At 65.3% G+C, this 56,260-nt stretch carries 57 protein-coding genes (1 of these 57 cut by a window edge); 19 read left to right on the top strand and 38 right to left on the bottom strand.

The genetic code is table 11. The features are described 5' to 3' along the window. Positions 1-56: 56 nt before the first annotated feature. The 11 genes from FFS68_RS10550 to FFS68_RS10600 all read right to left on the bottom strand — a co-directional run bounded on the left by FFS68_RS10550 (position 57) and on the right by FFS68_RS10600 (position 12,834). Positions 57-320 (bottom strand): archaeosortase/exosortase family protein, encoded by a 264-nt coding sequence (locus FFS68_RS10550; RefSeq protein ID WP_212742343.1) that lies wholly within the window; start codon positions 318-320, stop codon positions 57-59. Continuing rightward, positions 317-1,528, bottom strand: coding sequence for a TIGR03087 family PEP-CTERM/XrtA system glycosyltransferase (locus FFS68_RS10555; protein ID WP_137753157.1), 1,212 nt, complete (start codon positions 1,526-1,528; stop codon positions 317-319). The genes FFS68_RS10550 and FFS68_RS10555 overlap by 4 nt, the downstream gene beginning before the upstream one ends. A gap of 104 nt (positions 1,529-1,632) precedes the next feature. Next, on the bottom strand, positions 1,633-2,679 hold the full coding sequence (locus FFS68_RS10560; RefSeq protein WP_137753158.1) for a FemAB family XrtA/PEP-CTERM system-associated protein: 1,047 nt from the start codon (positions 2,677-2,679) through the stop codon (positions 1,633-1,635). 17 nt (positions 2,680-2,696) lie between these two features. Next, the gene (locus FFS68_RS10565; RefSeq protein ID WP_137753159.1) at positions 2,697-3,557 is read right to left on the bottom strand and encodes an XrtA system polysaccharide deacetylase; all 861 of its coding nucleotides are present in this window, start codon (positions 3,555-3,557) and stop codon (positions 2,697-2,699) included. Between the two features lie 45 nt (positions 3,558-3,602). Next, entirely contained in the window at positions 3,603-4,874 is a 1,272-nt protein-coding gene (locus tag FFS68_RS10570) for an XrtA/PEP-CTERM system-associated ATPase (protein ID WP_137753160.1), read from the bottom strand. A gap of 22 nt (positions 4,875-4,896) precedes the next feature. Next, a complete protein-coding gene (locus tag FFS68_RS10575; protein ID WP_137753161.1) occupies positions 4,897-6,612 on the bottom strand; it encodes a hypothetical protein in 1,716 nt (571 codons plus the stop codon). Continuing rightward, on the bottom strand, positions 6,612-7,634 hold the full coding sequence (locus FFS68_RS10580; RefSeq protein WP_137753162.1) for a P-loop NTPase: 1,023 nt from the start codon (positions 7,632-7,634) through the stop codon (positions 6,612-6,614). The genes FFS68_RS10575 and FFS68_RS10580 overlap by 1 nt, the downstream gene beginning before the upstream one ends. 14 nt (positions 7,635-7,648) lie before the next feature. Continuing rightward, on the bottom strand, positions 7,649-9,196 hold the full coding sequence (locus FFS68_RS10585; RefSeq protein WP_137753163.1) for an XrtA system polysaccharide chain length determinant: 1,548 nt from the start codon (positions 9,194-9,196) through the stop codon (positions 7,649-7,651). Between the two features lie 50 nt (positions 9,197-9,246). Then, positions 9,247-9,903, bottom strand: coding sequence for an XrtA/PEP-CTERM system exopolysaccharide export protein (locus tag FFS68_RS10590; protein WP_137753164.1), 657 nt, complete (start codon positions 9,901-9,903; stop codon positions 9,247-9,249). Between the two features lie 172 nt (positions 9,904-10,075). After that, positions 10,076-11,305 (bottom strand): pyridoxal-dependent decarboxylase, exosortase A system-associated, encoded by a 1,230-nt coding sequence (locus tag FFS68_RS10595; RefSeq protein ID WP_137753165.1) that lies wholly within the window; start codon positions 11,303-11,305, stop codon positions 10,076-10,078. Next, positions 11,302-12,834: an acyl-CoA ligase (AMP-forming), exosortase A system-associated gene (locus FFS68_RS10600; RefSeq protein ID WP_137753166.1), complete on the bottom strand. Its 1,533-nt coding sequence runs from the start codon at positions 12,832-12,834 to the stop codon at positions 11,302-11,304. The genes FFS68_RS10595 and FFS68_RS10600 overlap by 4 nt, the downstream gene beginning before the upstream one ends. A gap of 35 nt (positions 12,835-12,869) precedes the next feature. Between FFS68_RS10600 and FFS68_RS10605 the strand changes: the two genes are divergently transcribed. From FFS68_RS10605 to FFS68_RS10620, 4 genes are all read left to right on the top strand, one after another. Next, on the top strand, positions 12,870-13,865 hold the full coding sequence (locus FFS68_RS10605; protein WP_137753167.1) for a GNAT family N-acetyltransferase: 996 nt from the start codon (positions 12,870-12,872) through the stop codon (positions 13,863-13,865). Next, positions 13,862-14,128 carry a phosphopantetheine-binding protein gene (locus FFS68_RS10610; RefSeq protein WP_137753168.1) on the top strand — a complete coding sequence of 89 codons (267 nt, stop codon included), beginning with the start codon at positions 13,862-13,864 and terminating at the stop codon, positions 14,126-14,128. The genes FFS68_RS10605 and FFS68_RS10610 overlap by 4 nt, the downstream gene beginning before the upstream one ends. A gap of 115 nt (positions 14,129-14,243) precedes the next feature. Continuing rightward, entirely contained in the window at positions 14,244-14,930 is a 687-nt protein-coding gene (locus tag FFS68_RS10615) for a hypothetical protein (protein WP_137753169.1), read from the top strand. Next, positions 14,915-15,688 (top strand): hydrolase 1, exosortase A system-associated, encoded by a 774-nt coding sequence (locus FFS68_RS10620; RefSeq protein WP_137753170.1) that lies wholly within the window; start codon positions 14,915-14,917, stop codon positions 15,686-15,688. The genes FFS68_RS10615 and FFS68_RS10620 overlap by 16 nt, the downstream gene beginning before the upstream one ends. On the opposite strand, the gene FFS68_RS10625 is transcribed toward FFS68_RS10620, so the two are convergent. Both FFS68_RS10625 and trxB read right to left on the bottom strand, forming a co-directional pair. Then, positions 15,685-16,134, bottom strand: a complete 450-nt coding sequence (locus FFS68_RS10625; RefSeq protein ID WP_137753171.1) for a hypothetical protein — start codon at positions 16,132-16,134, stop codon at positions 15,685-15,687. The two genes, FFS68_RS10620 and FFS68_RS10625, sit on opposite strands and share 4 nt — an antisense overlap. 31 nt (positions 16,135-16,165) lie before the next feature. Next, complete coding sequence (gene trxB / locus FFS68_RS10630) at positions 16,166-17,131, bottom strand: thioredoxin-disulfide reductase (RefSeq protein ID WP_137753172.1); 966 nt, start codon at positions 17,129-17,131, stop codon at positions 16,166-16,168. Positions 17,132-17,225: 94 nt separating this feature from the next. Here trxB and FFS68_RS10635 point away from each other — a divergent pair, with 94 nt between their 5' ends. Both FFS68_RS10635 and FFS68_RS10640 read left to right on the top strand, forming a co-directional pair. Continuing rightward, complete coding sequence (locus FFS68_RS10635) at positions 17,226-17,849, top strand: class I SAM-dependent methyltransferase (protein WP_137753173.1); 624 nt, start codon at positions 17,226-17,228, stop codon at positions 17,847-17,849. An 18-nt stretch (positions 17,850-17,867) separates the two neighbouring features. Continuing rightward, on the top strand, positions 17,868-19,202 hold the full coding sequence (locus tag FFS68_RS10640; RefSeq protein ID WP_137753174.1) for a caspase family protein: 1,335 nt from the start codon (positions 17,868-17,870) through the stop codon (positions 19,200-19,202). Positions 19,203-19,312: 110 nt separating this feature from the next. Here FFS68_RS10640 and FFS68_RS10645 read toward each other — a convergent pair whose 3' ends face one another. The 3 genes from FFS68_RS10645 to FFS68_RS10655 form a co-directional block, all read right to left on the bottom strand. Further along, positions 19,313-20,041: a rhodanese-related sulfurtransferase gene (locus tag FFS68_RS10645; RefSeq protein ID WP_137753175.1), complete on the bottom strand. Its 729-nt coding sequence runs from the start codon at positions 20,039-20,041 to the stop codon at positions 19,313-19,315. Between the two features lie 131 nt (positions 20,042-20,172). Continuing rightward, complete coding sequence (locus FFS68_RS10650) at positions 20,173-22,188, bottom strand: GMC family oxidoreductase N-terminal domain-containing protein (RefSeq protein ID WP_137753176.1); 2,016 nt, start codon at positions 22,186-22,188, stop codon at positions 20,173-20,175. 175 nt (positions 22,189-22,363) lie between these two features. Further along, a complete protein-coding gene (locus tag FFS68_RS10655) occupies positions 22,364-22,570 on the bottom strand; it encodes a hypothetical protein (protein WP_137753177.1) in 207 nt (68 codons plus the stop codon). Positions 22,571-22,837: 267 nt separating this feature from the next. Here FFS68_RS10655 and FFS68_RS10660 point away from each other — a divergent pair, with 267 nt between their 5' ends. Next, on the top strand, positions 22,838-23,788 hold the full coding sequence (locus tag FFS68_RS10660) for an acyltransferase family protein (protein ID WP_171003825.1): 951 nt from the start codon (positions 22,838-22,840) through the stop codon (positions 23,786-23,788). Between the two features lie 39 nt (positions 23,789-23,827). Here FFS68_RS10660 and FFS68_RS10665 read toward each other — a convergent pair whose 3' ends face one another. Continuing rightward, positions 23,828-25,930, bottom strand: a complete 2,103-nt coding sequence (locus tag FFS68_RS10665; RefSeq protein ID WP_137753179.1) for a malate synthase G — start codon at positions 25,928-25,930, stop codon at positions 23,828-23,830. Between the two features lie 215 nt (positions 25,931-26,145). On the opposite strand from FFS68_RS10665, the gene FFS68_RS10670 reads away from it, so the two are divergent. The 7 genes from FFS68_RS10670 to FFS68_RS10700 all read left to right on the top strand — a co-directional run bounded on the left by FFS68_RS10670 (position 26,146) and on the right by FFS68_RS10700 (position 31,945). Continuing rightward, the gene (locus FFS68_RS10670; protein ID WP_137753180.1) at positions 26,146-26,445 is read left to right on the top strand and encodes a WYL domain-containing protein; all 300 of its coding nucleotides are present in this window, start codon (positions 26,146-26,148) and stop codon (positions 26,443-26,445) included. An 89-nt stretch (positions 26,446-26,534) separates the two neighbouring features. Continuing rightward, positions 26,535-27,746, top strand: a complete 1,212-nt coding sequence (locus tag FFS68_RS10675; protein ID WP_137753181.1) for a hydrolase — start codon at positions 26,535-26,537, stop codon at positions 27,744-27,746. Then, positions 27,743-28,756: an arginine N-succinyltransferase gene (locus FFS68_RS10680; RefSeq protein WP_137753182.1), complete on the top strand. Its 1,014-nt coding sequence runs from the start codon at positions 27,743-27,745 to the stop codon at positions 28,754-28,756. The genes FFS68_RS10675 and FFS68_RS10680 overlap by 4 nt, the downstream gene beginning before the upstream one ends. A 1-nt stretch (position 28,757) precedes the next feature. Then, a complete protein-coding gene (locus FFS68_RS10685; protein ID WP_137753183.1) occupies positions 28,758-30,008 on the top strand; it encodes an N-succinylarginine dihydrolase in 1,251 nt (416 codons plus the stop codon). Positions 30,009-30,064: 56 nt separating this feature from the next. Further along, complete coding sequence (locus FFS68_RS10690; protein WP_137753184.1) at positions 30,065-30,694, top strand: hypothetical protein; 630 nt, start codon at positions 30,065-30,067, stop codon at positions 30,692-30,694. 195 nt (positions 30,695-30,889) lie between these two features. Next, a complete protein-coding gene (locus FFS68_RS10695; protein ID WP_137753185.1) occupies positions 30,890-31,129 on the top strand; it encodes a hypothetical protein in 240 nt (79 codons plus the stop codon). A 48-nt stretch (positions 31,130-31,177) separates the two neighbouring features. Then, positions 31,178-31,945, top strand: coding sequence for an alpha/beta fold hydrolase (locus FFS68_RS10700; protein ID WP_137753186.1), 768 nt, complete (start codon positions 31,178-31,180; stop codon positions 31,943-31,945). On the opposite strand, the gene FFS68_RS10705 is transcribed toward FFS68_RS10700, so the two are convergent. The 7 genes from FFS68_RS10705 to FFS68_RS10735 form a co-directional block, all read right to left on the bottom strand. Then, positions 31,896-32,939: an alpha/beta hydrolase gene (locus FFS68_RS10705; RefSeq protein ID WP_137753187.1), complete on the bottom strand. Its 1,044-nt coding sequence runs from the start codon at positions 32,937-32,939 to the stop codon at positions 31,896-31,898. The two genes, FFS68_RS10700 and FFS68_RS10705, sit on opposite strands and share 50 nt — an antisense overlap. Before the next feature lie 60 nt (positions 32,940-32,999). Then, positions 33,000-34,667: an MFS transporter gene (locus tag FFS68_RS10710; RefSeq protein WP_137753188.1), complete on the bottom strand. Its 1,668-nt coding sequence runs from the start codon at positions 34,665-34,667 to the stop codon at positions 33,000-33,002. 180 nt (positions 34,668-34,847) lie between these two features. After that, the gene (locus tag FFS68_RS10715) at positions 34,848-36,227 is read right to left on the bottom strand and encodes a DEAD/DEAH box helicase (protein WP_137753189.1); all 1,380 of its coding nucleotides are present in this window, start codon (positions 36,225-36,227) and stop codon (positions 34,848-34,850) included. Positions 36,228-36,461: 234 nt separating this feature from the next. Continuing rightward, the gene (locus FFS68_RS10720) at positions 36,462-37,220 is read right to left on the bottom strand and encodes a sulfite exporter TauE/SafE family protein (protein ID WP_137753190.1); all 759 of its coding nucleotides are present in this window, start codon (positions 37,218-37,220) and stop codon (positions 36,462-36,464) included. Continuing rightward, entirely contained in the window at positions 37,217-37,648 is a 432-nt protein-coding gene (locus FFS68_RS10725) for a DoxX family membrane protein (RefSeq protein ID WP_137753191.1), read from the bottom strand. The genes FFS68_RS10720 and FFS68_RS10725 overlap by 4 nt, the downstream gene beginning before the upstream one ends. After that, entirely contained in the window at positions 37,648-38,181 is a 534-nt protein-coding gene (locus FFS68_RS10730) for a rhodanese family protein (RefSeq protein ID WP_137753192.1), read from the bottom strand. The genes FFS68_RS10725 and FFS68_RS10730 overlap by 1 nt, the downstream gene beginning before the upstream one ends. A 2-nt stretch (positions 38,182-38,183) precedes the next feature. Further along, complete coding sequence (locus FFS68_RS10735) at positions 38,184-38,510, bottom strand: metalloregulator ArsR/SmtB family transcription factor (protein ID WP_137753193.1); 327 nt, start codon at positions 38,508-38,510, stop codon at positions 38,184-38,186. Positions 38,511-38,574: 64 nt separating this feature from the next. Between FFS68_RS10735 and FFS68_RS10740 the strand changes: the two genes are divergently transcribed. Both FFS68_RS10740 and FFS68_RS10745 read left to right on the top strand, forming a co-directional pair. After that, positions 38,575-39,450 carry an MBL fold metallo-hydrolase gene (locus FFS68_RS10740; protein WP_137753194.1) on the top strand — a complete coding sequence of 292 codons (876 nt, stop codon included), beginning with the start codon at positions 38,575-38,577 and terminating at the stop codon, positions 39,448-39,450. A 69-nt stretch (positions 39,451-39,519) separates the two neighbouring features. Beyond that, on the top strand, positions 39,520-40,992 hold the full coding sequence (locus FFS68_RS10745; RefSeq protein ID WP_137753195.1) for a glycerol kinase: 1,473 nt from the start codon (positions 39,520-39,522) through the stop codon (positions 40,990-40,992). 14 nt (positions 40,993-41,006) lie between these two features. Here the strand turns inward: FFS68_RS10745 and rpmE are convergent, their stop codons facing one another. From rpmE to rpsB, 12 genes are all read right to left on the bottom strand, one after another. Continuing rightward, complete coding sequence (gene rpmE, locus FFS68_RS10750) at positions 41,007-41,234, bottom strand: 50S ribosomal protein L31 (protein WP_088439403.1); 228 nt, start codon at positions 41,232-41,234, stop codon at positions 41,007-41,009. A 202-nt stretch (positions 41,235-41,436) separates the two neighbouring features. Further along, a complete protein-coding gene (gene fabZ / locus FFS68_RS10755; protein ID WP_137753196.1) occupies positions 41,437-41,916 on the bottom strand; it encodes a 3-hydroxyacyl-ACP dehydratase FabZ in 480 nt (159 codons plus the stop codon). Between the two features lie 5 nt (positions 41,917-41,921). Beyond that, positions 41,922-42,614: an OmpH family outer membrane protein gene (locus tag FFS68_RS10760; protein ID WP_137753197.1), complete on the bottom strand. Its 693-nt coding sequence runs from the start codon at positions 42,612-42,614 to the stop codon at positions 41,922-41,924. After that, positions 42,614-45,310 carry an outer membrane protein assembly factor BamA gene (gene bamA, locus FFS68_RS10765; protein ID WP_137753226.1) on the bottom strand — a complete coding sequence of 899 codons (2,697 nt, stop codon included), beginning with the start codon at positions 45,308-45,310 and terminating at the stop codon, positions 42,614-42,616. Before bamA ends, FFS68_RS10760 begins: the two co-directional genes overlap by 1 nt. A gap of 72 nt (positions 45,311-45,382) precedes the next feature. Further along, a complete protein-coding gene (rseP, locus tag FFS68_RS10770; RefSeq protein ID WP_137753198.1) occupies positions 45,383-46,516 on the bottom strand; it encodes an RIP metalloprotease RseP in 1,134 nt (377 codons plus the stop codon). Further along, positions 46,509-47,672, bottom strand: a complete 1,164-nt coding sequence (locus FFS68_RS10775; RefSeq protein ID WP_137753199.1) for a 1-deoxy-D-xylulose-5-phosphate reductoisomerase — start codon at positions 47,670-47,672, stop codon at positions 46,509-46,511. Before FFS68_RS10775 ends, rseP begins: the two co-directional genes overlap by 8 nt. A gap of 1 nt (position 47,673) precedes the next feature. Beyond that, a complete protein-coding gene (locus FFS68_RS10780; protein WP_137753200.1) occupies positions 47,674-48,348 on the bottom strand; it encodes a phosphatidate cytidylyltransferase in 675 nt (224 codons plus the stop codon). Positions 48,349-48,351: 3 nt separating this feature from the next. After that, on the bottom strand, positions 48,352-49,032 hold the full coding sequence (gene uppS / locus FFS68_RS10785) for a polyprenyl diphosphate synthase (RefSeq protein ID WP_137753201.1): 681 nt from the start codon (positions 49,030-49,032) through the stop codon (positions 48,352-48,354). A gap of 123 nt (positions 49,033-49,155) precedes the next feature. Beyond that, entirely contained in the window at positions 49,156-49,710 is a 555-nt protein-coding gene (gene frr, locus FFS68_RS10790) for a ribosome recycling factor (RefSeq protein WP_137753202.1), read from the bottom strand. Positions 49,711-49,757: 47 nt separating this feature from the next. After that, the gene (pyrH, locus tag FFS68_RS10795) at positions 49,758-50,480 is read right to left on the bottom strand and encodes a UMP kinase (RefSeq protein WP_137753203.1); all 723 of its coding nucleotides are present in this window, start codon (positions 50,478-50,480) and stop codon (positions 49,758-49,760) included. Positions 50,481-50,595: 115 nt separating this feature from the next. After that, entirely contained in the window at positions 50,596-51,522 is a 927-nt protein-coding gene (gene tsf, locus FFS68_RS10800) for a translation elongation factor Ts (RefSeq protein WP_137753204.1), read from the bottom strand. Between the two features lie 141 nt (positions 51,523-51,663). Then, positions 51,664-52,569, bottom strand: a complete 906-nt coding sequence (gene rpsB, locus FFS68_RS10805; RefSeq protein ID WP_137753205.1) for a 30S ribosomal protein S2 — start codon at positions 52,567-52,569, stop codon at positions 51,664-51,666. Between the two features lie 182 nt (positions 52,570-52,751). Between rpsB and FFS68_RS10810 the strand changes: the two genes are divergently transcribed. Then, on the top strand, positions 52,752-53,141 hold the full coding sequence (locus FFS68_RS10810; RefSeq protein ID WP_249340125.1) for a hypothetical protein: 390 nt from the start codon (positions 52,752-52,754) through the stop codon (positions 53,139-53,141). On the opposite strand, the gene FFS68_RS10815 is transcribed toward FFS68_RS10810, so the two are convergent. Next, a complete protein-coding gene (locus FFS68_RS10815; RefSeq protein ID WP_171003827.1) occupies positions 53,125-53,898 on the bottom strand; it encodes a phosphatidylcholine/phosphatidylserine synthase in 774 nt (257 codons plus the stop codon). The two genes, FFS68_RS10810 and FFS68_RS10815, sit on opposite strands and share 17 nt — an antisense overlap. Before the next feature lie 5 nt (positions 53,899-53,903). Then, a complete protein-coding gene (locus FFS68_RS10820; protein WP_137753206.1) occupies positions 53,904-54,638 on the bottom strand; it encodes a phosphatidylserine decarboxylase in 735 nt (244 codons plus the stop codon). Positions 54,639-54,775: 137 nt separating this feature from the next. On the opposite strand from FFS68_RS10820, the gene FFS68_RS10825 reads away from it, so the two are divergent. Further along, positions 54,776-55,990 (top strand): NADP-dependent isocitrate dehydrogenase, encoded by a 1,215-nt coding sequence (locus FFS68_RS10825; RefSeq protein WP_137753207.1) that lies wholly within the window; start codon positions 54,776-54,778, stop codon positions 55,988-55,990. 67 nt (positions 55,991-56,057) lie between these two features. Beyond that, a protein-coding gene (locus FFS68_RS10830; protein WP_137753208.1) for a cation:proton antiporter crosses the window boundary here: on the top strand, positions 56,058-56,260 show its 5' end (the start). 1,579 nt of this gene lie beyond the right edge of the window; 203 of the gene's 1,782 nt are visible here — the first part of the coding sequence; it begins with the start codon at positions 56,058-56,060; the stop codon falls past the right edge of the window.

Genomic DNA, 56,260 nt, shown 5'->3' on the forward strand with positions numbered 1-56,260 from the left:
TTTTTTTAGTGGTACGTCGCCCGCCCACATCAACACGTAAGGAGTCGTCGGCAGAGTCAGATGGTTATAAGAGACAGCACCAGCCCCGCCCCCGCCATCCAGACCAGCGCGGGCCACCAGAAGGCGGGGGTCAGCGGGCGTAACAGCGCGGTGCGCTGCGACACCAGCCAGCCGATCATCGGCACCATCAACAGGCAGTGCGTAAAGGTCGAGCTATGCCACCAGATGCCCGCCATATCGGCAGCATCGCGCCAGAAGATCGTCACGATCGCCGCTGACAGCAGCGCGAGCCCCCCCAGATGGCGTTGCCATAACGTCACGTGGACAACCCCAGCAGCTCGCCAAGCGGCGCCAGCCGGGCGTCCCAGCCATAGCGCGCGATCATCTGCGCGCGCGCCGCCTGCCCCATCGCCGCGGCGGCGGTGGGGTCGTCGAACAGCGCACCGACCGCATCGGCCATCGCCGCGGTGCCGTCGGCGACCAGCAGATGCTCGCCGGGGGTCGCATCAATGCCGGTAGCCGCGGCGGCACTCGCCACCACCGGTCGCGCCATCGCCATCGCCTCGAGCAATTTATTCTGCACTCCGCGCGCCAGCAGCAGCGGCGCAACCACAGCATCGGCGGCGGCAAGCCACGGCCGCACATCGGGAACCTCGCCGGTCACGATCACGCCCGGCAGCTTCGCGAGCGCGCGTACCTCATCGCTCGGCGCCCGCCCGACGATCGCGAAACGCGCCGCCGGGTGCTGCTGACGGATCAGCGGCAGGATGTCGGCAGCGAACCAGCGCACCGCGTCGATGTTGGGCCGATAGTCCATCTGCCCGGTGAATACCGCCAGCGGCCCCGCGCCCGCATCGACCGGGTCGAAGATCAGCGACGGATCGAACCGGTCGGTGTCGATGCCATTTTCGACCGCGCGCGCCTTGTCGGCGCCCAGCCCGCTGCGACCGCGGAACAGCGTCGCCTCGGCCTCACTGACGAACAGGCTGGCGTCGACGCGCGCCGCCACCGCGGCCTCATAGGCGCCAAGCACCCGCGCCTCGCGCTGATGCACCCAATGCAGCGGCTGGCGCTGGTCCTGCTCGGCATAGGTCGCAAATTTGGCCGAATCGACATCGACAAAATCCATCAGCACCAGCCCGGAAAAATGGCTGCGCAGCGGCAGATATTGCGCCATCTGCCCCGAAAAAGCGACGATATGGCTGACATGGCCGTGGCGGATCAGGCCGCCGACATGGCGCGCCAGCGCGGCGCTCCTGAACAGCCGGTTCGATACCGGGTCGCCGGTCAGCACCGCCTGCGCCAACGCCTGCGGCCGCGACGCCTTGCGCACTTCGATCACCAGGCTCTTGCAAAGCGGCGCCATTTTCGCGCGCGCCGCGGCGGCATCGTCCGCATTGTCAGCGAGCGCTGCAACATGTACCGGCGCCAGCTTCGCCAGCGCCTCGAACATATGCCAGCTGCGAATCCGGTCGCCGCGGTCGGGCGGCCAAGGTGCGCGGTGAACGAGGAACAGGATTTCGGGCATCACCGCTCTCCGTCATTGCGAGCGAAGCGAAGCAATCCAGAGCGACGCCACTCTGGATTGCTTCGCTTCGCTCGCAATGACGATGGGACTGGTAACAACCGCCTCTACCCCAATCCGCGCGCGATCAGCGGCCCGATCCGGTTCGCCGCCCACAGCGGCAGCTTTTTCCACAGATCGACCTGCAGCCGATATTTGGCGCTGTTCGGATTGGTATCGCGCGGCGCCTCGCCCGGCGCCAGCCAGCGCGCATAGACGAGCGGCTGCGGCTCGAAGCCCCAATTCTTCTTATAGGAGAACGGTCCCGTACCGACCTTCGACCGGCCGAAATCGAACCGCGTGCAACCCTTCGCCCGCGCATGGCGCATCAGCGCAAAGTACATCAGCTCGTTGGCGCGCAGCCGCCGCGCGTCGGCGATCCCGCCGCCCCAATAGGGCATCACGGTGCCGCGCCAAGTGAGGCTGAGTACGCTCGCGACCGCGCGTCCGTCCTGCCGCACGGTCAATATGTCGGCATCGTCGCCGAACGCATCGAGCGCCGCATCGAACAGCGCCTTGGGGAAAACCGGCGTCCCGAGATTGCGGACGCTGGTCGCATAGACATGATAATGATCGCGCCGCTCGCCCGCATCACGCCCGGTGGTCACGGTCAATCCGCTTTCCAGCACCTTGCGAACTTCGGCGCGCTGCTTGCGCGGGATCGCGAGCAGTTCGGCGTCGTCGTCGCTGGCAAGGTCGCGCACAAAACCGGCGTAAACCCCCTCCTCGCCGCGCCAGCCATCGCCTTCGGGCTGCGGACCGCCGCGCAGTTCGACCGACGCGACGCCGAGCGATTTCGCCATGGCGGCGGCGCCTTCAGCGAGCATGGCCGCGACCGCCGGATCATCCGCCAGGATGCCGCCATCGACGGCAAAACCGCTGCCGACCAGCGCCTGCCCGAACAACGGTGAGCGGACATGGTGGAGCGGCAGCAGCCCGGTCAGCGCCCCGTCCGCATCGCGCGCGGTGACCAGATGGCAAAGATGCCCGGTCGCTTGGGTGATCGCCTCGCACCAGGCGCGGCTATGGAATGGCGTCGCGTGCGGGTGCGCCGCGACATAGGCGTCCCATGCCGCCGCGTCGGACAGCGGCGCGCCGGAAAAGCTATCCCTCATCGGACGCGTCGGCGCATTCACGCCGCGGTGCGCCACGGCTGCGCGCGCTGCTGCTGCGCCGGCAGCAAGGCGTCGGCGCGGGTCCATTCAAAATCGGCGAGCAGCTTCTTCAGCTTGCCCGCCATGGCCGCCAGGCCGCTGTAATGGCGTATTTTCGATTTGATCGGCGCTTCGGCAACACGCGGCTGGCCGGGGTCGATCTCCCACGGGTGGAAATACAGGATCGCCGGATGCCCTTCTTCGTTCATCCGCGCGATCGCCCAGCGCGTAAAGCCATAGGGCAGCATCCGCATAAAGCCGCCGCCGCCCGCCGCCAGCGTCCGTCCGGCAAAGCGGGCCGTCGTCACCGGCCATTCGACCAATTCGCTGTCGGGCAACGGCCGCCAGGCATGGCGCGGGCTTTGCGGCCAGCCATAATGGTCGTGGACCACCGGCGCGACGCTCGACGAATAGGCATAGCCCTGTTCGGCGAGCACCACATGCGCCCATGGCGTGCGCGTATCGACCGAAAAGCTGGGCGCGCGATAGCCGCGCACCGCGACCCCGCCCAGATCCTGCAGGATCGCCTGCGTCTTTTTGAGGTCCGCGGCGAATTCATCGGCGGTCAGGTTGAACACGCGCTGATGGTCATAGCCGTGGCTGGCCAGTTCGTGCCCCGCCGCGACGATGCGCTTGATCAATGCCGGATAGCGTTCGGCAACCCAGCCGAGGGTGAAGAAGGTGCCGGTCGCGCCCGCATCGGCAAAAATCTGCAGCACCGCGTCACAATTTGCCTCGACCCGGCATTCGAGGTTCGGCCAGTCGGCGCGGTCGATCGTGCGCTCAAAGGCGCCGACCTGGAACCAGTCCTCGACATCGACCGACAGGCCGTTCTGCATCTTTTCTCACCTTCATCGACCGGATAGCCGATTTCGCGTCCGCTGTCAGGCTGCCCAGGTCCGCGACGTGGCCGGGTTCGGCGCATTCGCGGGATCGCGCTCGACCCATTCGATCAGCAGGTCGAGCACGCGGCGCAGCGCGGCGTCCTGTTCGACCAGCCGCGTTTCGAGCGAGGCGATCTGCGCTTCGAGCGCGGCGAGATGTTCGGGATCGATCGCAGGTGCTGCCGGGGTGTCCACCACCGCGGCGGGCATCAGTTCCAACAGCTCGTCGGCGGTCGGATCGGGCGGGGTCAGCGTCACGACCGGCGCCGGTTCGTCGGGGACGGCAAACGGGCCGCGGCCATCGGCGACCGGCGCGGCGGCGCGCTGCGGCCATTCGAGCGCGGTTTCGTTGGCGGGGGTCGGCGCGGCGAAGGGTGCCGGCGTCGGCGCAACCGCGGCGGCGGCGGCGGCAACCACCTCCTCGACCGGCAGCGGCGCCAGCGTCGACGCATCGATGCCGCGATCGGCCTCGATCTCGGCGACCACCGAGCGGACATTCTGCGCCGTGATCCGGTGCATCTGTTCGACCGCGCCATAGAGCAACAGGCGGCTGACCAGCACGTTCAGCTTGCGTGGCACGCCCTCGCTATAATCAAAGATTTCCTCGAACGCGTCGGGGCTGAAGCTGGGGTTGCCCGTCCAGCCGACCTTGCCAAGGCGGTGAAGAATATAAGGCTCGACCTCCTCGGGCTCCATCGGGTCCAGGTGATGCGTCGCAATTACCCGCTGGCGCAATTGCTCCAGCGTCGGCGAATGGAACAGGGTCTGGCGAAATTCGGGCTGGCCGAGCAGGAAAATCTGCAGCAGCGAATGGCCGCCAAGCTGGAAGTTCGACAGCATCCGCAGCTCTTCGAGCGCCGAGATCGCCAGATTCTGCCCTTCGTCGACGATCAGCAGCGTCCGTTTTCCGGCGCGCGCCTGTTCGCGCAGATACTGCTCCATCGACCGCAGCAGTTCGGCCTTGCTTTGCTCTTCCCACTCGATGCCGAACTGTTCGGCGACCAGGCGCAGCAGATCGTCGCCCTCGACCTGCGTCGACACCAGCTTGACCGCGGTCAGGCGGTTGGGGTCGATGGTGTTCATCAGATGGCCGACCAGCGTCGTCTTGCCCGCGCCGACGTCGCCGGTGATGACGATAAAGCCCTCGCCCTGCGCCAGGCCATAGCCCAGATAGGACATCGCCTTGCGGTGGGTGCCGCTTTCAAAATAGAAATGCGGGTCTGGCGTCAGCTGAAACGGACGCCCGGTGAAACCATAGAACTGATCGTACATCGCTGTTATTCCCGTTGCTTGGTCAGAAGTTGTAACGCAGTCCCACCAAAGCTGAACCAATAAGCTGGCTGTTGAAGCCGTCCTGATCAAAGGCGTTGAGGCTGGCCGCCGCGGTGCCGGTCAGCCCGCGCCAGAAGCGCCGCGCATAGGCCGCCGACAGCCCCGCCGACTGGACATCCCCCGCCCCCGGTGCCCCATTGTCGAAATAATTGACATACCCCGAAAGGCTGAGGTCCGAATCGACGTCGAGCTGGCGCCCCGCCGACAGGAACAGATAATAGCTTTCGTCCTTGATCCCGTTCAGGCTGGCGATCGGCGACAGCAGCGGCGCCAGCAGCTTGCGCTGGTCATAACCGATCCCGACGCCATAGCTCCAGCCCGCAAAGCGCGAGGCGATCGTCGCTTGGACCCCGCGGCTGCGATATTGCGCCGAGGTCGCGTTGCCGAGTTGGTTGCTCAGGCACCCGCCGCCCTCCTGCCCGAACACGCACGGGTTGATATTGCCGCCAATCGGGTTGCGCGTCGGGTCGAACTGCGTCGGCAGCGCCGCCAGCCCGCCCGACAGCCCGCGGCCCAGGCTCGACAGCCCGTCATAAACGCCGACCTGGATCGTCGTCGCATGGTCGGCGCGATAGGCAAAGCTGCCGGTATAGATGGTGTCGCCATAACGGCGGCCGACGCGCGCCGTCGCCGAAGTACGGCGGCTCGGCTGCCACATCACCCCGGCGTCCCAGATCAGCCCGTCGGTGTCGAACGACAGCTGGCGCGGGGTCGATTTATCAGTGATGAAGCGACCGTTCGCGTCGCGGACGGGTACGCCGTTCGCATCAACCACCGGATCGCGCTGGCCGATTTCGATATCCTCATAGCCAACGCCGCCCAGCAGCGCGACAGTCGGCCCGATCGGCATCGTCACGTCGGCGCGGGCATATTTGCCCTCGAACCTTTGGTCGAGCTGGCTCGCATCCTCGCGCTCATAACCGCCCGACAGCTGCCAACCGAACGGCAGGTCGCCCGGCCGCGCCCCGACGCTGGCCCATGCGACATGGTTGGTCGAGCTGTCGAAAATATCCTGCGGCTGGCTGCCGGGCGCCAGGATCGCCGGCTCGTCGACATCGACCTTGGTATAGCCAAAGCGATAGCCGGCGCCGACATCAAGCCCGCCGATGCGGCGCGCAAAAGTCGGCCCGGCGTAAACCGAGTAGAGGTTCGCGACATTGCTGGCGTCGCCAATGAACAGGCCGCTATCGGCACCCTGGCCGTCGGCGCGGGTGCGGGTGGCGAGCGCGCCGCCCTCCAGATTAAGCCCGCGCGCCACCTCGATCCGGCCGCGCGCCAGCCCGCTGATCGTGTCCGAATCGCCGCTGTCGCCGCCCCAGCCGAAACGATGTTCATAACGCAGCGTCGCCGCCAGTTCGGCGCGGTTGGTGACGATCGCGGCATCGATGCCGACCGCGACATTGGTATAGGTCAGGACGTCGCCGCCGTTCTTCAGATCGGCGGTGAGCACCTGGCCGACCTCCAGATAGGGGCTGACATCGACCTGGCGCTGGCTGCGGCGCGCTTCGGCGCGCTTTGCCGAACGGCCCGGTTCGGATGCCGGGGCACTGGTTGACGGCGCATCGCCGCCGCTCGATCCCGGATCGCCCGAAAATTGGGCCTGCGCGCCCGTCGCGGTTCCGGCGAGCAGCAACGCGGCGAGCGCGCTCGCCGGTCGCAAGATTGTGGTGGTGCGCATCACGCGCCTCCCTGTCCGTAATAGGTGCCGAAGCGGCGGCCGCCCGGCGAATATTTCACCCCGTTGAGGAGCAGCTGGATATGCGGACACGCGCCCATCAGGCCGATCGCGTCGCGCAGCGCAGATTCCAGTGTTTCGTCGGCGCGCACGACCATGATCGTCTGCCCGACATGCCCGGCCAAAACGGCAGCAGGCGACGCCGCCAGCACCGGCGGCGAATCGATGATCAGGATGCGGCCCGGCACGCCCTGCTCAAGCTGCGCGAGCAGCGTCTCGGTCCGCGCCGAAGCGAGGAGTTCGGTGTCGTGCATATGGCCGGTGCCCGCGGGCATGACCTTCAGCCCCGGAATATCGGTCTGGATCAGGCAATCGCCAAGCGGCAGGTGCGGATCGGCAAGCGCGTCCATCAGGCCGGGCCCGTCGTCCAGCCCCAGCGTTTCGAGCACGCTCGGCTTGGCGATATCGGCGTCGATCAGCAGCACGTCATGATCGGCCTCGACCGCCAGGCTGAGCGCCAGGTTGACGGCAGAGAAGGTCTTGCCTTCGCCCGGATTGGCCGATGCGATCAGCACGCGGTGCCCGCGCGGCAGGATCGGACGATTGCCGACGCCGCCGAAATTGCGGATCAGTTCGCGCTTCACAATCCGATATTCTTCGGAAATGCCGGTGACCGGGGTGCCGGGCACGATCATCCCGCGCGCTGCGAGCCGCGCCCGCTCGATGGTGCCCTGACGCGCCGGGACGACCGCAGGCGCCGCCTTGGCAACGTCCTTGCGCGGCGAAGGCTTTGGCGTCGGCGCGGTTTCGACAACCGGTGCGGCCTCCACGACCGGATCCAGGATTTCGGCGTGCGGCGCTTCGATTATCGGTTCAGCCTTGGCCCGCCGCGCCTTTTTGGGCGGTTCGGGGGGCAGGTTCGATACGTCGATCGTCGGCGCATTGGCGGCGGGATCGAGGCCGAACATATCGGCCGCGCGTTCGAGGAGCGAGGGCGGGCGCTTGACTTTGCGTTGGTCGTTCATGTCATCGTCCCCCGTCACGCAACCATGCCGCGCTGGATGAATTCGGCGACCAGCAACAGGGCGTAGAGGCCAACCAGCGCGCCACCGCCGCTCGCCAGCCAGACGAGCCGCTTGCGCCGTTCGACATGGCGTTCGGGGGTCACCACTTCAGTGATCGATCCGATCACCGGCAAGCCGCTGGCGCGCTCCAGCTTGCCCGCGGTCGCATAGCTGGTGCGAACCTGGCCAAGGCCAAAGGCGACACCGACGCCGCCGCCGATCCCGGCGAGCAGGACCAGGGTCAGGAACAGCGGCCGGTTGGGTGCCGCAGGGCTGGTCGGCTTCGATGGCGGATCGAGCAGCTCGATCTTGATCGCGTCGGTTTCGGTCTGCACGTCGCCGCGCATCCGCACCTGTTCCCGCTGGCCGAGCAGCTTGTCATATTGCGCCTTGAACGCGGTATATTCGCCGTTGATCCGGTCATATTCGGCGGCGATGCCGGGGTTCTGAATCTGTTGGCTGGTGATCCGCGCGATGTCGCCGCTAAGCTGCGCCTTGCGCGCATTCAGCGCACTGACCGTCGCCTGCCGTTCGGCGCGCATCCCGGCGAGCGAGGCATAGGCCGGGTTCTGCGAATTGCCGGCGCCACCGCCGCCCGTGCCTTCGCGGTCGGCCATGGCCTTCAGCGATGCAATCTGGCTTTTCAGCGCCATGACGTCAGGGTGCGCGTCGGTCAGCCCGCGGGCGCGCATCGACGACAATTCATTCTGCGCCCCGGCCAGCTGCTGCCGCGCGACGCCGCCGCCGACGCTGCCCATGCCGGGGACATTGATCGTCGCGGGGGTCGAGGCAAGCTGGCCGTTGGCGGCCGCCAGTTGGGCCTGCGCCGCCACCAGCTGCGAATCGATCTGGCCGAGTTCGGCGCGCGCCGCCTCGACCCGCTGCGCCGGCGATCCGGCGCCGCCGGGGATCAGGCCGATATTCTGCGCCTCGAACGTCGCGCGGCGGGCTTCGACTTCGCGCAGCGCCTTTTCGCGGTCGGCGATCTGCGAATCGAGGAATTTCAATCCCTCGCGGGCGTTCATCCGGCCACCACGCAGTTGATCGTCGCGGAACACGGTGATCAGGCTGTCGAGCACCCCGGACGCCAGCTTGGCATTGTCGGCGTCCGACAGGCTGCCGACCCCGACCGCCGAGGTGATTTCAAAAATATTGTCCTGCTGCGGGATGACCTTGATGCTCTTTTGCAGCATCGCGACCGCGCCGGCCTTTTCGCGCTCGCCCGCCCCGGCGGGCAGCAGGCCGGTGGTCGCCGCAACCTTTTCCAGATTGCGCGCGCTGGTCAGCGTTTCGCGGATCTGGTCGATCTGCTGGCGCCCGCCATAGGAACCGCCCTGGGCGTCGTCGGGCAGGATTTCGTTGACGTCGACCAGCAATCGGGCGCGCGAGTCATAGCGGTTGGGGATCGACGCAATCGCCAGCCAGCCGAGGATGCAGATTCCCCACGCCACCGCCAGCACGAGCCACCGGCGCGTCCAGACGCTGTGCAGCGCCACCCGGAATTCGTCGTAAAGGCTGTTCATCGGTTGCGATCAATCCTTGGGAGATGGGTTTAACGGGCGGTCGGTCTGGGTCAGAACATGCTTTCGGGGATGATGATGACATCGCCGGGCTGCAACCGCACATTGGCCTTGATATCGCCGCGCTTGATCAGGTCGTTCAGCCGCAGGCCAAATTCCTGCTGCTTGCCACTGCCTTTGTCGAAACGGACGAGTCGTGCCTTGTTTCCAGCGGCATATTCGCCCAGCCCGCCGACTGCAATCATTGCGTCGAGCACGGTCATGTTGGCGCGGAACGGAATCGAGGCGGGTTTTTCGGTCGCGCCGACGACGCGCACCTGCTGCGAAAAGGTGCTGTTGAACGTCGTCACGATCACGCTGACAATCGGATCGGTGATATATTGGCTCAGCTGGAGCTTGATGTCCTGCTGCAACATCGTCGGGGTTTTGCCGACCGCGGGCATGTCGGTGATCAGCGGGGTGGTGATCCGGCCATCGGGCCGCACCTGCACCTTGCCGCCGAGTTCGGGGTTGCGCCACACAAAGATCTGCAGCTCGTCGAGCGGGCCGATGATATATTCCTCGCCCGGTCCCTCCTGATTTTGCACGAAATTCGCGCTGGGCAGCTGCGGCGCGCTGCTGCCGGCGCCGACGCAGCCTGCCAGCGCGGTCGCCGCGATACCGGAAACGAGCGCGGCGCGGGCGACGCGAAGCGAGGAGAACGAAGCCATAATCAATCAACCTTTCGAGCCGCCGCCGATCGCCGCAGGCCCATTCGCCGCGACGACAGACTTTGCGTCAGCTTCGTCCTTGCGCGAAAAGGGTGAACATAGGGTTAGTCTTGCGGTAAGTTTGCCCCGCACCCGGGCAAAGCTGTCCCGATAAGGAACAGCTTTTGCGCGATCAGACGAGCATTTCGCCTGCTGGCCCCTGCCCCAGAAACGCTGCGGGGCTCGCGCTCGCCCCATAGGCCCCCGCCTGAAAGATCGCGATCAGATCGCCGACATCGGCGCGCGGCAGCGCGACCTGATCGCCCAGCCGGTCAAGCGGGGTGCAGAGGCAGCCGACCACCGAGACGGTCTCGGCGGCCGCGTCGCCGAACCGTCCGGCGACCGCGATCGGATAGTTGCGGCGGATCACCGTCCCGAAATTGCCGCTCGCCGCCAGCTGGTGGTGCAGCCCGCCGTCGGTGACCAGAAACGTCTCGCCGTGGCTGGTCTTGCGGTCGACGACGCGGGTCAGATAGACCCCGGCCTCGGCAACCAGCCAGCGCCCCAGCTCCATCGCAAAGCGGCTGCCCGCCAGCGCCGCGGCCCGCCCGGCAAGCGTCTCGCCCAGCGCCGCCCCGACCGCCGCGGCATCGACCGCGGTATCACCGGGGAAATAGGGAACCCCCATCCCGCCGCCCAGATTGACCAGCGGCGGCGCCTGACCAATGGCCTCCGCCAGCCTTGCCGCGAGCGCGACCGTCTGCGCCTGCGTATCGGCGATCGCCGCGGCATCAAGCGCCTGCGATCCCGCGAAAATATGGAAACCCTGCCAGTCGGCGCCCGCCGCGATCAGGCGCCGGACCAGCGCCGGAACCTCGGCAGCATCGACCCCGAACGGCTTGGCACCGCCGCCCATCTTCATCCCCGATCCTTTGAGGTCGAAGTCAGGATTGACCCGCACCGCAAGGCTCGGCGTCAGGCCAAGGCGGCTGGCAATCGACAGCGCGCGGTCCGCCTCGCCCGCCGATTCCAGATTGAGCGTCGCGCCCGCGCTGATCGTCGCTTCGAGTTCACGGTCGCGCTTGCCGGGGCCGGCAAAGCTGATGTCGCCCGCCGGCATCCCGCTCGCGAGTGCGGCCTTAAGCTCGCCGCCCGATGCGACGTCGAACCCGTCGACCAGCCGCGCCATATACGCCAGCAACGGCGCATAGGGGTTCGCCTTCATCGCATAATGAAGCTGCACCGCGGCGGGCATCGCGGCACGCCACTGGGCTACCCGCGCGGTCAGCAGCGCGCTGTCATAAACGAACAGCGGCGTATCGCCCGCCATGTCGGCCAGCGTATCGGCGCGATCGCCGCCGATCAACAACATGCCATCCTCGTCGGCGGCATAGCCGGGCGGGATCGGACCATGCGGCTTCATGCCGCCACCGCCCGCGCCCAATCGGCGGCGATCGCCACCCGATCGAGCTTGCCATTGGGATTGCGCGGCAGCGCATCGCGCCATTCGATCGCCTGCGGCTGCATGAAATTGGGCAGGTTCTGGCGCAGCCAGGCGCTCAGCCCCGCTTCGTCGGCGACCCCGCCCTTGCCGCGCACGATCAATATGATCGCCGCGCCCAATCGCGCATCGGGGACCCCGAACGCGACGGCTTCAAAAATGAGCCCCGACGCGACCGCGACATCTTCGACCTCGGTCGGGCTAACGCGGTTGCCCGCGGTCTTGATCATCGCATCGTCGCGCCCGACGAAATAGAGCAGGCCATTGGCGTCACGGCGCACCGTATCGCCCGACCACACCGCCATCCCGCCATATTCCGACGCGCGCGGCGCCGGTCGGAACCGCTCCGCCGTCCGCTCCGCATCTTGCCAGTAGCCCTGCGCCACCAGCGGCCCGCAATGCACCAGCTCGCCCGGCTCCTCGTCGGCGGTGATCGTCCCGTCGCGGCGGCACACCAAAATTTCGGCATGCGGGATCGCGCGGCCCATCGAGGTCGGATGGTCGGCGACATATTTTGGCTCAAGATAGGTCGAGCGAAACGCCTCGGTCAGCCCGTACATCGGATAGATGTCGGCGTTCGGAAAGGTCGCAGCCATCGCGTCGATCAGCGACGGCGTCAGCGCCCCGCCGCTGTTGGTCAGCCGCCGCAAATGCGCCGCCGCCTCTGCGGGCCAGTCGCTTTCGACCAGTTGCACCCAGAGCGGCGGCACCCCGGCGAGCGTCGTCGCCTGGTGCCGCGCCACCGCCTTCACGACGTCGCGCGGGGTCAGATAATCGAGCGGCGCGACCGCGGCGCCCGCAAACCAGCTCGAAAACAGCTGGTTCTGCCCATAGTCGAAACTCAGCGGCAGCACCGCCAGCACCCGGTCATCGGGCGTAATCTTCAGATAGGAAGCGACGCTCTCGGCCCCCAGCCACAGATTGGCGTGGCTCAGCATCACCCCCTTCGGCCGCCCGGTCGATCCGCTAGTGTAGAGGATCGCCGCCAGATCGTCGGGGTCAGCCGATGACGGCGGCAGTTCCCGCCCGCCCGAATCGATCGCTACCTCGGCCACCGTCAGATCCTGCACCGCGCAATCCTGGGGCCGCCCCTCGCCCAGCATATCCGCCCGCGCGCTATTGGTGATCAGCAATTTCGCGCCGCTATCGGCCAGGATATGCGCGACCTGTGGCCCTTTCAGCAACGGATTGACCGGCACATGGACCAGCCCCGCGCGCGCCGCCGCCAGTGGCATCAGGCACGCCAGCCGCGTCTTCGCGCTCCAGTTCGCCACCCGCTCGCCCGGCGCGCCCGCCTGCGCCAGCAGCCACGCCGCCAGCCGCCCGACCCCCGCGTCAAGTTCAGCAAAAGTCAGCCCTGCCTCACCGATCAGCAAGGCAGCCGCCTCCGGCGCGCCAGAGCGGGCGAGATGATCGATCGGTCGCGAAGATGGCTTTTCGGGCGTGGTCATCGGCTGTTAGGAGTGCAGTGATAGAGGGCGGCATCATGCAAGGGAACGGTGAACATCACGCTAATGATGAGCGGTTACCCGCCGCAGCGCGCGCGGCGGGCTTTGCCTCGCCCTTCGACCGCGCGGCGTGGTTCGACCTGCTCGAGGCGCATGGCTTTGCTCGGCAAGGCCGCATCGACGCGCGTGGCCGTGCAGGCGGCGTCACCGCGTGGCTGCCGCTGCGCACCGAAAAGCCGGGCGAGGTCGCAGGCCTCACCAACTGGTACAGCTTTGCAATCCGTCCGCTCTACGCCGGTGACGGCGACCGCGGCGCCGCCTTACAAGCGCTGTTCCGGGGTCTCCGCCGCTCCGCCGCGCGGCTAACGCTCTGCCCCGTCAGCGACCCCAACGACCTCACCGCGGCGCTCCGCGCCGCAGGCTGGTGGGTCAAAGCCACCCCCGCTGGCGACCGCCACTGGCTCGACCTCGGCGACATGGATCATGACGCCTGGTGGGCCAGCCGCCCCGGCGCGCTGCGCAATACGGTCCAGCGCAAAGCCAAAAAGGGCATCGTCGACATCCAGTTGCTCACCGAATTCGACCCTGGCAGCTGGGCCGCGTACGAACGCATCTACGCCGCGAGCTGGAAGCCCGAGGAAGGCCATCCCGCTTTGCTCCGCGCCTTTGCCGAGGCCGAAGCGGCGGGCGGCCGCCTGCGGATGGGCATCGCGCGTATCGACGGCATCCCTGTCGCCGCGCAATATTGGACCGTCGAGGACGGCACCGCCTTCATACACAAGCTCGCGCATGTCGAGGACAGCCTAAAAGCCTCGCCCGGCACACTGTTGTCGGCAGCTTTGTTCCGCCATGTCATCGAAGTAGACGGGGTCAAGCGCGCCGATTTCGGCACCGGCAACGACGGTTACAAACGCGACTGGATGAACCGCCACGACCCGCTGTGGCGGATCGAGGCTTTCAATCCGTCGCGCCCCGCGGCATGGGGACCGGCACTAAAGGCCTTTGCCCGCGCCCTGCTGAGGAAAGAATCGTGACCGAACCCGATACCGTCGACGCCACCCTCCGCGCCCTGCTCGCCGACGTCCTCGGCCTCGGTGAAGACCGCGCCGCCGCGCTGACCGACAACAGCGGCCTGTTCGGCGCGCTGCCCGAATTTGACTCGATGGCGGTCGCGACGGTGCTGACCGAAATGGAGGATCGCCTCGGCATCCTCATCGACGATGACGAGATCGATGGTGAAATCTTTGAAACCTACGGCAATTTGCTCGCCTTCTCGCTGCGCAAGGTGACCGATTGAAGGCCGCACCTTCCTCTCTATATCGTCATCCCGGCGAAGGCCGGGGTCTCGCCGTCGCGAATTACGCCACGATGGGATCCCGGCCTTCGCCGGGATGACGACAGAGGGCAGGTGCATGGCAATGCCCACCCCTGAACATATCCTCCGCATCACCCCCACGCGCACCCCGCGCGCCACGATCCTGTTCGTCCCGCCGCTGTTCGAGGAAGCGAATCGCAGCCGCCGCACGCTTGTCCTCGCGATGCGCGCGCTCGCCGCCGATGGTTTCGCGGCGCAGCTCCCCGACCTCCCGGGCCAGAACGAAAGCCTCGTGCCGCTCGCCGAGGTCGATCTTGCCCGCTGGCAAGATGCGCTCACCAAGACTGCCGCAGCCATCGACGGCCCGCTGATCGTCGCCTCGCTGCGTGGCGGCACGCTGATCGACCATAGCGCGAACGCCGCGGCACGGTGGCGCCTCGCTCCCGTCAGCGGCGCCTCGCTGCTCCGCACCCTGATGCGCGCGCGGGTCGCCGCCGATCGCGAAGCCCGGCTGACCTCGTCGCTCGACAGCCTGCAAGCCAACGCCGTTACCGCGCCACTGCTCATCGCGGGCAATCTACTCTCGCCCGCGATGATGGCGCAGCTCGGCAGCGCCGAGGCCCGACCCGTCGCCCCGCTCCGCACCGTCACCCTTGGCAGCGGCGCCGAGGCCATCGCCGGCACGCCGCTATGGCTGCGCGCCGAACCCGGCGAGGACGCCGCAATGGCCGCAGCGATCGCCGCCGACATCGCCGCCTGGAGCCAGACATGCGGCATCAGCTGAGCTTTCCCTGCGAAGGCGCCGCGCTTGCCGCAACCCTCGACGAAGCGCCCGGCACCACCGGCCTGCTGATCGTCTCGGGCGGCAATGAGATCCGCAGCGGCGCGCATCGCGGCATGGCGATGCTGGCCGCGCGCATTGCCGCAGGCGGTCACCCCGTGTTCCGCTTCGACCGCCGCGGCATCGGCGACAGCGAGGGCGACAACGGCGGTTACGAAAGCAGCGCCCCCGACATCGCCGCCGCGATCGCTGCCTTCCGCAGCACCGCGCCGCAGCTTACCCGCATCATCGCCTTCGGCAATTGCGACGCCGCCAGCGCGCTGCTGCTCCACCAGCCGCGGGCGCTGGACGCGCTGATCCTCGCCAATCCGTGGACTTACGAAAGCGACGACAGCGACGAAACCGACGAACCCGCGCTGCCCCCCGCCGCCGCCATCCGCGCACGCTATCTGTCGCGGCTGACCGATCCCAAAAGCCTGCTCCGGCTGCTCAAGGGCGAGATCGACGTCCGGAAGCTGGTCCGCGGCCTATCGGCGCTCGGGCGCAAACCCCCCGCCACGGCCCCCGGCAGCCTACCCTGTCCGGCAACGATCCTGCTCGCCACCGGCGACCGGACGGCGCAGGCATTTATCGAGAATTGCGATCCGGGCGCGGTGCCAGTCGAACGCCTCGCCAGCGCGTCGCACAGCTTCGCGGGCGACGATGCCGAGTGGCTCGCCCGGACGATCCTGAAAGCGTTGGGTCGGGGAAGCACAGCCTAGTTTGCATCATCCCGATGCGCCAGGAAGGTCGCGGGATCGAGATCGATCCGGGTGATCTGCCGGTCCTGAACCCCAAAGCCGATCCGCGCGACCGGCTCTTCGGTTTCGCCGTCGCGGCAGACGAAGCTGCCGACGACGTAATAGAGATCGCCCATGCTTGCAATTTCGCGAACCCCGTCGACCAGCGTCGCATCGGTTATCGACACCAGCGCGCATTGGCTGAAATAGGTCACGAAATCGGCATGCTCATAGGGTGTGCCCACCCCGATTACACCCACGCTGGCATATCGGGAAACCAGGCCGCCGGCGTCCTGCCCTTGCCGCGCGCGGTCGACATAATCCCGCACGACGCGCACCGAACGGGCGGCGCTGTCCTTGGCCATCGCGACCGTCGGCGAAGCAATCAGAGCGAGGGCGCACCACATATGCGCCATTGCATATCGCACCGATCGCCCTCGTCTCATCCCAGTCGTCCCCCTACGCCTCCACCAGCGCCTTATACTCCGCCTCGGCCAGAAACCGCTCGGCATCGAGCGCCGCCATGCAGCCCATGCCCGCCGCGGTCACCGCCTGGCGATAGACCTTGTCGGTCACATCGCCCGCCGCGAACACCCCCGGGATCGACGTCAACGACGTCCCCGGCGTGACCTCCAGATACCCGTCGCTATCCAGCGGCAGCTTGCCCTTGAACAGCTCGGTCGACGGGCTGTGGCCGATCGCCACAAAGCCGCCATCGGTCGGCTCGTGGCTCGCCTCGCCGGTCACCGTATCGATCAGGTCGACCCCGACCAGCCCCGAAACGCCCTCGCCCGCGACAAACCGCTCGACCTTTTTGTTCCACAAGACCTTGATCTTGGGATTGGCATGCAGCCGGTCCTGCAAGATTTTTTCGGCGCGCAAATGGTCGCGGCGGTGAATCAGCGTCACATCGTCGCTGTGGTTGGTCAGATACAGCGCCTCCTCGACCGCGGTGTTGCCGCCGCCGATCACCACGACCTTCTTGCCGCGATAGAAGAACCCGTCGCACGTCGCGCACGCCGACACGCCCTTGCCGCCCAGCTCCTGCTCGCCCGGAACGCCCAGCCATTTCGCCTGCGCCCCGGTCGCGATCACCAGCGTGTCGGCCATATAAACGTCGCCGCCATCACCGGTGATCTTGAACGGGCGCTGCGACAAATCGACGTCGACGATCGTGTCCCAGATCATCGACGTGCCGACATGCGTCGCCTGCGCGGTCATCTGCTCCATCAGCCACGGCCCCTGCACCACCTCGGCAAAGCCGGGGTAGTTTTCGACATCGGTGGTAATCGTCAGCTGGCCGCCGGGTTGCAGCCCCTGCACCACGATCGGCATCATGCCGGCGCGCGCCGCATAAATGGCGGCCGACAGGCCCGCGGGGCCGGAACCGAGGATGAGCATCTTGGTGTGGTGAACGCTGGGCATGATGGTCTTTCAAAGGCTGTGCGGACACGCACAGATGGGTGTTGCCAACCGCGCTAGCAAGGGTCACCTTCCGCGCCAAGGGGAGTTCAGACAAATGGCAAGCTGGTGGGAACGTCATGGGGTGCCGCGGCTGATCAAATGCGCCTGTTCGCAGGGGCAGATCATGAAGGTGCGCAGCCAGGTCGTCCCCAACGCAAGCGGCGACGTACTCGAGCTCGGCTGCGGCGGCGGCATCAACATGGAATTCTATAATCCGGCACGGGTCACCAGCTTCACCGGCCTCGATCCCTCGCCCGAACTGCTGGCGATGAGCCGCGCCGCGGCGCTGGCGCGCGGCATGGCGGCCGATATTCAGGGCGGCGTGGGCGAAGCGATGCCGTTCGACGATGCGCGGTTCGACACCGTGGTCACCACCTTCACCCTCTGCTCGGTCGCCGATCAGGCGGCGGTGCTCGCCGAAATCCGCCGCGTGCTGAAACCCGGCGGGACCGCGCTGTTCCTCGAACATGGCGCCGCCCCCGATGCCGGGGTCGCGAAATGGCAGCGGCGGATCGAGCCGCTGTGGAAACGCATCGGCGGCAATTGCCACCTGACCCGCCCGATTTCGGCCGCTTATGAGCAGGCGGGCTTTGCCGTCGACCGGCAGGCCGCCGCCTATATGCCCAAAACCCCGCGCCCGTTCGGCTGGGTCGAATATGGCGCGGCGCGTGCCGTCTGACACAGAGAGGTTTGCGAGATGATGCGATTCTGGCTGATCACCCTCACCGTGCTGATCCTGTTCGCGCCGACCGCGGCCGAAGCGCGCAAGGTCGCGCTGGTCATCGGCAACAGCGATTATGCCAACACCAGCCGCCTCGCCAATCCGGTCAACGACATCAGGATCATCGCAGCCTCGGCGCGGCAAGCCGGGTTTGACGATGTCACCATCGCCGCCGACCTGTCGGTCAACGACTTCCAGAAAGCGATGCGCGATTTTCGCGCCAAGGCCGACGGCGCCGATGTCGCGATGGTCTATTTCGCCGGGCACGGGATCGAGGCGCAGGGCAAGAACTGGCTCATCCCCACCGACGCGCAGCTGAAATCGGACCTCGACCTCCCTTATGAGGCGATCAACCTCGACCGGCTGATGGAATCGGTGTCGGGGGCGCAGATCCGCATGGTCGTGCTCGATTCGTGCCGCAACAATCCGTTCGGCCGCTCGTGGCGATCGGGGACGCGCGCGGTGGTCAACGGGCTGGCGGCGGTCGAGGCCGACGATGTCCTCGTCATCTTCGCCGCAGCACCAGGCCAGACCGCCGCCGACGGCACGACGGGCAATTCGCCCTTCGCAACCTCGCTCGCCAAGCGCCTGCCGCAGCCCGACGTCCCGGTGCAGCTGCTCGGCGGGCTGATCCGCGACGATGTCCTCGCGGCGACGGGCGGCAGCCAGCGGCCGTTTGTCAGCGCCAGCATCACCGGCACCCCGGTCTATCTCGTCCCGCGCGCTGTGCCGACCGCGCCCAAGCCATCGGGCGACCGCAGCGGGCTCGAGGAGCTGCTGTGGAAGGGCGCGCTCGCCGAAAACAACGTCCGCGGCTTCAGCGCCTATCTCGCCGAATTTCCGGCGGGCAAATATGCCGGGCAGGCGGGCGACAATATCAGCCGGCTACAAAAAACGCCCGGTGCCGTGACCGCACCCGTCACGATGACCGCGATGACCGAACCGGCCGCCGCCGCCCGCCCCGCGGCGCGCAAGTTCATCCTGACCAACGTCCGCGTCGACTGCGTCAAACTGACCGGCCGCCTCGGCCTCGGCCTGCCCGACCAGCTGTTCCTGCGCTTCAACACCGGCCAGCGCTTTCCCGAGGGCAAGAGCGACATTTATTCGATCAAGAAGGGCGAAAGCTGGGCGGTGAACCAGAGCTTCGCGTTCGATCAGCCGGTCAGCCTGCAACTGCGCGAATTCGACGACATCGGCGGCAGCGACAATATCGGAACGATCGACCTGGGCGAAACGCCGGGGACGTTCACCCGCACGCTCGACGGCGATGCGAGCGATTATCGGGTGACCTATACGCTGACGGTGGGGTGACGACTAAAAAGCCGTCGCCCCCGCGCAGGCGGGGGGCCGCTGTTGGCCTTTTTCCTGCTTTGCTGCGTAAACCGATTGCGGCCCCCGCCTTCGCGGGGGCGACGGTTAGATTATTCCTTCTCCCCCACCTCGACCAGCCCATGTCCCACACTCACCCGCTCGTCGAAAACGAAACAGCTCCCGTGCCAGCGGCTCTCGGCCGCCGGAACCTGCTCCAGATACGCCAATATGCCGCCCTTCAGATGCACGACATCCTCGAAGCCTTCGTGGCGCAGGAATGCGGTCGATTTTTCGCAGCGGATGCCGCCGGTACAGAACATCGCGACGCGCTTGCCCGCAAACCGCCCGGCATTGGCGCGCCACCAGTCGGGGAACTCGCCAAAGCTCCTGGTCGCAGGATCGACCGCGCCGTCGAAACTCCCATAACCGACCTCGAACCCGTTGCGCGTGTCGATCAGCACCGTATCGGGATCGTCGACCAGCGCGTTCCAGTCGGCAGGATCGACATAAGGCGCGGCGTCGCGCGCGGGGTCGAGCCCCGCGACCTTCAGCGTCACGATTTCCTTCTTCAAGCGTATCTTCAGCCGCTGGAACGGCATTCCAGCGGCTGTCGAATATTTGACATCGAGCTCGGTGCAACCGGGTAGCGCGCGGATATGCGCGATCACCGCGGCAACGCTCTCGGCGCGGCCCGCGATCGTCCCGTTGACCCCCTCGCGCGCCAGGAGCAACGTCCCCTTCACCCCCTGCGCGGCGCACAGGTCGATCAGCGGCTGGCGCAGCGCGGCGGGATCGCCGAACGGCGCGAAACGGTAGAGGGCAGCAACGGTGAAGGTCATAGCGCCGCCGCCTTAGACAAAAGCAGCCGTCATTGCGAGGAGCCGAAGGCGACGCGGCAATCTCCAGCTATCGGCCTTGGGCAAGGCCGATAGCTGGAGATTGCTTCGCTCCGCTCGCAACGACGAACCGCCTATCGGAAAGGATCTCCCCGCCCCGTCGCATAATGCGCCATCGCCATCGTCGTCCATTGCGCGTTGACGCGGATGCAGCTGGGGAAAACGCTGGCGTCGGTGACCAGCACATTGGTCGTCCCATGCACCCTGCAATCGAGGTCGACGATGCCGTGCGCCGGGTCTTCGTTGATCGCATTGCCGCCATGCGGGTGGCTGCTCGACAGCGTGACATCATCCTGTTCGCGGATCGCGCCCGCGAAAAACGCATCGACGTCCATGTCGGGGGTCACCACCTGCCCCTGCGCCAGCGCCGGATAACATTCGATCGCCCCCGCTGCGAAATGCACCTTGGTCAGCGTCGCCATCGCATCGCGCAGCACCGGCAAATCGTCGGTCGCATCGAGCTGGAACTGTAATTTGTCATCGACCACTCGCCCACGCCGGTCGGCGGGGAACAAGATGCCCGCCGAATGCACCCGCCCGAAATTCTTCATCCGGTCGGCATGGTCAGCGAACCAGCCGGGCATCAGCGACGCCATCGACATCGGCGGCTGGAAATGGCTTTCGAGCAGATAATCGCCGACATCGACATAGCTCGACATCTGGTCCTCGTCCCACGCATCGCCGCCGACCCCATCGGGCATCAGCGCCACCACCGGCGAAGCGACGTTGAGCGACACCTGATAGCCGGTGCCGTCGATGTCGCTGCGGTCGAGCAGTTTCGACGACGCGATCGTGCCCCCCGCGACGACCACGCCGACCCGCGCGCGCACCATCACGCGCACGTCGCCGGGCAACACCAGCACCACCGCCTCGGCCTCGCGCCGCCCGTCATAGGCGGTTTGCCAGACGATCTGTTCGGCCTTGGTCCCCGGCAGGATGCGCGCGCCATGGTCGCGGCACGCTGCGGGCAGATAGGTCTGCGCCACCCCCAAGCGGCGGCCATAGGGACAACCCGAATTGCAGTAACCGCAATAGGCACAGGCATTGGGGGTGTTCGGCGGCCCGAAATTCTTGGCGAACCAGTCGGTGACCGCGCGCGCATCGCGCGGGTTACCCGACGCCGCGGCAAAGCTGCGCCACCCCTCGATCAAATGCGGCCCGTTGTGCCGCCCGCTGCGCGGCTCGATCCGCGCGATGCCCAGCTTGGCCTGGACCGCGTCATAGCTCGCGTGGAACGCCGCGGCGTCGATCGGCGCGCCGATACTCGCCCATTTCGCCAGCACATCCCGCGCGTCGGGGTGCGTGCGCCCCGCCTCGTTGACGCGCAAACAGATGCCGTTGTTGATCGTCGACGATCCGCCGACACAGCGCCCTTGGAACACCACAAAATCGCGGTTGGTCGATGTCTGCAGCGCGCCATGTTTGTACAGCTGCGCGATCATCTCCAGCTCGTGGTGGTGGATCTTGTGCGACGGGAAAAACGGCCCCGCCTCGACGATCAGCACCTTATACCCCTGCGCCGCGATGTTATGCGCCGCGACCGCTCCGCCCGCGCCCGACCCGATCACCACGACGTCATATTCGTCGCCCAGCGTGGTGGCATCAAGGATATGTGCGGGATCGATCTCGCGGCCGACGACGGGCTTGATCTCCACCTCGTCGTCGCCGCGCACGCGGTGCTTGGGCAGCTTGAACCCGATCTGGCGGTGCACCGGATTGGCGGCGTTGGCGTCCTGATCGCCCGGTTCCAATCCCGGCTGCCAATGCCCGTAATAGCAGGCGTAAACGATGCCGCGCAGCCGCGCCATGTCCTGAAACAGGTCGATCTGGCTGTCCTGGAGCCGGTCCTTCAGCTTTTCGGCGCGCCCGGCGACGTCATCCTCGGTAAAAAACGGCCCGCCCAGCACCAGTTCGGTCGCGGTCAGCGACAGCCGGATCTCGTCGAGCTTGGTCCCGCCGACCTTCGCGAACAGCTCGCTGATATTGTCGACGACCTGATCGGCGGTGATCGCCATGTCGGCCCCGAAAAACAGCGCCTCGGTCAGCGCCTTCAGAAATTTGCGTTGCCCCGATCCAAATGGTGCCGTCATCGCCCTGCCCCCTGCTTGCCCCGCTTGGCAATTTGCCGGGTTATAGAGGGTGATGGCAAGGCGTATTGTATCGAAGCGGCGGCAATGGGGGAGCGAGCCGACATTGCCGTGTTTGCTTATCCCGGGCAGGGGCTGCGATCCGGTCGGCGCGTGCACCGGGCCATCATGCCAAAGTTCAGGAAAGTTCAGCCTCGTGCAGCGCCCGATTTGTCGTGTTCGGTGGACAGAGGGCGGCCGGATCCTGGCCGCATCCGGAATCCGGACGGCGACCGCTTTTGCCGACAAATTGAAAGAGCTGCGATGAAGGCTGGCACAGCGGAATAATGTAGGACAGCGTTTTTTTTGAGCGGCGGATGTCCGCTTTGGGGTGGAGAGCGGACATCACCCACCTTCGTCATTCCCGCGAAAGCGGGAACCGGCAGCAACGTCGGACTGGGTTCCCGCTTTCGCGGGAATGACGAAGTGATGGGGAATCCAATGTCGTCTGCCGATCGCCAGCCGTCATTCGCGATCGTCGGCGAAGGCCAGTGGACAGCACGCAATCGCGCTGGACCTATTCGATCGACCCCCGATGCGGCGTATCAATTGGATCGAAATCATTTCGCGATACCAGCGGCCAATGGCGGTGCATCGACTATCGGGGCTGGATATGTTGCGTGGCATCGCCGCGATCGTCGTGGCGTTCAACCACGCCGCCGATCTGGCAGGCCTGCCCAGTTTTGTCAGTCGCAGCTATCTTGCCGTCGACTTCTTTTTCCTGCTCTCCGGATTTGTGATCGCGGCGACCTTTGAAACCAGAATGTCCGCAATGGGGGTCGTGCGGTTTCTGCACGCGCGCTGGTTCCGGCTCTTGCCCATGATAGCGATGGGTGTGGCAATTTCGGCCGCCATCTATTTGGGCTCGGGCGCCAACCCCTATCTGACGGCCGCATGCGCGGCACTGGCTTTGGCATTTCTTCCGATGTCGAACGGCATATTCTATATGAACAACCCGATGTGGTCGGTCCATTTTGAACTGGTTGCCAACGCCGCGCACACCATTTTCCTGCGCCGGATATCATCGGCAGGACTGGCCCTGGTTGCGATCGGCTGTTTGACCACCATTGTCTTTGCACATGGCTGGCGAGATATGGATGTCGGCCAGGGCGATCGCTATCTCTTGGGGATCCCGCGCGTCCTGATGTCCTATTCGCTGGGGATCCTGCTGTGGCGGGTCAATGCCGCCACAGCGCGCGGCCCGGCTTGGCTGGCCTTCATTCTGTTGCCGCTGGCCATTTTGATCGCTTCGCAGCTGGGTTGGGCGGACTATATTGTCGTCTTGCTGCTCAACCCGATCATCCTGCTGTGCGGGTTGGGGTTCGACGAAGACAGCAGCTATCGGCCGATTGCGAGTTTTATCGGGGCGTGGTCCTTCCCGTTATATGCTCTCCATTGGCCGGTTCAGGACATCGCGCTGGGGAGCGGCCAAAGCTGGCTTGCCGCTTTTGCATGGTCGATTGGCGTCTCCCTTGCCGTCGGGCTCCTGCTCGATCGCCGGGTCCGCGCTGCATCGCTGGCGTCGTCCGGATTGAAATTGGCTTTCCTCCGGCGGCGATCCTGAGGTCAGGATCCGCACGGACCCGGCCGTGCGGCGCTGCCCCTATCCCGCCGCCTTTTTCGCCTGCCGGAACTTGTGGAGCAGCGGTTCGGTATAACCCGACGGCTGCGTCACCCCGTCAAAGATCAGCGCGCGCGCGGCCCGGTAGGCGATGCCGTCGGGGGTCAGCTTCTCGTACAGCGGGTCGCCCGCATTCTGCCCATCGACCTTCGCCGCCATCCGCACCAGCGCCGCGTCGACTTGGGTCTCCGAGCACACGCCATGCAACAACCAGTTCGCCAGCGCCTGTGACGCAATCCGCAGCGTCGCGCGGTCCTCCATCAGGCCGACGTCGTCGATGTCGGGCACCTTCGAGCAACCGACGCCCTGATCGATCCAGCGCACGACATAGCCCAAAATGCCCTGGCAATTATTATCGAGCTCGCGCGCAATTTCGGCCTCGCTCCAGTTGCGACCCGCGGCGACCGGGATATTCAGCAACCGGTCGAGCGACGGCACCGCCTCGCCCGCGATCTCCTGCTGCCGCGCGAACACATCGACCGCATGATAATGCAGCGCATGCAGCGTCGCCGCGGTCGGCGACGGCACCCAGGCGGTGTTTGCACCCGATTTGGGATGGCCGATCTTGGCTTCCAGCATCCCCTTCATCAGGTCGGGCATCGCCCACATGCCCTTGCCGATCTGCGCCTTGCCCGACAGCCCGCAGGCAAGGCCGATGCGGACGTTGCGATCCTCGTAGGACGCGATCCAGTCGCTCGCCTTCATCTCGCCCTTGGGGATCATCGGGCCCGCGCGCATCGAAGTGTGGATTTCGTCGCCGGTGCGGTCGAGGAAGCCGGTGTTGATGAAGACGATGCGGTCCTTCACCGCGTGGATGCACGCGGCCAGATTGGCGCTCGTCCGCCGTTCCTCGTCCATCACCCCGACCTTCATCGTATGGCGCGGCAGGCCCAGCATATCCTCGACCGCGTCGAACAATCGGTCGGTGAAGCCGCATTCCTCGGGGCCATGCTGCTTGGGCTTGACGATATAGATGCTGCCCGCGCGGCTGTTGGTGAGGGCGCCGAGACCTTTGAGGTCGTGGAGCGAGCATAGCGCGGTGATCACCGCATCGCACAGCCCCTCGGGGGCTTCGCTGCCATCGGGTAGCCGGATCATCGGCGTCGTCATCAGATGCCCGACGTTGCGCACGAACATCACGCTGCGGCCGTGGAGCACGAAGGCTTCGCCCGCCGGCGATGTCCATTCGCGGTCGGCCGCCATCGCGCGCGTCACGGTTGCCCCGCCTTTGGCGAAACTTTCGGTCAGATCGCCGCGCATCAGGCCCAGCCAGTTGCTGTAGCCGAGCACTTTGTCTTCACCGTCGACCGCCGCGACGCTGTCCTCCAGGTCGATGATCGTCGTCAGCGCCGCTTCGAGCACAACATCGGCGATGCCGGCCGGATCGGTTCTACCGATCGGATGGCCGCGATCGAAGATTACTTCAACATGCAACCCATTGTGCCGGAATAGCAGCGAGCGTTCGGTCGATCCCACGGGCTGTCCGTCTTCGCATATAAATAGCTCAACCTCAGCCCGATCTTTCACATCTTCCCATGGAATCGCCAGAGGTGCGACCTCATTCAGAAACGCCTTGGCGCGCGCGATCACCGCTGCGCCGCGTGCCGCGTCATAACCGCCCGGAATTGCGGGCGGCGCGTCGAGTGCGTCGGTGCCATAGAGCGCATCATAGAGGCTGCCCCAGCGCGCATTGGCGGCATTGAGCGCGAAGCGCGCGTTGAGCGCGGGGACGACGAGCTGCGGTCCCGCCATCGTCGCGATTTCGGGATCGACATTCTGGGTGCCAATTTTGAACGGCGCGGGTTCGGGGACAAGATAGCCGATTTTGCGCAAGAACGCCTGATAGGCGGCAGCGTCATGCGCCTGGCCCACACGCCCGTGGTGCCATGCGTCGATCTGGACCTGCAAATCCTCGCGCTTGATGAGCAAAGCGGCATTTTCAGGCGTGAATTTGCCCAACAGGCCCGCGAAATCGGCCCAGAACTTGGCTGCATCCAGCCCCGTCCCCGGCAGCGCGCGCGCCTCGATAAACTCCGCCAGTCGCGAATCGACGGACAGGCCTGCACGGTCGAGAAATTCGGTCATTTAAGCACCCTCTGGTCGGCGCGGCTGCGCCCGTGGACCCGGGGAGGAAAGGGCCGCCGCCCTATGCCGCGATTGTCCCGCAATGGCAATGGCGGCGATTTCACGCATAGGATTTCACGCGATCGGTTGCGTTTCGGCACTTGCCGGGAACGTTAGCATGTGCATTATGTTGCAATGCACAACGTAATCTCCCCCCTCCTCCCCAAGGCCAGATCATGAGCGAAACCCGGTTGACGCTGATGGAAGCGATCGCGCGCAAGCGCGTCGTGACCGCCCAGTATAATGGCCAGTTGATGAAACTCGCGCCGCACCAGATGTTCGAACGCCGCGGCGACCTGTTCGTCAGCGCGCTCAACCTCGACAAGAGCTGGCGGTCCGACGACGAACGGCGGCTCGGCCAATTCAAGCTCGACGGCCTCGTCGCACCGGCGCTGATCGACGCCAGTTTCGACCCCTTGCCCTCGTTCGAAGCCGCACCGCCGCAAAGCGACGACACACTGCTGCTCGCGGTCTGACCGCCGTACCATAACCGCGGGTCATGGTCGGCCGATGATTCATCCTCGGCGGGGGTGGCAAGCCCCGCGCCGCTCGCTATAGCCGTGCGATGACCACGCTCACCGCATCCGAAACTGCGACGCTCGAACGCGCCGCCGACGCGCCGATGCTCGCGCAGGTCGAACGCTGGGCCGCGGTCAACAGCGGCACCGGCAACCTCGCGGGTCTGAAAAACGTCGCCGGGCAACTCGCCGATGCGTTTGCCACGCTGCCGGGCGAGCTTCGCCTCGTCGCCGCCGATCCGGTCGAGAGCGTCGATGCCGCGGGCCGGGTCAATCCCATCCAGCGCGGCGACCATCTGCATCTGCGCGTTCGTCCCGACGCGCCAGTCCAGCTATTGCTCACCGGCCATATGGACACCGTGTTCGCCGCCGATCATCCGTTCCAGAGCTTGAAATGGCTGGAGCCCGGCGTGCTTAATGGCCCCGGCACCGCCGATATGAAGGCAGGCATTTCGGTGATCCTGGCCGCGCTCTCCGCGCTCGAAGCCTCGCCGTTCGCGACACGTGTCGGTTATGACGTGATGATCAACAGCGACGAGGAAACCGGCAGCCACGCCTCGGCGCGGCTGATTGCCGAACTTGCCGCCGGAAAAACCGCCGCCCTGACCTACGAACCCGCGCTGCCCGACGGCACGCTGGCGGGGGCAAGGCCGGGCAGCGGCAACTTCTCGGTGATCGTCCACGGCCTGTCAGCGCACGCCGGGCGCAACCCCGATGACGGACGTAACGCCCTGCTCGCCGCCGCCGATCTGGCATTGCGGCTCGCAGCGCTCAAATCGCCGACGCTGAAGGTCAATCCCGCAAAAATCGACGGCGGCGGCCCGAACAATGTCGTCCCCGACAGCGCGATCCTGCGCGTCAACATGCGGCCGTCGACCCCCGCAGCGATGACCGAGGCCGAGGCGGCGTTGCGCGCCGCGGTCGCCGCGGTATCGCGCGAACATGATGTGCATTGCCACATCCACGGCAATTTCAACCGCCCGCCCAAACCGCTCGATGCCGCGGCGACGCGTTTGTTCGAACTGGTGCAGAGCTGCGGCGCCGCGCTCGGCCTGCCGCCGATCCGCTGGAATGCGACAGGGGGCGTCTGCGACGGCAATAATATCGCCGCCTGCGGCATTCCGGTCGTCGATACGATGGGGCCGCGCGGCGGCGCGATTCATTCAGCGGACGAATTTCTGGTCGTCGATAGCCTCGCCGAACGCGCGCAGCTTTCGGCGCTCACCATGATACGCATAGCGGAACGGGGGACAGTGTGAATTACGTGATCCGGGCAGCCAAGCCGGGCGATTTGCAGAGCATTTACGAGATGGCGAAGCTGACCGGCGGCGGCTTCACCAACCTGCCTCCCGACAAAAAGGCCTTGCGCGCGAAACTCGAACGCACCGAAGCGTCGTTCGCCAGCGACAAGGAATATCCGTCGGACGAACTGTATCTGCTCGTGCTCGAAGACCTCGACAGCGGCGAAGTGCGCGGCACCTGTCAGGTGTTCGGGCAGGTCGGTCAGCGCTGGCCGTTCTACTCCTATCGCATCGGCACCGACAGCAAGCATAGCGAGCAGCTCGGCCGGACCTTTCAGGCGCAGATCCTGATGCTCAGCAACGACCTCAACGGGTCGAGCGAAGTCGGCGGGCTGTTCCTGCACCCCGCGGCGCGCGCCGGCGGGCTCGGGCTGCTGCTCGCGCGCTCGCGCTATCTGTTCATCGCCCGCCACCGCGCGCGCTTTGGCGACCGCATCCTCGCCGAACTGCGCGGGGTGATCGACGAGGCGGGCGGATCGCCGTTCTGGGACGGGGTCGCGGGCAAATTTTTCGGCATGAGTTTTCAGGAAGCCGACCAGTTCAACGCGGTCAACGGCAACCAGTTCATCGCCGATCTGATGCCCAAACATCCGGTCTATATCGCGATGCTGAGCGAGCATGCGCGCAGCGTCATCGGCGTCCCGCATCCCAGCGGCCGCGCCGCGATGCGGATGCTGGAGAATGAGAATTTCGCGTTCGAAAATTATGTCGACATCTTCGACGGCGGCCCGACGATGACCGCGCGCACCGATCAGGTGGCGAGCGTTGCGGGCGCCAAGAATGTCGAGATTTCGGCGATAGCCGGCGCCGATGACATGGGGGGCGACGACGCGCTAGTCGCCACCGGTCACCTCGCCGATTTCCGTTGCTGTTTCGGCAAGATCGGCGACGGATCGACGCTCGACGGCGCTGCCGCGAAGCTGCTTGGCGTGACGGCGGGCGACGAGATCAGCTGGATCGGCCGCTGACATGCTGACCGAAATCAATTTCGACGGGATCATCGGCCCCAGCCATAATTATGCGGGGCTGAGCCGCGGCAATATCGCTTCGGCATCGAACGCGGGCGACGTGTCGCAGCCGCGCGCTGCGGCGCTCCAGGGCATCGACAAGATGCGGCACAATCTGGCGCTGGGCCTGCCGCAGGGCTTTTTCATGCCGCTCGACCGACCCGACGCGCCGTGGCTCGCGGCGCTCGGCACGACGCTGGCCGATGCCGAGGGGCATTTGCGCGCGCAGGCGTGGTCGGCATCGTCGATGTGGGCGGCGAACGCCGCGACCGTCTCGCCCGCCCCCGACAGCGCCGACGGCAAATGCCATCTGACCGTCGCCAACCTGGTCACCATGCCGCACCGCAGCCATGAATGGCCGGGTACGCTGGCGCAGCTGCGCCTCGCCTTTGCCGATCCCGCCTTTGCCGTGCACGCGCCGATTCCCGCGCCGTTCGGTGACGAAGGCGCGGCGAACCATATGCGGCTGTGCAGCGGACACGACGGCGCGGGCGTCGAAATCTTCGTCTATGGCGTCGGCGGCGGCCGCTTTCCGGCGCGCCAGCATCTCGACGCGTCCAAGGCGATCGCGCGTCATCACAACCTTGACCCGAAGCGCACCCTCTTCATCCGCCAGTCGGACACCGCGATCCAGGGCGGTGCCTTTCACAACGATGTCGTCGCGGTGGCGAACGAGCATGTGCTGTTCACCCACGAAACCGCGTTCGAGGACCGCGAAGCCGCGCACGCCGAAATCCGCGCCGCCTTTCCCGCGGTCGAGATCGTCGAGGTGCCGGCGAGCGCAGTGACGCTGCCCGACGCGATCAAATCCTATCTGTTCAACGCCCAACTCGTCAGCCTGCCGGGCGGCGGCGGCATGGGGCTGGTGCTGCCGACCGAGGCGCAGGCGATCCCCGCGGTGTGGAACTGGCTGGAGGCGCATGTCGCGGGTAACGGCCCGATCCGCCGCCTGCTGCCGGTCAATGTCCGCCAGTCGATGGCGAACGGCGGCGGCCCCGCGTGCCTGCGGCTGCGCGTCGTCGCCGACCCGGCGACGGTCGATCCGCGCTTCATCGCCGACGAGGCGAAGCTCGACCGGATCGCCGCGGTGGTGGCACAGCATTGGCCCGAAGCGATCGCGCCGGGTGACCTGGCATCGGCGACGCTAGCCGCGGATGTGCGGCGCGCGCGAGCGACGCTGCTGGACGCAGCGGGGTTGAGCGAACTGGCGTAGCCCGAAGCCCCTTGCGGCAGATTTTGACATAGGCGTCATGCGCATCACCGCGAGGGATGCTCCGGATCGCCAGAACATCGGACGCGCCAAGCGCCGCATCGATCTTTGAAGTCGCCGCCCAGCGGCGACTGCAGGCGCTCTTGTGCGAGCTGGACGATCACGATACGCCTGCCGCCATGTCGATCCTGATACCTGCTCTGCTGCTGACGATGCAATCCGCGACACCCGGCGACTGCGTTTACAACGCCGTGGCACCCGCTGCCCGATCCTCCATCGGTGCGGCGATTGTTGCGAAACGCCCGCGCTCCGACGGCGATATCGAAGCCTTGAAAGATGCCGTTGATCAGTGCGCGCGACCAAACCGCTGGTCGATTGACAGCGCGCTGCACGCCAATGGCTCGGCCGCCATGCGCTTTGCCGCAGACACGCTGGCCAACCAGCTCGGCCATCCTAAATGGAGCGCGAATGCGCTCGCCGTCCTGCGCAACCGGCCGCGCGACCAGGTTCAGAATCTGGCCAAGACCGGGTCGGGCAATGCGGAATTCGAAATCGTGCTGACCCATATGCTGCATAGCGACCCCGCGATCGAAGCGGCACTAAAGGGCGCGAGCGACGAGGCCGTCGAAAAATTCATCCTGATGGTCAAGCTGACCGCCTTGTCAGAGGTCGAGCGGCTCGCGATCTGAATGGCTTGTCCGCGCTGGAAGCGTCATGGGTCCCGGATCAAGTCCGGGATGACGAAAATGGAGCTGGCCGCTTCCCACCCCAAAGCCAACCTGTCCCTTCCCTCATCTGTCGGATTAACTTACAGTTTACCATAACCGCCGCGCCGCAAATCCCCGATTTGCGCCAGTGGCACGGCTCTTGCTGGATAAACTGCGATGTTGAAAAAAATCGGACGCCTGTTCGTCATCAAGACCCGCTTTGAAGCGTGCCTGATCATCTATGCCCTCGCGGTGGGCGCCATGGCGCGCGGCGCCGCTTATCTCCATGAATATCCGGGCCTTGGCGGCCAGCTTTTGCTCGTCGCGTGCAGCGGCGCGGTGTTCCTGGCGGGGGCGAAGATTTTCGATTGCCTGCGCTACGAACAGGCGGCGGCAGCAGCAAAACAGCCGGACTAAGCGCCTGCGGCCTTTCGGATGTCACCCGGATATGCCAAGGCCCGGGGCATGAGCAGGATCAGCGGCCGTCCGGCCATCAGCACCCAGCACGTCTATGGCCTGACGCTGCGCGTGGCGCGCTGGCGCGCCGGTCAATCCGGGTCCGCGTCCGCCACCCCGCTGTTGTTCCTGAACGGCATCGGCGCCGATCTGGCCGCCGCCGCGCCGCTGCTCGCGCAGCTGCACGGGCGCGAGGTGTGGACGCTCGATATGCCGGGGGTCGGCGGCTCGCCCGACGCGCTGCTGCCTTATGGCGCGCCGACGATCGCCGCGGTGGTGATGGAAATTGCCGACCGCCTTGGTCACCAGATCATCGACATTGCCGGGTTCAGCTGGGGCGGCGCGCTGGCGCAGCAAATCGCGATCCAGTTTCCGGGGCGCGTCCGCCGCCTGGTGCTGATGGCGACGACGCCGGTCATGGGCGCGCCGGGGATCGGCTGGGGGGCGCTGTTCGACGACGACATGCAGGCCAGCGGGCTGAAAATCCAGACCGCGACGCCGCTTGGTATTGCCTATCAGACCGCGGCGATGGCGGGGTGGACCAGCGCGGCGTATCTGCCGGGGCTGAAGGCGTTGCCGACGCTGGTGCTGATCGGCGAGCGGGATGGCGTCATGCCCGCCTGCTATGGCCAGATGCTCGCCAGCCTGATCGACGGCGCGGTGCTGGAAGTGGTGCCGGGATCGCACCTCTTCCCCTTCACCCATGCCGCCGCGATTGCGGCGCGGATCAGCGCGTTTCTGGACCAGCCTGCGGCGGAGCAACAAGCCGCCGCGTAAGGAAATCGGCGATCGCCGCCGCGGTCGCGTCGGGGTCTTCCTCCATCGGCAAATGGCCGATATTCTTGAGCAATACGACTTCGGACCCCGCCATCCGTTCGTGGAAGGTCTGCGCCGCGCTGGGATTGATGATCCGGTCCTTGTCGCCGAACAGGATCAGCGTCGGCGCCTTGATCTCTCCGACACGCGCCGCCATTGCGGGTTCGCGGTTCAGCCGCGCGCGCAGCACCGTCGCCTCGCGGTTGCCGGGAAAGCGGAGCAATTCCCAATAACGATCGATCGTCGCGTCATCGATGATCGTCTGCTTCTCCACCGAACCGCGCAGCGACTGTTCGACCAGCGCCCGCGGGGTGATCTGGGTCGCGAGCCAGCGCCCGAGCGGATATTTCAGGATCCGGAAGCCGACATTCGATTCGGGGGCTTTCTCTCCCTTGCGGAGCGGCATACCGGCGGCGTCGAGCAGCAACAGCGCATCGACGCGCGCAGGCTGCGCGAGCGCGTAACGCCACGCGACCCAGCCGCCCATCGAATTGCCGCCGAGGATGAAATGGTCGAGCCCGAGCTTTGCCGCGACGACATCGACCGCCGCCGCCATACCGTCGGCGCCATAATCCTTGTCGGGGGTGCCGCCGGTCAAGCCATGGCCGGGCAGGTCGAGCGTGACGATGCGGTAGTCGGCGCCCAGTCGCTGCACCAGCGGTTCCCAGGTATGCAGGCTGCTGTTCGACCCGTGCAGCAGGATGATCGCAGCGCCGTCGCGCTTGCCCCGATCGCGGTAATGGATGCGCTGCCCGGCCGGCCCCGCGGCAAACGCCGCGTTCGGGCCGCCATATTTGGCGATCATCGCGTCGCGATCGGTATCGGACGTGCGGAGCGCGAGAAAGATCGCGAGGATCGCGACGAGCAGCCCGAGCGGGATAAGCACCCGCTTGCGCCGGAGCAATGGACGCCGCGGCGGCGGTGGCCGGTCAAAATCTTCGTCGTCGATCGTCATCACGCGCCCCCCTCAAGGCCGGGGCGAACCTAGCGCCCCAACGCGGCGCGTCAATCCGCGCTATTCGTGGATCGGGCGGCGAAAGGTTTCAGGCAGGAAGAACAGCCCGATCACGACGGTCAGCGCCGCGACGACGACCGGATACCACAGGCCGTAATGGATATTGCCCGTCGCGGCGACCATCGCGAACGCCGTCGTCGGCAGGAAGCCGCCGAACCAGCCGTTGCCGATATGATAGGGCAGCGACATCGCGGTGTAGCGGATGCGGCTGGGGAAGAGCTCAACGAGCAGCGCGGCGATCGGACCGTAGACCATCGTCACCAGCAGCACGAGGTAGAAGAGGATGGCGACGACCAGCGGCTTGTTCATCGCGTCCAGGTCGGCCCTGGCCGGATAGCCCGCGGCCGCGGTCGCGGCGGCCAGCTCCTTGCGGAACGCTTCGGCGGCGGCGGCGCGGTCTTCCTCGGCCAAGCGCCACGGTTCGGGCGCGATCAGCACGCGGTCACCGATCCACACATCGGCGGCCTCACCCGTGCGCCGCGCGCGCGTCACGCTGGTGTAGCTGACGCCCGCCTTTGCTAGCGCCGATTTGGCGATATCGCAGCCGGTACTTTCGAATTTCTCCTTACCCACCGGATCGAACTGGAACGCGCAGGCCCCCGGGTCGGCGTTGACCCGCACAGCCGCGCTGGCCTGCGCTTTCGCCATCGCCGGGTTGGCGGCGGCGGTCAGCATCTGGAACGCCGGAAAATAGGTGAGCGCGGCGAGCGCGCAGCCGGCGAGGATGATCGGCTTACGCCCGATCTTGTCGCTGAGCCAGCCGAACAGGATGAAGAAAGGGGTACCGAGCGCGAGCGCGATGGCGATCAGGATGTTCGCCGTCGCGCCGTCGACCTTCAGCGTCTTTTCGAGGAAGAACAGCGCATAAAATTGCCCCGAATACCAGACGACCGCCTGCCCCGCGACCGCGCCGAACAGCGCGATGATCACCCATTTGAGGTTGCCCCAGCGGCCGAAGGCTTCGGTCAGCGGCGCCTTTGACGTCGTGCCCTCTTCCTTCATTTGTTTGAAGACCGGGCTTTCCTCGAGCTGGAGGCGGATCCACAGCGAGACGCCGAGCAGGAGGATCGAGATCAGGAACGGGATACGCCAGCCCCAGTCGGCGAACGCCGCCTCGCCGATCAGCGTCCGGATGGTGATGACGACCCCCAGCGCCGCGAACAGGCCGAGCGTCGCAGTGGTCTGGATGAAGCTGGTGAACAGGCCGCGTTTGCCCTCGGGCGCATGTTCGGCCACGTAAGTGGCGGCGCCGCCATATTCGCCGCCAAGGGCCAGCCCCTGCACCAACCGCAGGACAACAAGCAGGATCGGCGCGGCGACGCCGATCGACGCGTAGCTGGGCAGGATGCCGACAAGGAAGGTCGACGCGCCCATCAGACCCATGGTGACGAGGAAGGTGTTCTTGCGCCCGACGAGATCGCCGATGCGCCCGAACACGAGCGCCCCGAAAGGCCGCACCGCAAAGCCCGCGGCAAAGGCCGCGAGCGCGAAGATGAAGCCGGTGGTTTCGTTGACGCCCGAAAAAAACTGCGCCGATATGACGGTCGCTAGCAGGCCGTAGAGGTAGAAATCATACCATTCGAACACGGTGCCGAGCGAGGAGGCGAGGATGACCTTGCGCTCGCTCTGGCGCGTATCGATGGGTGATTTTGCCCCTGCGTCAGTCATCCACTAGACCCTTTGCCCTTGTCGTCAGGCAAAGGGTCTAGCGGGTGTCAGCTTGGCGTCAACGGCAGCCATCCGTCATTGCGAGGAGCGAAGCGACGCGGCAATCTCCAGCTATCGGCAAATGCTGCCCGATGGCTGGAGATTGCTTCGCTTCGCTCGCAATGACGGCCGTTGCGGGCATCAACCGACGCGCGTCACCGCACCCTTATGCGCGCCGACGCTCTTGTTGCGCGGGCGGAAGCGGCGCTTGCGCTGGCCTTCAGCGCCTTCACCGGCCACACCATCGCGGCGCGGGCCACGTTCGCCTTGCGGCTTACCGCTATTGCGCCCGCGATTGGCGTCCTGACGCTGGCGGCTCGGGTCGCGGCCCTGGCTGCCAGTGTCGCGCGGACCTGCAACGGGCTTGGGCAAATTACGCACCAGCTCGTTGAAATTCTCGGGCAGCGGCATCGGTTCGGACTTGCTGCGCGTGACGCGCTCGATGTCCTTCATATAGGGCCGCTCATCGGGCGCGATGAAGCTGATCGCCATGCCCTCGGCGCCGGCGCGCGCGGTGCGGCCGATGCGGTGGACATATTGTTCGGGCACATTCGGGATTTCAAAGTTGATCACATGGCTGACCCCCGACACGTCGATGCCGCGCGCGGCGATGTCGGTGGCGACGAGCAGCTTGATGTCGCCCGAACGGAACGCCTGCAGCGCGTGGGTGCGCTGCGACTGGCTCTTGTTGCCATGGATCGCCATCGCCTTGATCCCGGCGCCCGCGAGATGACGCACGACGCGGTCAGCGCCATGCTTGGTGCGGGTGAAGATCAGCGCGCGATCGATGTCCTGGGTCGCGACCACCGAGTGCAGCAGCGCCTGCTTTTCCTTTTGTTCGACGAAGGTCGCGAACTGGCGGATCTTTTCGACCGTGGTCGCCTGTGGGGTGACCGACACGGTGACGGGATCGTTGAGGAACTGTTCAGCCAGATGGGCGATTTCCTTCGGCATCGTTGCCGAGAAGAACAGGTTCTGGCGGCGCGACGGCAGCAGCTTCGCAACGCGGCGCAGCGAGTGGATGAAGCCCATGTCCATCATCTGGTCGGCTTCGTCGAGGACGAAGATTTCGACATCGTCGAGGCGCAGCGCGCGCTGATCGATCAGGTCGAGCAGGCGGCCCGGGGTGGCGACGAGGATGTCGACGCCGCCCGACAGGTCGCGGATCTGCTTGTTGATCGGCACGCCGCCGAACACCGTCGAAACCGACAGCTTGGTGAAACGGCCATAGTCGCGGCAGCTCTGCGCGATCTGCGCCGCTAGCTCGCGCGTCGGCGCGAGGACGAGCATCCGGCAGCCGCGCGGGGTCGGGCGATGCGGATAGGTCAAAAGATGATGGATCGATGGCAGCGAGAAACCGGCAGTCTTGCCAGTACCGGTCTGCGCGATACCGCACAGGTCGCGGCCCTTCATCAGCGGCGGAATCGCCTGCATCTGGATCGGGGTCGGGACGGTATAATCCTTGGCGGCAAGCGCGCGATTGATGTCGGCGTGCAGGCCAAAGTCGTTAAAAGTCGTCATAAAATACTCACTATGGGCGACGCGCAGGCGCATCCGTTCGCATCGAACGGACGGCGCACGGCCGCGGGTTCGAAACGACCCGCGTGAAAGGGTGCCTCTGGGGACAAAGCGCTGGTCCGGCTCGTCCCGCCCTGAGTTTGGGCGGGAAAATCACGCTGCCGGTGGTTACGGCGGGTCATCCCGCCATGCTGCGCTGCACAATATATCGCATAGAGATGGTGATTTGGCAAGCGTTTAGCGAAAGATGATAAACAGTCCGACCGCGATCACCAGCAGCGCGAAGCCATGGCGCAGCAGTTTTGCGTTCGTTTCGATGCGGCGGAGCAGCGGCATCGCGGCCAAAGTTCCAACCGCCCCGCCAGCGACGAGCGCCGCGAACAGCGGCCAGAGGAGCTGGCCGTGCAGCGCGTAAGTGGCGCTGGTCGCGCCGCCGAACAAGGTCACCGACACGAGCGACGACGCCGAAGCGTTGGCGAGCGTCATACCGGTTGCGGCCATCAGCCCCGGCGCGATCAGAAAGCCGCCGCCGATGCCGAAGAAACCGGCCGCCAAACCCGCGACCAGCCCGACCGGCGCCAATTTCCATACCATTGTCGGGGTCAGACGGACCGCGGGGTCGCCTTCATTCTTGCGCGGGATGAGCATCGACAGCGCGATGGCGATCATCGCGACGCCGAAAGCACGGATCAGGAAATCGCCGTCGATCTGCATCGCCAGCCGGGCGCCCACGACCGATCCAATCAACCCCGCGGTGGCAAACACGCTGGCGCACGGCCATTTGACCCGCCCAGCCTTGGCCTGCGCGATCAGTCCTGTCGCGGCGTTCACCGCCACCGCGGCAGCAGAGGTCGCGATCGCGGCGTGGGTATCGACCACTCCGACGACATAGATCAGCCAAGGCGTCGCGAGCACCGATCCGCCGCCGCCGAACAACGTCAGCAGCAGCCCGATGAGAACGCCGCCAAGCGCCGCGAGGAGCAGCGTTTCGATCAACGCACGCGGCCGCGCTGTGCATAGATGAAGAGCAACGCGCCAAGGATCGCGACATTTTTGAGCAGTGGCCCGACATGGCCGGGCGCGATGTGGACCGACACAGTAATCGGCACCAGCGTGATGAACAGCAGGAGGGCCGACAAGCGTTGTAGGAGCCCCAATGCCAGCAGCAGCCCGAACAGGATGAACACCCCGCCGCTGAGCCACAGCAGCATCGCCGGATCGCCAATGGCCACAACCTGATCGCGCCACGGCGATTCATCGATGCGTTGCAGCATTTCGTCCAACTGGACGAAATGGCCAAGCCCGCCGACGATGAAGATCAGGCTGAGCGCGATACGAAAAATCGCCTCGGCGCGGTGCGAAAGCCAGCGCGGTGACCATAACCCACGATCAAGGTCGCGAAGCCAAGCCCATGTCGCGCGCATCAAAGCGCCGTCCGGCGGTTCCACGGCGCCAGCATCAGCAGCCGCGCCATGCCGCAAAAGCCGCTGATCCCCGCGAACAATAGTCCGGCGCCAACGAACGCCGACAGCCCGAACCAGGCGGGCGCGACAAAGGTGCCGAGCAATGCTCCGATCAGGATGAGCGTGCCGGCCGCAATCTGGACCTGGCGCATGATTTCCAGCGGCGCCGAGGCGTCGGTCGCCACCGGCAAGCCCGCCTTTTTCCAGGCGTCGAGACCGCCGTCGAGGACGAAAGCATCGCCCGAAATGCGCGCCGCCAGTCGGTCGCACGCACCCGCGGTGCGCGCGCCCGAACGGCAGGTGAAAATGACGTCAGCGGCAGGATCGATGCCGAGGTGCGACTGTTCCCACCCCGACAAGGGCTGCGAGTGCGCGCCCGCAATGTGCGAGCGGGCAAATTCGTCGGCCTCGCGAATATCGACCAGGATCGCGCGGCCGCTGTCGAGCCGGGCGCGGACATCGAGCGGCGCGAGGCTGTTGATGGTGGCCGTCATGGTCATTTCCTCATTTCGGGGGGACAGAAAAGTTCGGCGAGCGTCTCGATCACGCGCATCGCGGCGGGATCGTCGAGACGGTAAAAAATCGCCTGCCCCTCGCGCCGCGTCGCGACGATGCCTTCGGTGCGCAGCAATGCGAGATGCTGTGACAGCGCCGATTGCGACAGGCTGACGTGCGACTGGATATCGCCCACAGCCATTTCGCCGTCGGCAAGCTGGCAGAGGATCATCAGCCGTTTTTCGTTGGCAAGGAGGCGGAGGAGCGTCGCAGCGCGCCCGGCGCTTTCTTCGAACAGGCGGAGGTCAAAGCGGGTTAGATCGAACATAGCACCAATATATTAGTTGATTCTAATTTAGCAATTCCTAATATATATGCAAAGGAGATTTCTCATGACCGCCGCTTCCCCTCGCCCCGACGTCGCCGGCTTTTTCGACGCCGCGACCAATACGATCAGCTATATCGTTGCCGATCCCGCCACCGGCACAGCGGCGATCGTCGATCCGGTGCTCGATTTCAGCCAGCGCGACGGTCGCACCTCGACCGCCGGGGCTGACCGGTTGCTCGCGGAAATCGAAGCGCGCGGGCTGCATCTTGCCTATGTGCTCGAAACCCACGCCCATGCCGACCATCTGACCGCGGCGCATCACATCCACGAACGCACCGGCGCGCCGATCGTCATTGGCCGCCATATCGGCGACGTGCAGCGCATCTTTGCGCCGCTGTTCGGCGCCAACGATGTTGTACCCGATGGCAGCGCCTTTTCGCGGCTGGTCGATGAAGACGACACGCTGCCGCTAGGCGAGCTGACGATCGGCGTCATCCACACGCCGGGCCACACGCCCGCCTGCGTGACCTACACGATCGGCGATGCCGCCTTTGTCGGCGATACGCTGTTCCAGCCCGACTATGGCACCGCGCGCGCCGACTTTCCCGGCGGCGACGCCGCGACGCTTTATCGGTCGGTCCGCAAGATTTTCGCCCTGCCCGCGAACACCCGCGTCTTTACCTGTCACGATTACCCGACCCAGGATCGTAGCGAACCCGAATGGGAATCGACCGTCGCCGAGCAGCGCGCTGGCAACGTCCATGTCCATGACGGGGTCAGCGAAGCCGATTTCGTCGCGATGCGCAGCGCGCGCGACAAGGGTTTGGCGGCGCCGCAGCTAATCCTGCCGTCATTGCAGGTCAATATTCGCGCGGGCGCGCTGCCGCCGGTTGAAGCCGATGGACGCCGCTATTTGCGGATTCCGCTCGATACGATCTGATCCGCGCCAACGCGCTTGAGTCGCCCGCGGTGCTGCGCCAAGGTTGCGCGTAAAGCGGGAGAGCGCGGCATGGCGGAAAAAATCATCGTTATCGACGAGGGGACGACCTCGACCCGGACGATGCTGTTTGCCGCCGATGGGGTACCGCTCGGCAGCGCGCAGCGTGAGTTTCAGCAGCACTATCCCGGTCCCGGGCTGGTCGAGCATGATGCCGCCGAAATCTGGGAAGCCACCCTCGCCTGTACCCGCGCAATGATCAAGAAGGCGGGCGGTGCGGACAAAATCGCGGCGATCGGGATCACCAACCAGCGCGAAACGATCGTATTCTGGGATCGCACCACCGGCGAACCGCTGGCGCCCGCGATCGTGTGGCAGGACCGCCGCACCGCCGGCGACTGCGCGGCGCTGAAGGAGGCGGGGCATGAGGCGGCGGTGCAGGCGACGACCGGGCTGCTGCTCGACCCCTATTTTTCGGGGAGCAAGATCGGCTGGGCGCTGAAGAATTGGCCGCAGCTTCGCGAAGCGGGCGAGCGGCTCGCGGTCGGGACGATCGAATCCTATCTGATTTTCCGCCTGACCGGCGGTGTCCATGTCAGCGATGCGACCAATGCGTCGCGCACCTTGCTGATGGATATCAATGGTGCGGGCGGCTGGGATGCCGGCCTGTGCGACCTGCTCGGCGTGCCGATGGGTCTACTCCCCGAAATCACCGGCTGCACGACCACCGTCGGCACGACCGATCCATCGCTGTTCGGCGCCGCGATCGCAATCTGCGGCATGGCGGGCGATCAGCAGGCGGCAACGATCGGGCAGGCGTGTCTGTCGCCGGGGCAAACGAAGGCGACCTTCGGCACCGGCGCCTTCATCCTGTCGGCGAGCGGGACGGTGCGCCCGCACTCCAAAAACCGCCTGCTCGCCACGGTGCTGGTCCAGGAGGGCGACACCCGCTCCTACGCGCTCGAGGGATCGGTGTTCGTTGCGGGCAGCCTGATCAAATGGCTGCGTGATGGGCTGGGGCTGCTGTCCAATGCGGCCGAAAGTGAAGGGCTGGCGCGGTCGATCGAGGACAATGGCGGCGTCTATCTGGTCCCTGCCCTCACCGGACTCGGCGCGCCGCACTGGCGCCCCGACGCGCTCGCTGCGCTGTCGGGGCTCAGCTTTGCGAGCAGCAAGGCGCATGTGGCGCGCGCCGCACTGGAGGCGCAGGCGTATCAAGCGCACGACCTGAAATCCGCCTTCGCCGCGGACGGCGTCGATTGGGCCGACCTGCGCATCGACGGCGGCATGGCCGCGAACGACTGGATGGCGCAGGACCTCGCCGACATGCTCGACCTGACCGTCGAGCGGCCCGACTTTGTCGAAAGTACTGCACTGGGCGCGGCCATGCTCGCCGCCACTGGCGCGGGCCTGTATCCCGATCTGGCGAGCGCGGCCAACGCGATGCGCGGCACCGCGACGCGCTTCACGTCGGCGCTGGATACCGACAAACGCAAAACGCGCCTCGCCGGGTGGCAAAGCGCGCTTGCAAAGGTTTTAGGCTAAAGTGCCGAAGCGGCTTAGCGCTTGAGGGTGAGACCACCGAAGCGCTTGTTGAACTTGGCAACCTGACCCGCAGCGTCAAGCATGCGGCCGTTGCCGCCGGTCCAGGCCGGGTGCGCCGTCGGGTCGATTTCGAGCGTCATCGTGTCGCCCTCTTTGCCCCAGGTCGAGCGCGTCTGATATTCGGTGCCATCGGTCATCTTGACGGTGATCATGTGATAGGCGGGGTGAATGTCTTGTTTCATGTCTTTGGCTCCTGTGCCGCTGGTTACCGACCAGCGGGCGCGAGTCTGTGCGTCCGGGGACGCGAAGGTGCGGCCTTTAGTGGCCAATGGGGTAAAATGCAACACCCCCTCGTCATGCCGGACTTGATCCGGCATCCATTGCTGCGAGGGCGTCATGGACCCCGGATCAAGTCCGGGGTGACGAAAAAAACAGCGTCCGTTACTAGTCGCTCGGCGGGTCGGCGATCATCGCGGTGAACTGACATTCTGCTGCCAGCACGCCGTCCAGCATCGCCTTGCCTTCAAACCGGCAGACGCTGCGCTTGGCCTGGATGATCGTGGCGTGCAGGTCGAGCAGACAGCCGGGTTCGACCGGCTTGCGGAACTTCGCCCCGTCGATCGCCATGAAATAGACGAGCTTGCCGGTGCCGGCGAGCCCCATCGATTCGATCGCGAGGACGCCGGCGGCCTGCGCCAGCGCCTCGACGATCAAAACGCCCGGCATGATCGGCCGACCGGGGAAATGCCCCTGGAAAAAGGGCTCGTTCATCGTCACCGCTTTGACCGCGTGGATCGACGTGTCGGGCACGATCGAGACCACCCGGTCGACGAGCAGCATCGGATAACGGTGCGGCAGCAGGGTCAGGATCCGGCGGATGTCCACCGGTCCCATTGCTCCCGCCACATTTTCCCCGTCGGCCATGACGCTTATCGGGTCGTCGGTGCGGTGCCGGTCGGCGCCGGCGCCGCGGGGGTGGCACCCGGCTGCGCTGCACGGGCGGCGTCCATCAGCTGCTGGTTGCGCTGCTGGACCAGCTGGCCCGGCTGGTAACCGGCCGGAACCGCGATCGACACATTCGGCAGCAGACGGTTGAGCTCGGTCACCACGGCATCGGTGATATCGACGTTGTTTTCACGCGCCAGCACCGCATCGGGGTTGAGCAAAAGGTCGATCTTTTTCGCGGTCATCGCAGCGCGGATCGCCTCGTTCATGCGGACGCTGATCTGGTCTTCGACATACGCGATGGCGAGCTCGACCGGGCGACCGATCTGGCCGAGTTCGGCCTGCGCTGCCTGACGCTTGTTCTGGACTGCTTGGCCGGCAGCCTGCAGGGTGGCCTGGTTCTGCGGCGTCTTTTTCAGCTCTTCATTATATTTGGCGATCAGGACGTTGATTTCGGCCTGCAGCGTCTGGCCGCGCGACTGCTGCTGATCGATTTGCGCCTTGTAGGTGGTTTCGATCTGCTGCGACGCGACCGAAAATGCGTTCGAGCGCGCGGCGGCGACGCGAACATCGGCGACAGCGACGGCTTTCGCCTGGGCGATCGCGGGGACGGCCATGATCGGCGAAACCGACAGCGTGGCGACGGCGAGCGCCGAAGCGACAAGAATTTTCTTCATCAGAATTGGGTTCCTACGTTGAATGAGAAGCGTTTGGTATCATCACCCTCTTCTTTGCGAAGGGCGTAAGCGAAATCGATCCGGAAGGGGCCGAAAGGCGAATTCCAGTTGACCCCGGCCCCGATCGAAACACGCGGCATCCAGGTGTCGCCAAAGAAGCGTTCCTCGAACGGCGGCAGCTGAGAAAAGCCGGCCGGACAAGTCGTGTATTGCCCGGTACCCGTCGTGACGCCGTTGGTGGTCGTGGTCGTTTCCGATGCGAACTGGCTGACGCCCGTCGTCGCGTTGCGGCAGAGAAACTTGGTCAGACCAAAACCCGGGGCGGTCGGATCGGTTTCCCTGAAGTCGGCGAGCGTCGTCAGCGTCGGACGCTTGACGCTGAACACCGAACCGACATCGAGGAAGATCGACGGCCGCAGCCCCAGTTCCTTGGCGCCGGTACCGAGCGGAATATCGAGCTCGATACGGCCCTGATAATAAGCGCGGCCGCCGAGCGCGTCGTCGATCTGGGCGTCGCTGCTCGTATCAAGGATCGGGTTGGCCGGATTGGTCAGATCGACCGTCGCATAGCGGACGACGCGGGGACCGATACCGCGAATGTCGAACCCGCGCATTTGCGGTTCGCCCAGGAAGAAACGGTCGGTCAGGCGGACCTTGTCGCTGGTCGGGGTCGGCGCGCTGCCGAACGGATAGATGTAGCCGCCCTCAGCCGATAGGTTGAGAATGAAGCGGCTGCCGAGGTTGAAATGCTTGCTGCCCGAGGCGCGGGTGCGGACATATTTCACGCTGCCGCCCAGGCCGGCAAAATCCTGGCTGAGCGACAGTGACTGGCCCCGCGTGGGACGCAGGCGATTGTCGCGATCGTCATAGGCGAGCGTATAGCCGACCAGCGAGGTCGTGCGCTTACCGATTGCATCGCACAGATAACGACCGGCAACGAGCGGATCGCACTGGTCGCCAAAGAAATAGATGCCGCGATCGAGCGTCACATCATCATAGTTCAGGCTGTAACGCCCAAAGAAGGACATGAATTCGGTCAGCGGCACACCGGCGTTGAGCTGGAACCCGGTGGTCACCTGCTGGAACGTCGTCTGGCGATCATTGTTGATGAAGTTGAACGAGTTCAAATCGCGGCGATAGACGCTGCCGCCGACCGAGATATTGCGGTCGAACAGATAGGGTTCGGTAAAGCCGAGTTCGATCGACTTCGAATAGCTCGAATAATTGACCGACGCCTGAAGCTGCTGGCCCAGGCCGCGGAAGTTGCGCTGGCGGATCGACGCCTGAAGCAGAAAATTCTCGATCGACGAGAAACCGGCCGACAGCGACAATTCGCCGGTCGGCTTTTCCTCGACATTGGTTTCCAGGATGATGCGGTCGGGGGCGCTGCCCTCCTTGCGCTCGATCTCCAGATTTTCCTGGAAATAACCCAGGCTGTTCAAGCGGTTTTCGGTGCGCTTGATGCCAAAGCTGTTGAACGCATCGCCTTCGTTCAAACGGAATTCGCGGCGCACGACCTTGTCGTGGGTCAGCGTGTTGCCGTTGACGTCGATCCGCTCCACGTAAGTTCGCGGACTTTCGGCGACGTTGAAGGTGATCGCCATCGTCCGGTCTTCGGCGTTGCGGCGGAATTCGGGGTTGATGTCGGCAAAGGCATAGCCGAACAGCCCGGCGGTCTCGCTCAGGCTTTCAACCGTATCCTCGACCAGCTTGGCATCATACCAATCGTCGGTTTTCATCGGCAGCAGCGTCTTCAGCATTTCGGGCTGGAAATCGCGCAGCTCGCTTTTCACATCGACGGCGCCGAATTTATAGCGTTCACCTTCCTCGACGACATAGGTGATGATGAAATCTTGCTTGTTGCTCGTCAGTTCGGCCACCGCCGAAATGACGCGGAAATCGGCGTAGCCGTTAGCGAGATAAAACAGGCGCAGCTTCTGCTGGTCATAGGCCAGGCGATCGGGATCATAGCTGGTATTCGACGACAGGATCGTCAGCAGGCTCGACTCCTTAGTCGCCATCTCGTCCTTCAGATCGCCGTCGCTGAACTTGTCGTTGCCCAGGATGTTGATCTGGCGAACCTTTGACTTCGGCCCTTCGTTGATTTCGAACACGACATCGACGCGGTTCTGGTCGAGTGAGACCATCTTCGGTTCGACCGTCGCGGCAAAGCGGCCCTGGCGTTTGTAAAGCTCGATGATCCGCGCCACGTCGGCGCGCACTTTCGAGCGGGTAAAGATCTGGCGCGGCGCCAGTTTGATCTCGGGCCGGATCTTGTCTTCCTTCAGGCGCTTGTTGCCTTCCAGAATAACGCGGTTGATCACCGGATTTTCGGCGACCTGGATCGTCAGCGCACCATTGTTGTCGGTGATCTGGAAATCCTTGAACAACTCGGTCGCGGCCAGGTCTTTCAAGGCCTGGTCAAGGATCGATCGGTCGTAGCGCTGGCCGACGCGCAGCCGCAGATACGACAGGATCGTCTGGGCCTCGAGCCGCTGGTTGCCGACGACGGTGATCGACTGGACCGTCGTCGCGGCGGGCGCCGCTTCGGGGGCAGGCGCCGGAACAGTGGGAGCAGCGACGGGCGGCGGCGCGACTTCCTGCGCCATCAGCGGCGGTGCCAGCATCGTGCCGGCCAAAAGAAGTGCCGACAGCTGTGTCCGGCCCAAATATTTATGTGAAGCCACGCTGTTCATCCCGAAAAAATAACTCAAAAGCGCCAAACCCGCCTGACCGCCGGTTCGCGCGCACTCCCTGCCCCAGACTCGCTAGCCAATCAAGCGCGCGATCCCGTCCCACAGGCCCAATGAGCCCAAATCGTTGAAAGTCACGACCAGCATCAGGGTAACGACCGCCGCAAAGCCGAATCGGAACGCCCATTCCTGCACCCGGGGCGGAGCAGGACGTCGCCGGACCGCTTCATAAGCGTAGAATAGCAAATGACCACCATCGAGCATGGGCAATGGCAAGAGGTTGATGAACCCCAGATTGATGGAAATCAGGGCAATGAAGAATATCAGCGACGCCAGGCCCAACGTCGCCGCCTGCCCGGAAATTTCGGCGATCTTGACCGGACCGTTCATGTCCTTGATCGACCGGCGCCCGGTCAGAAACTGTCCTAGCACCTCGCCCGTCTGGCGGACGATCTGCCAGGTCTGGTGAAGGCCGACCATCGGTGCTTCGAGCAGCGTGACCGGCTGTAGTTGCGGCGGCGGCGGCGCCAGGCCGATGATCGCCCGCTCATAGTCTTTGCCGAAAGGGTCTTTTTCTTTGACCAGCTGCGGGGTCAGCTCAACCATCCGCTCGCTGCCCCCGCTGACCACGCGGACCTGCATCGCCTCGCCCGGACGGTGCGCCACCGCCATCGAGATATCGCCAAAGACCGCTATCGGTCGGCCGTCAATTTCAACAATTCGGTCACCGGTCCGCAGACCCGCGGTTGCGGCGGCCGATCCCACCGAAATCCCGCCCGCGACCGGCGGTGTCACCAGCTTTCCACCCGCCCACGCGAAGCCGGCGAGGATCAGGATCGCGAACAGGAAATTGGTCACCGGCCCCGCGGCCACGATCAACGACCGTTTCCACACCGGCTGGGCCGGAAAAGTGTGCGATTTCTGTTCGGCCGGCAGGTGCTGCCATTCGGCGTCGGGCTGGCTGACGGCGTCGCGGTCGCCCGCGAACTGGACATAGCCGCCCAGCGGCAGCCAGCCGATTTTCCATTCGGTGCCGCGCTTGTCGGTCCAGCCGAGAATCTTGCGACCAAAGCCGATCGAGAAGGTATCCGCTTTCACCCCGCACCAGCGACCGACGATATAATGGCCATATTCGTGCACAAACACGAGCGGCCCCAGCACCAGCAGAAACGCGAGCACGGTAAAGGCAAAACCAGGGGTCTCAAGCATGTTCATATAGGTCCACAAAGCGCTGGGCAGCCGCGCGGGATGCGGCATCGACGCTGAATATGTCGTGAAGCGACGTGGGTGCTGCCAGCGCCTCGGCATCGATCACCCGGCGCACCGTATCGACGATCGCGGGAAAGGATATGCGCCCCGCCAGGAACGCGGCGACCGCCACCTCGTTGGCAGCGTTGAGCTGCGCCGGGCGGGCGCCGCCCGCGGCAATCGCGGCGCGGCACAGCGCCGTAGCCGGGAAACGGACCTCGTCGGGCGCCTCGAAGTCGAGCCGCGCGATGGTCGCGAGGTCAAGCGGCGCGCATGGCGTCGCCATCCGCTGCGGCCAGGCGAGCGCACTCGCGATCGGGATCCGCATGTCAGGCGAGCCGAGCTGCGCCAGCGTCGAGCAGTCGATATATTCGACCAGGCTATGGATCACCGATTGCGGGTGAACGAGAATTTCGATGCGGTCGAGCCCGACCGGGAACAGATGATGCGCCTCGATCAGCTCCAGACCCTTGTTCATCATGGTTGCCGAATCGACGCTGATCTTGGCGCCCATCGACCAGTTCGGATGCGCCACCGCCTGCGCCGGGGTGACGCGCGCCATGTCGGCGGCGCTCATCGTGCGGAACGGACCGCCGCTGGCGGTCAGGATGATGCGGCGGACCTGATCGATGCGGCCGCCCGCGAGACATTGAAAAATGGCATTATGTTCGCTGTCGACCGGCAGGATGGTGGCACCCGATGCCTGCGCCGCCGCCATCATCAGCGCCCCCGCCGAAACCAGCGCCTCCTTGTTGGCGAGCGCCACATCGGTGCCGGCTTCCAGCGCCGCCATCGTCGGCGCCAGCCCCGCGGTACCGACGATCGCCGCCATCACCAGATCGGTCGGCCGCTGCGCCGCTTCGACCAGCGCGGCGGCGCCGGCGGCGACACCGATGTCGGTATCGGCGAGCGCCTCGCGCAATTCGGCGTAGCGCGCCGTATCGGCGATGACCGCCACATCGGGACGGAATTCGCGCGCCAGCTTTGCCAGTTCGGCAACGTCGCTGTTCGCGGTCAGCACGCTCACCTGCCACCCGTCACCATCGCGGCGGACGAGGTCGAGGGTCGATTGCCCCACCGACCCTGTGGCGCCGAACAGCGAGAGGCGGCGGGTCATGTCAGCCGCCCGCCCGGATCGTAATCTGCCCGACGAACGCGAGCCCGCCGAGCAGCAGCGCCACCGGCAGCACCCCGTCGACGCGGTCGAACAGGCCGCCATGCCCGGGAATGAGCTTGCCCGAATCCTTGACCCCGGCGCGGCGCTTCATCCAGCTTTGCGCGAGGTCGCCCAGCTGGGCGAGCAGCCCCATGAACAGGCCGATCCACAGCGGCACCCCGATGATACCGGCACGGTCGCCGATGGTGGCGCTGGCAATCAGCGCGGCGATCATACCGCCGATCAGCCCCGACCAGGTTTTCGACGGGCTGATCGTCGGTGCCAGGCGCGCACCACCAAAGGCACGGCCCGCGAAATAGGCACCGATGTCGGTCGCCCACACCATGCCGAAGACCCAGAGTGCCGCCGTCATGCCCAGCTGGTCGCGGATGAACCAAAGCCCTGCCACGGCGCCAAGGGTAAGGACCGGCCCAAGCGCGATCAGCGCCCCTTTCGCGCCGCGGCTCAAGGTCATGGTGCGGACCAGCGCGAGCCATTCGGCGATGACCAGCGCCCCGCCGACCAACAGCAACAGGCCGAACGCAAGCCCGCCGAACCACAAAGCGGTGCCCGCGATCGCAAACAAGATGATCGCCGATCCGATCCGCACCCACAGGTCCGATTTGCCCGCCGTCATTATCTAAAGTCCCCCGTAACGACGATCGCGGCGCGCAAAATGGTCGAGCGCCGCCTTCAGGTCAGCCGGTTTGAAATCCGGCCACAAAATGTCGGTGAAATAGAGTTCTGCATAAGCCGATTGCCACAGCAGGAAATTCGACAGCCGCACTTCGCCCGAGGTGCGGATGAGCAGGTCGAGCGGGGGCATGTCGGCGGTGTCGAGGTGCGCCGCGATCGCCGCCTCGCTGATCTCGCCCGCCGCGGCGGCGGCCTGGGCAGCACGAACCAGTTCGTCCTGCGCGCCATAGTTGAGCGCGACCGCCAGCGTCGTGCGTTTGTTGCCCGACGTCCGCTCAAGGGCATTTTCGATCAGCTTGACCACATCAGGGGCCAGCGCGCGCCAATTGCCGATGACCTTCAGCTTGACGTCATTGGCAGCGAATTCGTCGAGGTCGGAGAGGATGAAGCGCTTCATCAGCCCCATCAGGTCGCTGACCTCTTCCTCGGGCCGTTTCCAGTTTTCGGAGCTGAAGGCATAGAGCGTCATCGCCTCGATGCCCAGGTCACCCGCCGCGCGGACAATCGTGCGCACCGCCTCGACCCCGGCCTTGTGACCGGCGACGCGGGGCAGCAGGCGTTTCTTGGCCCAGCGGCCATTGCCATCCATGATGATGGCGACATGGCGCGCGGCGTGGTTTGGCATCGTCACAACAGCCTCAGAACCCGTTCGTGTCGAGCGAAGTCAAGACACGTGAGGTCGCGCGCGAACGCAGCGTGTCTCGACTTCGCTCGACACGAACGGAAGAGAGGATGGTGCCCAAAAGCACTAGCCCAGGATTTCCTTTTCCTTCGCCGCCGCGGCGGCGTCGAGTTCGGCGATTGTCGCGTCGGTCAGCTTTTGCACCTCAGTCTCGTGGCGCTTGCGCTCGTCCTCGCTGATTTCCTTTTTATTCTCATCGGCCTTCAGATTGTCCATCCCGTCGCGGCGAACATTGCGCACCGCGATACGCGCCGCCTCGGCATATTTTCCGGCGAGCTTGGACAATTCCTTGCGGCGTTCCTGCGTCATTTCGGGGATCGGCAGGCGCAGCATCTGACCGTCGACGATCGGGTTGAGGCCCAGGCCCGCCGAGCGGATCGCCTTGTCGACCGGACCGACGTTCGATTTGTCCCACACCTGCACCGTCAGCATCCGCGCTTCGGGCGCGCTGACCGAGGCGACCTGGTTGAGTGGCATATGCGACCCATAGACTTCGACCGTCACCGGGTCGAGCAGCGCGGTGTGCGCGCGCCCGGTGCGCAGGCCCGAGAGGTCGCTTTTGAGCGCCTCGACCGCGCCGTGCATCCGGCGTTCGAGGTCGGCCTTGTCATATTTCGCCATCGTCTTGTCCTCTCTTATTTTGTCAGGCGTCGCCGAGCGTGCTTCCCTCAGTCGGCATCGCCGACGATCGTCGAAATACCCTCACCCGCCAATACCCGCGCCAGGTTTCCGGCTTCGCGAATGTTGAACACGACGATCGGGATATGGTTGTCGCGGCACAGCGCGACCGCGCTCGCGTCCATCACCTTCAGATTGTCGGCGAGTACGCGGTCATAGCTCAATGTATCGTAACGGACCGCCGATTTATCCTTTTTGGGATCAGCGTTATAGACGCCATCGACACTGGTACCCTTCAGCAGCGCATCGCACTTCATTTCGGCGGCGCGCAGCGCGGCGCCGCTGTCGGTGGTGAAATAGGGCGCGCCAACCCCCGCGGCAAAGATCACCACCCGGCCCTTTTCGAGATGGCGTTCGGCGCGGCGGCGGATCACCGGCTCGCACACTTTGTCCATCTCGATCGCCGACTGGACGCGCGTCTCGACGCCGATCTGCTCAAGCGCGTTCTGCATGGCGAGGGCGTTCATCACCGTCGCCAGCATGCCCATGTAATCGGCCTGCGCGCGGTCCATGCCCTTGGCGGCGCCCGCCATGCCGCGAAAGATGTTGCCGCCGCCGATGACGAGGCAGATTTCGAGCCCGCGTCCCTTGGCTGCCTTGACCTCGGCCGCCATGCTGGCGACCGTCTCTGGGTCGATGCCGAACGGCGTCGATCCCATCAACGCCTCGCCCGACAGTTTCAGCAAGATGCGTTTCATGCCGGGCAGTGCCATGGTGGGGGAACCTCTTGTAAGCAATGAATATGCGAATGGCGCGCACCCTAGTCAGAGTGCGCGCCATTGCCAAGCGGACTGCCGCGCCGTGGCGCCGCAATCCCGCGTTTCTTATTTAGACGCCGGCGACCGCCGCGACTTCCGCCGCGAAATCGCTTTCTTCCTTCTCGATGCCTTCGCCGAGCTGGAAGCGGGTGAAGCCCTTCAGCGTGATCGTCGCGCCAACGTCCTTGCCGGCAGCGGCGACGACTTCGGCGACCGGGGTCTTGCCGTCCATCACGAACAGCTGCGACAGCAGCGCGTTTTCCTTGCGGAACTTGGCGATGCCGCCGTCGACCATCTTCGCCGCGATGTCGGCGGGCTTGCCCGACTGGGCAGCCTTTTCCTCGGCGATCGCGCGTTCGCGCGCCACGAGTTCGGGGTCGAGATCGTCGCCGTTCAGCGCCAGCGGGTTCGCGGCGGCGACGTGCATCGCCAGCTGCTTGCCCAGCGGTTCGAGGACATCGGCGCCGGCGGTCGATTCGAGCGCGACGAGCACGCCGATCTTGCCCATGCCGGGAGCCGCCGCGTTATGGACATAAGCGGTGACGACGCCCGAATTCACCGTCATGATCGCGCTGCGGCGCAGCGACTGGTTTTCACCGATCGTGGCGATATTCTGGGTCAGCGCTTCAGTGACGGTGCCGCCGGCCGGATAGGCCGACGCGCCCAGCGCGTCGATGTCGGTGATGCTGCCGGCGAGCGCAACATTGGTCACGTCGCGGACGAAACCCTGGAACTGTTCGTTCTTGGCAACGAAATCGGTTTCGCTGTTCACTTCGACCATCGCGCCGCGAGTGCCATCGGTGGCGACGCCAACCAGACCCTCGGCAGCAACGCGGCCGGCCTTTTTGGCGGCGGCGGCGAGGCCCTTGGTGCGCAGCCAGTCGATCGACGCTTCGATGTCGCCGCCATTTTCGGCGAGCGCCCTTTTGCAGTCCATCATCCCTGCGCCCGTGCGGTCGCGCAGTTCCTTGACGAGAGCGGCCGTAATTTCAGCCATGGGTGATCCTTTCCAAGTGGGGGCAATCGGCTCTGCCAAATTGCCGATACGCCGCGCGGATGGCGGCGTGATAAGTCAGAACGATGACCGCGGCGACGTTTGCCCCAGGGCAAAGCGCCGCCGCGTCATGCGAGCTACGGCTTAGGCGTCGCTCTGGCGTTCGGTTTCGGCTGCGGCTTCGGCCGGAACCTGTTCGTCCTCGGTTACAGGGGCAGCATCAGCGGCCGGAGCGGCTTCGACGACCGGTGCGGTTTCAACAGCCGGGGTTTCTTCGGCCACCGGGGCGGCAGCCTCTTCGACCAGCGCCGGTTCGGCAACGGGTTCGACCGCTGCACCCAGATCTTCGCCGCGGTTGGCGCGGGCTTGCTGGCCGCCACGCGTTGCCGCCTGGGCAATCGCATCGCAGTAGAGGCGGATCGCGCGCGCTGCGTCGTCGTTCGCCGGAACCGGGAACGCGATGCCGTCGGGCGAAACGTTCGAGTCGAGGATCGCCACGACCGGGATGCCAAGGACGTTGGCTTCCTTGATCGCCAGCTCTTCCTTGTTCGCGTCGACGACGAACATCACATCGGGAATACCGCCCATGTCGCGGATACCGCCGAGCGACATTTCGAGCTTGTCGCGTTCACGGGTGCGGTTGAGCACTTCCTTCTTGGTCAGGCCCGAGGTGTCGCCCGAAAGCTGTTCCTCAAGGGTCTTGAGACGCTTGATCGAACCCGAAATCGTCTTCCAGTTGGTGAGCATGCCGCCCAGCCAGCGATGGTTGACGAAGTGCTGACCCGAAGCGCGCGCGGCATCGGCAATCGGGCCCTGCGCCTGGCGCTTGGTACCGACGAACAGGACCTTGCCACCCGAAGCGGCCGACGAGGCGACGAATTCGAGCGCGCGCGCAAAAAGCGGCACGGTCTGCGACAGGTCGAGAATGTGGATGCCGTTGCGCGCACCGAAGATATACGGCTTCATGCGCGGGTTCCAGCGGTGGGTCTGGTGGCCGAAGTGGGCGCCAGCCTCGATAAGATTCTGCATCGTGACGACAGGTGCCGCCATAGTCTTTCTCCTTCCGGTTGGTCCTCTGGAAAGCAAGAACCGGGTTCCGCAAGCGGATGGTCCCGGCACCGGTTTATGTGCGCTTTCCATGTGGAATGGGCGGCCCGTTAGCGGGCTTGGCCGTCAAAAGCAAGCACCGAGAGCGCGTTTAAAGCGGGTGGCGGCGGCGCACCGTCATTCGGTTGGACGACAATCTGACTCGGTTCGTCGCAAAACTGTTGAGAACAAATCAGGAACATGGAACGAAAAGTCCAGCGAAACCATCCTTTGCTCGAAAAGGTTACGTCAACGAAAACCCGGAAGGACAAATCATGGTTCAGGTCGCAGCCGCACTCCTCTTTGCCCTCGCCGCCGGACTCGGCATCACGGTGATCCTGGCGATGTTGAAATCGAACGAGTCGGCGATTCTGTCGGCGCTGCTTGGCGAAGGCGCTTTCGCGGCCGATACCGCACCGCAGCCCGGACCTGCGACGGTCATCAAGCTCCGCCCGTCAGCACCGCGTCGCCACATTGCGCGCGCCATCGTCGCTCGCCCTCAGTTCGGCCAGCCGCAATTCAGCCGCGCCGCCTGACCTTCGCATAACTGGCGAGGCCGAACGGCAGTGTCGCGGCATAGATGGCGCATACGGCGAGCAAGGTCAGCCAAGGTGCAGTGACCAGCGCAGCGCCGAGCAATCCGACCCCCGCCAGCGCGAACAATCGCCACGACCGGCGCAGACGGATCGATGCCCAGCTGTAGGTCGGGATCGCCGAGATCATCAGCATCGCGACACCGAGCGCCCAAGGCATTACCAGATACCATTCGCGGAACAGTTCATTGCCCGTCGTCAGCCACAGATAGACCGGCACGAACGCCAAGCCTGCCCCGGCAGGCGCGGGAATGCCGGTGTTGAAGCCAGCTGATTTATGCGGCTGAAAATCGGCGTCCATGCGCGAGTTGAAGCGCGCCAGACGCAGCGCGCAGCAGACGGCCAGCGCGAGCGCGGCGGTCCAGCCGAATTTCGGCGCATCCTGAAGCGACCACAGGAACAGGATCATCGCCGGAGCCACGCCAAAGGCAATGACGTCCGACAACGAATCGAGCTCGGCGCCGAATTTGCTCTGCGCGCGCAGCAGGCGGGCGATACGCCCGTCCATGCCGTCGAGCACCCCGGCAAAGATCACCGCGGCGATCGCCAGTTCAAACTGCCCGCCGATCGCAAAGCGTACCCCGGTCAAACCGAAACACAGCGCCAGCACGGTAATCGCATTGGGCGCAAAAGCGCGCAGGCCAATGCCGCCGATCCGGCGTCCCGCGGCGTCGGCCGGCAACTGATTGTCGTCCGCCACCCTGCCTATTGCCCGATGCCGTCGATCATGTCGGCCTTTCCGATCCGCGCGACGACGGTTTCACCCGCCAAGGTCCGCTGACCCAGCAGGATCTCCGGCGTCGTTCCGGCGGGCAGATACACATCAACGCGGCTACCGAAACGGATCAGCCCGACGCGCTGGCCGGTAGCGAGCTCGTTGCCCATGGTGACGAACGGCATGATCCGCCGCGCGACCAAGCCCGCGATCTGGGTAAAGCCGATCCGCACCCCGTCGGCGCGTTCGACCACAAAATGCTGGCGTTCATTCTCTTCGCTCGCCTTGTCGAGGTCGGCGTTGAGGAACTTGCCGGGAATATAAACGAGCTTGCGCAGCGTTCCCGCGACGGGGGTGCGGTTGATGTGGACGTCGAAGACGCTCATGAAAATCGATACGCGCAGCATCGGCGCGTCGCCCAGCCCGTCGGGTCCGGCGATCTCGGGCGGCGGCGGCACTTCGGCGATCTGGGTCACCAGCCCGTCGGCGGGGGCGATAACGACATCGCTGCCGGTCGGGGTGATGCGAACCGGGTCGCGAAAAAAGGCGCCGACCCACAATGTCACGCCCAGCATGAGCCACGGCAGGATCGGCCAGCCGAGCAGGAAGAAACAGAGGGTGATGATGCCGGCGATCAGAAGGAACTTGCGACCTTCGGGATGGATCGATGGCCATTGCCATTTGATGCCGCCACCGGGGCGGTTGGAAGAGATGATGTTGGACATGGCCGTTCTTCTAGGGTGCACACCTGATACTGACAATGGATAAGGCACCGGCGGGTTCCACCACGCCCATTGATCAATCGCGCCGCTTTGCCTAAGGCCCGCTGCAACTCCGACTCCCCAAGGATAAAGGCAGCAGCATGGGCAAGATCAAGGTAGCCAACCCGGTCGTCGAACTCGACGGCGACGAAATGACCCGGATCATCTGGCAGTGGATCCGCGAGCGGCTGATCCTTCCCTATCTCGACATCGACCTGCATTATTACGACCTCAGCATCGAAATGCGTGACCAGACCGATGACAAGATCACGGTCGATGCCGCCAACGCGATCGCCAAATATGGCGTCGGCGTGAAGTGCGCGACGATCACCCCCGACGAACAGCGGGTCGAGGAATTCGGTCTCAAGAAGATGTGGAAATCGCCGAACGGCACGATCCGCAACATCCTGGGCGGCGTGGTGTTCCGCGAACCCATCGTGATGAAGAATGTCCCCCGCCTCGTCCCCGGCTGGACCGACCCGATCGTCGTCGGCCGTCATGCGTTCGGCGACCAGTATAAGGCGACCGATTTCCGCGTCCCCGGCCCCGGCAAGCTGCGCCTGGTGTTCGAGGGCGAAGACGGCAAGGTCATCGACGAAGAGGTGTTCCTGTTCCCCTCATCAGGCGTCGCGATGGCGATGTACAATCTCGACGATTCGATCCGCGACTTCGCGCGCGCCAGTCTGAACTATGGCCTCGCGCGCCAATGGCCGGTGTATCTGTCGACCAAGAACACGATCCTGAAGGCCTATGACGGCCGCTTCAAGGATCTGTTCGAAGAAGTGTTCAACGCCGAATTCAAGGCGCAGTTCGACGCCGCGGGCATCGTGTACGAGCACCGCCTGATCGACGACATGGTCGCATCGGCGCTGAAATGGTCGGGCAAATTCGTCTGGGCCTGCAAGAATTACGACGGCGACGTCCAGTCGGACACCGTCGCGCAGGGCTTTGGCTCGCTCGGCCTGATGACCAGCGTGCTGATGACCCCCGACGGCCAGACGGTGGAATCCGAAGCTGCACACGGTACCGTCACCCGCCATTATCGCATGCACCAGCAGGGCAAGGCGACCTCGACCAACCCGATCGCGTCGATCTTTGCGTGGACCGGCGGCCTCAAGCACCGCGGCAAGCTCGACGACAACGCCGAACTGATCAAATTCGCCGACGACCTCGAAAAGGTCTGCGTCGCGACGGTCGAAAGCGGCAAGATGACCAAGGATCTGGCGCTGCTGATCGGCCCCGACCAGAATTGGCTGACCACCGAAGGGTTCTTCGAGGCGATCGTCGAAAATCTCGAAAAGAAGATGGGCGCTTAAAAAACAACCGAAAAGGTTGGGATAGCTATCTAGCCAATCGGGGCCGGCCTGCATAAGGTCGGCCCTTATGGTATCGGAAACAGAAACCTCGGCTATCGGCAACGCGCTGGTGGTGCTCGGCGCCGCGGGCATCGTCATCCCGGCGTTCGCGCGCTTTCGCCTGCCGCCCGTCATCGGGTTCATCCTCGTCGGCCTGCTTGTCGGACCGTCGGGGCTGGGCTCGCTGGCCGGCGATTATCCGTGGTTGAAGCATGTCACCATTGCCTCGGC

Source organism: Sphingopyxis sp. L1A2A (assembly GCF_005502465.1).
GTDB lineage: Bacteria > Pseudomonadota > Alphaproteobacteria > Sphingomonadales > Sphingomonadaceae > Sphingopyxis.

Bases quoted from the DNA above. Each gene is read 5' to 3' on its own strand.
- FFS68_RS10555 (WP_137753157.1), bottom strand. From the start codon at position 1,528: ATGCCCGAAATCCTGTTCCTCGTTCACCGCGCACCTTGGCCGCCCGAC.
- FFS68_RS10560 (WP_137753158.1), bottom strand. From the start codon at position 2,679: ATGAGGGATAGCTTTTCCGGCGCGCCGCTGTCCGACGCGGCGGCATGG.
- FFS68_RS10565 (WP_137753159.1), bottom strand. From the start codon at position 3,557: ATGCAGAACGGCCTGTCGGTCGATGTCGAGGACTGGTTCCAGGTCGGC.
- FFS68_RS10570 (WP_137753160.1), bottom strand. From the start codon at position 4,874: ATGTACGATCAGTTCTATGGTTTCACCGGGCGTCCGTTTCAGCTGACG.
- FFS68_RS10575 (WP_137753161.1), bottom strand. From the start codon at position 6,612: ATGCGCACCACCACAATCTTGCGACCGGCGAGCGCGCTCGCCGCGTTG.
- FFS68_RS10580 (WP_137753162.1), bottom strand. From the start codon at position 7,634: ATGAACGACCAACGCAAAGTCAAGCGCCCGCCCTCGCTCCTCGAACGC.
- FFS68_RS10585 (WP_137753163.1), bottom strand. From the start codon at position 9,196: ATGAACAGCCTTTACGACGAATTCCGGGTGGCGCTGCACAGCGTCTGG.
- FFS68_RS10590 (WP_137753164.1), bottom strand. From the start codon at position 9,903: ATGGCTTCGTTCTCCTCGCTTCGCGTCGCCCGCGCCGCGCTCGTTTCC.
- FFS68_RS10595 (WP_137753165.1), bottom strand. From the start codon at position 11,305: ATGAAGCCGCATGGTCCGATCCCGCCCGGCTATGCCGCCGACGAGGAT.
- FFS68_RS10600 (WP_137753166.1), bottom strand. From the start codon at position 12,834: ATGACCACGCCCGAAAAGCCATCTTCGCGACCGATCGATCATCTCGCC.
- FFS68_RS10605 (WP_137753167.1), top strand. From the start codon at position 12,870: ATGCAAGGGAACGGTGAACATCACGCTAATGATGAGCGGTTACCCGCC.
- FFS68_RS10615 (WP_137753169.1), top strand. From the start codon at position 14,244: ATGGCAATGCCCACCCCTGAACATATCCTCCGCATCACCCCCACGCGC.
- FFS68_RS10620 (WP_137753170.1), top strand. From the start codon at position 14,915: ATGCGGCATCAGCTGAGCTTTCCCTGCGAAGGCGCCGCGCTTGCCGCA.
- trxB (WP_137753172.1), bottom strand. From the start codon at position 17,131: ATGCCCAGCGTTCACCACACCAAGATGCTCATCCTCGGTTCCGGCCCC.
- FFS68_RS10635 (WP_137753173.1), top strand. From the start codon at position 17,226: ATGGCAAGCTGGTGGGAACGTCATGGGGTGCCGCGGCTGATCAAATGC.
- FFS68_RS10640 (WP_137753174.1), top strand. From the start codon at position 17,868: ATGATGCGATTCTGGCTGATCACCCTCACCGTGCTGATCCTGTTCGCG.
- FFS68_RS10645 (WP_137753175.1), bottom strand. From the start codon at position 20,041: ATGACCTTCACCGTTGCTGCCCTCTACCGTTTCGCGCCGTTCGGCGAT.
- FFS68_RS10650 (WP_137753176.1), bottom strand. From the start codon at position 22,188: ATGACGGCACCATTTGGATCGGGGCAACGCAAATTTCTGAAGGCGCTG.
- FFS68_RS10655 (WP_137753177.1), bottom strand. From the start codon at position 22,570: ATGTCCGCTCTCCACCCCAAAGCGGACATCCGCCGCTCAAAAAAAACG.
- FFS68_RS10660 (WP_171003825.1), top strand. From the start codon at position 22,838: ATGTTGCGTGGCATCGCCGCGATCGTCGTGGCGTTCAACCACGCCGCC.
- FFS68_RS10665 (WP_137753179.1), bottom strand. From the start codon at position 25,930: ATGACCGAATTTCTCGACCGTGCAGGCCTGTCCGTCGATTCGCGACTG.
- FFS68_RS10670 (WP_137753180.1), top strand. From the start codon at position 26,146: ATGAGCGAAACCCGGTTGACGCTGATGGAAGCGATCGCGCGCAAGCGC.
- FFS68_RS10675 (WP_137753181.1), top strand. From the start codon at position 26,535: ATGACCACGCTCACCGCATCCGAAACTGCGACGCTCGAACGCGCCGCC.
- FFS68_RS10685 (WP_137753183.1), top strand. From the start codon at position 28,758: ATGCTGACCGAAATCAATTTCGACGGGATCATCGGCCCCAGCCATAAT.
- FFS68_RS10690 (WP_137753184.1), top strand. From the start codon at position 30,065: ATGCTCCGGATCGCCAGAACATCGGACGCGCCAAGCGCCGCATCGATC.
- FFS68_RS10695 (WP_137753185.1), top strand. From the start codon at position 30,890: ATGTTGAAAAAAATCGGACGCCTGTTCGTCATCAAGACCCGCTTTGAA.
- FFS68_RS10700 (WP_137753186.1), top strand. From the start codon at position 31,178: ATGAGCAGGATCAGCGGCCGTCCGGCCATCAGCACCCAGCACGTCTAT.
- FFS68_RS10705 (WP_137753187.1), bottom strand. From the start codon at position 32,939: ATGACGATCGACGACGAAGATTTTGACCGGCCACCGCCGCCGCGGCGT.
- FFS68_RS10710 (WP_137753188.1), bottom strand. From the start codon at position 34,667: ATGACTGACGCAGGGGCAAAATCACCCATCGATACGCGCCAGAGCGAG.
- FFS68_RS10715 (WP_137753189.1), bottom strand. From the start codon at position 36,227: ATGACGACTTTTAACGACTTTGGCCTGCACGCCGACATCAATCGCGCG.
- FFS68_RS10725 (WP_137753191.1), bottom strand. From the start codon at position 37,648: ATGCGCGCGACATGGGCTTGGCTTCGCGACCTTGATCGTGGGTTATGG.
- FFS68_RS10730 (WP_137753192.1), bottom strand. From the start codon at position 38,181: ATGACGGCCACCATCAACAGCCTCGCGCCGCTCGATGTCCGCGCCCGG.
- FFS68_RS10735 (WP_137753193.1), bottom strand. From the start codon at position 38,510: ATGTTCGATCTAACCCGCTTTGACCTCCGCCTGTTCGAAGAAAGCGCC.
- FFS68_RS10740 (WP_137753194.1), top strand. From the start codon at position 38,575: ATGACCGCCGCTTCCCCTCGCCCCGACGTCGCCGGCTTTTTCGACGCC.
- FFS68_RS10745 (WP_137753195.1), top strand. From the start codon at position 39,520: ATGGCGGAAAAAATCATCGTTATCGACGAGGGGACGACCTCGACCCGG.
- rpmE (WP_088439403.1), bottom strand. From the start codon at position 41,234: ATGAAACAAGACATTCACCCCGCCTATCACATGATCACCGTCAAGATG.
- fabZ (WP_137753196.1), bottom strand. From the start codon at position 41,916: ATGGCCGACGGGGAAAATGTGGCGGGAGCAATGGGACCGGTGGACATC.
- FFS68_RS10760 (WP_137753197.1), bottom strand. From the start codon at position 42,614: ATGAAGAAAATTCTTGTCGCTTCGGCGCTCGCCGTCGCCACGCTGTCG.
- bamA (WP_137753226.1), bottom strand. From the start codon at position 45,310: ATGAACAGCGTGGCTTCACATAAATATTTGGGCCGGACACAGCTGTCG.
- rseP (WP_137753198.1), bottom strand. From the start codon at position 46,516: ATGCTTGAGACCCCTGGTTTTGCCTTTACCGTGCTCGCGTTTCTGCTG.
- FFS68_RS10775 (WP_137753199.1), bottom strand. From the start codon at position 47,672: ATGACCCGCCGCCTCTCGCTGTTCGGCGCCACAGGGTCGGTGGGGCAA.
- FFS68_RS10780 (WP_137753200.1), bottom strand. From the start codon at position 48,348: ATGACGGCGGGCAAATCGGACCTGTGGGTGCGGATCGGATCGGCGATC.
- uppS (WP_137753201.1), bottom strand. From the start codon at position 49,032: ATGCCAAACCACGCCGCGCGCCATGTCGCCATCATCATGGATGGCAAT.
- frr (WP_137753202.1), bottom strand. From the start codon at position 49,710: ATGGCGAAATATGACAAGGCCGACCTCGAACGCCGGATGCACGGCGCG.
- pyrH (WP_137753203.1), bottom strand. From the start codon at position 50,480: ATGGCACTGCCCGGCATGAAACGCATCTTGCTGAAACTGTCGGGCGAG.
- tsf (WP_137753204.1), bottom strand. From the start codon at position 51,522: ATGGCTGAAATTACGGCCGCTCTCGTCAAGGAACTGCGCGACCGCACG.
- rpsB (WP_137753205.1), bottom strand. From the start codon at position 52,569: ATGGCGGCACCTGTCGTCACGATGCAGAATCTTATCGAGGCTGGCGCC.
- FFS68_RS10820 (WP_137753206.1), bottom strand. From the start codon at position 54,638: ATGTCCAACATCATCTCTTCCAACCGCCCCGGTGGCGGCATCAAATGG.
- FFS68_RS10825 (WP_137753207.1), top strand. From the start codon at position 54,776: ATGGGCAAGATCAAGGTAGCCAACCCGGTCGTCGAACTCGACGGCGAC.